The organism is Actinomadura keratinilytica, from assembly GCF_039539665.1.
Taxonomy (GTDB): domain Bacteria; phylum Actinomycetota; class Actinomycetes; order Streptosporangiales; family Streptosporangiaceae; genus Spirillospora; species Spirillospora keratinilytica.
Genome location: NZ_BAABDO010000019.1, coordinates 1 through 56,292 on the forward strand (window position 1 = coordinate 1; position 56,292 = coordinate 56,292).

Consider the following 56,292-nt stretch of genomic DNA (forward strand, 5'->3'; position numbering starts at 1 on the left):
GTGCGGCGTGGGCGCCGGTCTCCGGACGGCGGGGCGAAGGGGCCGCGCGCCGCACACCCACCGCCCTGCGCCCGGGTGCGGCCGGTCACGGGGTGCGCGTCGCCGCCCGATCGGTCGTCACGTCCAGGCCGCAGGCCGCCGGCCAACGAGCGAAGCTCGCCCCTACGGGGTGCCTACGGCATTGGCAGGCCGCCCGCTCCCACGGTCGATCGCACAGGCTCCCCCGTGGCCGAGGACGTTGCCGCCTGGTGTGGAAGGTGCGTGGCTCCCCCCGACCCCGAGCCGTCGAGGATGGCGACGGCCAGAACCCGTCAAGGGCGCTTCGCGTCACTTCGTGATGGCCTACGGCCACCCTTGACGGAACCCGTCCGCCGCTAAGTACAGGTCTCGTCGGGGCCGGGGGGAGGAAGGTAGGGGGAAGAACAGCGGCTACGCCGCACGCCCCAAGCCATCACGGGGTACGGTCACCAGGCGACGGCCGCCCGGCATGTGCGTACAGCTGTGACAGCAACGATGACAGCAACAGGGGCGAACGACCGCGAACATGATCAGCGTTCAGCGGCAGGTCGGAGCCAGCGCACGTCATGATGACCTTGGGGTGGATCGAACTGATAAGGATGAGGTCCGTGGTTCAAGTCCACGTACGCCCACCAGCCAAAGCCCCCGCCGGGGGCTTTTTCATGCAACGGCGTCACCTTCCCGCCGTTCCGGGCATGTCCTGCCCCTTGAGCGAGGGTCTCCGCTGTGGCCGTGCGTACGGCTCTCCAGCGTCATGGCGATGCGCGCATGACCGCTAATCCCTTCGCGTCGCTCGTCGGGACGCCCGTCCGGGCAGTGGCGCGCTTCTAGCGCCCAACCAGGCCGAAGAACACTTCTCGGACGACCAGCAGCGTGGGCAGACCGCGCCTTCCGGGAGCGGCATGGCCGGTTGACCGCCTACCGGCAGGGGCAGGCAGCACTCCACCGGATTGTCCGGAGCGACCGCGCCGCGTGGGCGTCGGTGAGAGGCCGGCTCGGCCGGCTGTCCGCGGTTCGGGGGCTCGCCACCCGTCCGGCTTCCTCCAGCGGCCGCACCGGGGCGCCAACGTCACCGCGACATGTTCTGCGACGTGTGCGCCGATCTGCCCGGTGTCGTCTCCGGCGGCGCCACCCCGTTGCGCGGCCACGGCCGGCCCGCCGGATTCAGGATCGTCGCGCAGGGGCCCGCCGGTACGCGGCGGCGGCGTCGCGCGGCGCCGGTTGCACGCGGCTGATCGACAGGAAGCTGCCGGGCCGGCTGATCAGGTGGACCGGCCGACTCGGTTGGGTTACCTCGGAGTCCGCCTGGGGTCTGTCATGGTTGGTGCTGGGGGCGCTGAGGGGAGACCGTGATGGGCGGAGTTCTGCCGGAGGGGCTTCGGGCGGACGTCGAGGTCTTGTGGCGGTATCACGACATGGGGCATGCCGTGCGGCGTTGTGATGTCGCCATCGGGCTCGGCAGCCATGATCTCGGGGTGGCCACGTACGCGGCCGAGCTTTATCACCGGGGGATGGCGCCGCTGATCGTGTTCACGGGGGCGAACGCGCCGACGACGGTGGAGCGGTTCCCGCGCGGGGAGGCCGTCCATTACCGCGAGCACGCTCTCGCGCTCGGGGTGCCGGACGAGGCGGTCTTGGTCGAGCCGGAGGCGACGAACACCGGTGAGAACATCGCGTTCACGCGCGGGCTTCTCGCCGACAGGAGGATCGAGGTGCGGTCGGCCCTGTTGATATCCCGTCCGTACCAGCAGCGGCGGGCCTATGCCACCGCGAAGAAGGTGTGGCCGGAGCTCGAGGTCGTGTGCGCGTCCCGGCCGCTGCCGCTGGACGAGTACGTGCGCGGCATCGGCGACGCGGATCGTGTGATCAACATGCTGGTCGGGGACACGCAGCGGGTGTGGGTGTACGCCGAGCGCGGATTCGCCGCAGCGCAGGACGTGCCCGCCGAGGTGATGGGCGCGTACGAGCGGCTGGTCGCGGCGGGGTTCACCGGCAGGCTCGTGCACGGAGACCGCGGGTCGGGCTGATCACGCCGCACGGCCGTGCCGCCGGGGGCCGCAGGGGATTTGACCGGCCCGGCCACCGTGCGTCGTGCGGTCAGCCGTTGGCCGAGGAGCCCGGGGTCTCCTCGAAGACGATCCAGGTGCGGGTGCTGCGCACGCCGGTGACCGCGTGGATTCCGGCGAGGACGACGTCGCGGAGGGTGGCGGTGTCGGGGGTGCGGACGAGCATGACCAGGTCGACGTCGCCGCCCACGAACGCCAGGTGCTGCACGTAGGGCACCTCGCGCAGGTTCACCGAGACGTCCCGCCAGGCGTGCTGGTCGATGCTCACCAGGACGTAGGCGGTGGTGCCGAGGCCGGCGCGGACGGGGTCGACGCGGGCGCTGAAGCCGGTGATGACGCCTTCGGCGAGCAGGCGTTCCAGGCGGGCGTAGGCGTTGGAGCGGGAGATGCGGACGCGTTCGGCGAGGGCGCGGATGGACATGCGGCCGTCGGCGGTCAGCTCGCGCAGGATGGCGCGGTCGATGGCGTCGAGGGGCGCCGCAGAATGTCCCGGGGGCGGGGCTGCCGGTGGGATGTTGAGGGACAGATGGTCCATGGTGACCCCCTGGAGAAGCCGGATGTCCGGACTTTAGCGCAGTTATTGAGACGTATGGCCCAACTGATTCATATTCCTCCCAAGAAGGCACGGACGAGGAGGTTGGTGCCGTATGTCGGATCAACGGCGTGAGGGGCCGCGGGCGCTGCTCCCGTCCGAGAGGCCGGTCCGGTTCCTGACCGACGCCGGGGCGCCCGCGCGCGGCCGCCCCGCGTACCCGGAGCCGGACCCCGAACTGCTGCGCCGCGCGTACCGGCACATGGTCGTGGGACGCCGGTTCGACGCCCAGGCGACCGCGCTGACCAAGCAGGGGCGCCTGGCGGTGTACCCGTCGAGCAAGGGCCAGGAGGCGTGCCAGGTGGGGGCCGTGCTCGCCTTGCAGGAGGGCGACTGGCTGTTCCCCACGTACCGGGACTCGGTGGCCCTGGTGACCAAGGGCATCGACCCTGTGGAGGTGCTGTCGCTCCTACGGGGGGACGCGCACTGCGGCTACGACCCGTACCGTCACCAGGTCGCTCCCCAGTGCACTCCCCTGGCGACGCAGACGATTCACGCCGCGGGCCTGGCGTACGCGGAACGCCGCAAGGGGACGGGACGCATCGCGCTCGTCTGCGTAGGGGACGGCGCAACGAGTGAAGGCGACTTCCACGAGGCGCTGAACTTCGCCGCCGTGTTCAAGGCGCCGGTGGTGTTCTTCGTCCAGAACAACCAGTACGCCATCTCCGTGCCGTTGGAGCGGCAGACCGCCGCCCCGGCGCTGGCGTACAAGGGCGTCGGCTACGGGGTGCGTTCCGAGCAGGTGGACGGCAACGACGCCGTGGCCGTCCTGGCGGTGCTGTCCGCCGCCGCCGAGCACGCGCGTTCGGGCAAGGGGCCGTTCCTGGTGGAGGCCCACACGTACCGGATGGAGCCCCACACGAACGCCGACGACGCCACCCGGTACCGGGAGGAGAAGGAGACCGAGCGCTGGCGGCGGCGCGACCCCATCGCGCGGCTGGAGGCGTACCTGCGGCGGCGCGGCCGTCTCACCGACGAGGACGTCGCGGCGGTCAACGCCGAGGCCGAGGAGTTCGCCGCCCGGGTGCGGGCCGAGCTGAACGAGGACCCGCGGGTGGCGCCGCTGGAGCTGTTCGACCACGTGTACGGCACGCTCACGCCGCAGCTGGCGGAGCAACGCGAGGCCCTGGAGGCCGAACTGCAGGCCGAGGAGGCGCTGAGGTGACGACGATCAGCATGGCGCAGGCGCTGAACGCGGCGCTGCGCGACGCCCTGGAGGACGACGAGCGCGTCCTGGTGTTCGGCGAGGACGTGGGGCCGCTGGGCGGGGTCTTCCGCATCACCGACGGCCTGACCGCCAAGTTCGGCGAGGACCGCTGCTTCGACACGCCCCTGGCCGAGTCGGGCATCGTGGGCTTCGCCGTCGGCATGGCCATGGGCGGGTTCCGGCCCGTGGTGGAGATGCAGTTCGACGCGTTCGCCTACCCGGCGTTCGAGCAGATCGCCTCGCATGTGGCGAAGATGCGCAACCGGACGCGGGGACGGGTGACGCTGCCGATGGTCATCCGCATCCCCTACGGCGGCGGGATCGGCGGCGTCGAGCACCACAGCGACTCCAGCGAGGCCTACTACGCGCACACGCCCGGGTTGAAGGTCGTCACGCCCGCGACGGTGGACGACGCGTACTCGCTGCTGCGGGAGGCGATCGCGGATCCCGACCCGGTGATCTTCCTGGAGCCCAAGAAGCTGTACTGGTCGAAGGCCCCGGTGAGCCTGCCGGTGCGCACGGAGCCGTTCGGCCGTGCGGTGGTGCGCCGTCCGGGCGGGGACGCGACGGTGGTCGCCTACGGGCCCGCCGTGCCGGTCGCGCTGGAGGCCGCCGAGGCCGCCGCCGAAGAAGGCTGGGACCTGGAGGTCATCGACCTGCGCACGATCGTCCCGTTCGACGACGCGACGGTGGCGGCGTCGGTGCGCCGCACCGGCCGCTGCGTGGTGGTGGCGGAGGCCGCCGGGTTCGCCGGGGTGGGCGCCGAGATCGCCGCCCGCGTGCAGGAGCGCTGCTTCCACAGCCTGCTGGCGCCGGTGCTGCGGGTGACCGGGTTGGACGTGCCGTATCCGCCGCCGATGCTGGAACATCGCCATCTGCCGGACGTGGACCGGATCCTGGACGCCCTCGACCGGCTGCAGCGCGACGACCGGCCCGACGTCCGGTACCTGCCCGAGGCGGGTGCGGCATGACCGCGACGGCGACCGAGCAGGTGTTCCACCTCCCCGACCTGGGGGAGGGGCTGACCGAGGCGGAGATCCTCCAGTGGCGGGTGTCGGTGGGGGACGTCGTCGCCGTCGACCAGGTCGTGGTGGAGGTCGAGACGGCCAAGGCGGCCGTGGACGTGCCCGTTCCGATCGCCGGGACGGTGGTGCGCCTGTACGGCGAGCCGGGCACGTCGGTCGCGGTGGGCGCCCCGTTGATCGCGGTGGCCGTCCCGGACGAGCGGTACCGGGAGGAGGAGCGCGCCGGGTCGGGCAACGTCCTCGTCGGATACGGCACCGGGGCGGGCAAGCGGCCGCGGCGCCGCCCCCGCGTCAGGCGGCCCGAGCCGGCGGTCGTGCGGCCCGGACCCGTCGGCGCGCTCAAGGGCGGCGCCGAAGGGGCCGTGGTGCCGTCGGTGTCGACGTCCCGCCTGGCGGCCGTGCCGGACGCCGCGCCCAGACCTGCGGGGAAGGAGGTGCCGCGGGTCATCGCGCCGCTGGTGCGGCGGCTGGCGAAGGAGCACGGCATCGATCTGGCGCAGGTGACGCCCAGCGGGCCGCGCGGCGTCGTGCTGCGCCGGGACGTGGAGGCCGCCATCGCCGCGTCCGCCGGAACCGATGAGGCGCCGCAGGCGGAGCGGGTGCCGCTGCAAGGGGTGCGGCGGGCCATCGCGGACAAGCTCTCCCGCAGCAGGCGGGAGATCCCCGACGCCACCACCTGGGTCGATGTGGACGCCACGGCGCTGGTGGAACTCAAGGACGACATCCGCCGGGCCTCCCCGGACGCCGGGATCGGCATGCTGGCGCTGCTGGCCCGCATCTGCGTCGTCGGGCTGCGGCGCTTCCCCGAACTGAACGCCTATGTGGACGTCGAACGGCAGGAGATCGTGCGGTTGCCGCACGTCAACCTGGGGTTCGCCGCCCAGACCGACCGGGGGCTGGTGGTACCGGTGGTGCACGACGCGCACCGGCTGACGCTGGCCGAGCTGGCCGGGCGGCTGCGCGAGCTGACGGCGGCCGCGCGGGACGGCAGGCTGACGCCCCGGCAGCTCACCGGCGGGACGTTCACCCTGAACAACTACGGGGTCTTCGGGGTGGACGGATCGACGCCGATCATCAACCATCCCGAGGCGGCCATGCTCGGGGTCGGGCGGATCGCCGACCGGCCCTGGGGCTACCAGGGGGAGGTGCGGCTGCGGAAGGTGACGCAGCTGTCGTTCACGTTCGACCACCGCGTGTGCGACGGCGGCGTCGCCGGAGGCTTCCTGCGGTTCGTCGCCGACTGCGTGGAGCGTCCCGAGGTACTCATCACTCACCTGTAGGTGCTGGCCGCCCGGTCGGGGTGTCCAGCAGGTGGGTGGTGGGCGGCCGTGGTGCTTGGCGCCCTGCCTTCGGGTGCTGGCGGCGTGGTCGGGAGTGTGTGCGGTTCGTCGCCGGTTGTGCGGAGCGTCCGGAGGTGCTGGTCACTCACCTGTAGGCGGTGGTCGCCTGGCCGGGGCGTTCACCGGTAGGCGGCCACCCGGTCGGGGGGGCTCCGTGACGTTCGCCGGTGGGCGGTGGACGAGGGCAGAGCGCGGCGCATCGCTTTCGGATGACGGCGGCGTTGCCGGGCTTCCTGCGGTTCGTCGCCCACTGCGTGGAACGGCCGGAGGTGCTGATGACGCACCTGTCGGTCGAGACCTCCACCGGTGGGTGGTGCGCCTGGGGCGGCAGATCGGTCGGCGTGTCAGGGTGGGGGGAAGAATTTCGGGTGGGGGATGTCGAGGTTCGCGGACCGGCTCCGACTTGTTCGCGAGGGCGCCCGCCCGGGCGTCCCGCGTGAAGGAGGCCGACCGTGAAGTACATGATCATCATTTACGGCAACCAGGAGCTGTGGGAGTCGTTCTCCGCCGAGGAGTTCCAGAAGGAGATCGCCGCGCAGGACGCGTTCAACCGCAAGTACGCCGAGACGGGTGAGCTGCTCGGCGCGTACGGCAACGCCGACGCGTCGCAGACCAAGATCGTGCGGGTGCGGGACGGGGTGCCGGCCGTGACCGACGGCCCGTACCTGGAGACCAAGGAGTACATGGCCAGCTGGTACCTCATCGACGTGGAGGGCGAGGAACGCGCCCTGGAGATCGCCGCCGAGATCCCGTTCGCCTCGTACCGGCAGGTCGAGGTGTGGCCGATCCTGCACGAGGCCGCCGACGGCGAGTGACCGGGCAACGGCTGGAGGAGCTGCTGCGCCCTTTGGCGCCGCAGGTCCTCGCCGCGTTGCTGCGCCGGTACGGCCAGTTCGACGGCTGCGAGGACGCGGTGCAGGAGGCGCTGCTGGCGGCGTCCGTGCAGTGGCCCGAGGAGGGGGTGCCCGACAACCCCTACGGGTGGCTGGTCACCGTCGCCACGCGGCGGTTCACCGACTGGGTGCGCAGTGACGCGGCCCGGCGGCGCCGGGAGGACGCCGAGCTGCCGGCGACCCCGCCGTCCATGTTCGTCGCCGCCCCCGCCGACCATCCGCCCGCCGGCGAGCACGACGACACGCTCACGCTGCTGTTCCTGTGCTGCCACCCGTCGCTGTCTCCGGCGTCGCAGGTGGCGCTGACGCTGCGGGCGGTCGGCGGGCTCGGCACGGCGGAGATCGCGCACGCCTTCCTGGTCCCGGAGGCGACGATGGCGCAGCGGATCAGCAGGGCCAAGCAGGCCATCCGCAAGGCGGGCGGCCGGTTCGCCCCGCCGCCGCCCGGCGAGCGGGCCGACCGGCTGAGGGCGGTGCTGCACGTCCTCTACCTGATGTTCAACGAGGGCTACACGACCAGCTCCGGCGACGCGCTGCAGCGCCCCGACCTCACCGCCGAGGCGCTGCGGCTGACCCGGCTGCTGCACCGCCTGCTGCCCGACGAGCCCGAGGCGGCGGGGCTGCTGGCGTTGATGCTGCTCACCGAGGCGCGGCGGGACGCCCGCACGGGGGACGACGGTTCGCTCATCCCGCTGGCCGAGCAGGACCGCGGCCGGTGGGACCGCGGGCTCATCGCCGAGGGCGTCGAGCTCGTCACCGCGACGCTGGCGCGCACCCGGGAGCTCGGCCCGTTCCAGCTCCAGGCGGCGATCGCCGCGGTGCACGACGAGGCGCCGTCGGCCGACGAGACCGACTGGCCCCAGATCCTCGCCCTGTACGAGCTGCTCGAACGCGTCGCCCCCAACCCGATGGTGACGCTCAACAAGGCCGTCGCCGTCGCGATGGTCCGCGGCGCGCGGGCCGGCCTGGAGATCGTCGACGGGCTTAAGGCCGATGGGCGCATGGCGCGCCATCACCGGCTGCACGCCGTCCGGGCGCATCTGCTGGAGAGGGCGGGGCGGCCGCAGGAGGCCCGGGACGCCTTCCGGATCGCGGCCCGGCTGGCGACGAACCTTCCCGAGCAGCGCTACCTGCGTCTTCGTGCGGCGGCGCCGGCGTCCGGCGAGGACTAGGGCTGCGGGTCCGGGGGGCGGGGGCGGCGGACGCCGGTGAAGGCGATCTTGCAGACGGTGTCGGCCAGTTCGGCGCCGCTGCGGCGGCCCTGCGGGCGGTACCACTCGACCAGCGAGTTGACCATGCCGAACAGCAGCCGGCTGGTGATCGCCGGATCGACGTCCGGGCGGATGTCGCCCTCGGCGGCGGCCTGCGCGACCAGGTCGGCCACCATCCGGTCGAACTCGCGGCGGCGGGCCATGGCGCGGCGCTCGACGGTGGTGTTGCCGCGCACCCGCAGCAGCAGGGTGACGAACGGCAGCCGGTCGACCAGGACGCCCACGCTGGCCCGCACGAGGTGCTCCAGGCGGTCCACGGCGCGCCCCTCGACCGCCATGGCCTGCTCGGCGGCGGCGAACAGCCCGTCGAGGGCGCGGTCGACGGCCAGGCGCAGCAGCTCGTCCTTGCCCGACACGTGGTGGTAGATGGCGGATTTGCTGATGCCGAGCCGTTTGGACAGCTCGTCCATGCTGGTTCCGTCGTAGCCGCGTTCGTTGAACACCTTGACGGCGACCTGGAGCAGGGACTCCTTGTCGTAGCCGGGGCGTCCCCGCCGCGTCTGCCGTCCGTCCGCGGTGGTCACGCCGCTCAGTATCGCAGCGTTCCGGCGGTGCCGGGGCCTGGCGGCCCGGCTGTGTCCGGAGTTACTATCCCAACTGAACGTCCGGTCGGTTATTCGGGTCGGAAGACGAGGTGAGGAGGCCCGTGATGGGCACCACGGCTCCGCTGCGCAGCTATGTTTCGGGGGCCTGGCAGGCACCCCCGGACGAGGGCGTGCCGCTGCTGGACGCGGTGACCGGCGAGCAGGTCGCCCGGCTGTCGGCGACCGGTGTCGACCGCGCCGCCGCGCTGGAGTACGGGCGCCGGGTCGGCGGGCCCGCGCTGCGCGAGCTGACCTTCCACCAGCGGGCCCTGCTGCTCAAGCAGCTCGCCGCGCACCTGCGCGGGCACCGCGAGGAGCTGTACGCGCTGTCGGCCCGCACCGGCGCCACGCTCGCCGACTCCAAGATCGACGTGGACGGCGGGCTGGGCGTGCTGTTCAGCTACGCCAGCAAGGGCCGCCGCGAGCTGCCCAACGACACCGTGCTGGTGGACGGCGACGTGGAGCCGCTGGGCAAGGGCGGCACATTCGTCGGCCGGCACCTGTGCACGCCGCTGCGCGGTGTCGCCGTGCAGATCAACGCGTTCAACTTCCCCGTGTGGGGGCCGCTGGAGAAGTTCGCCCCCGCGTTCCTGGCGGGCATGCCGAGCCTGGTCAAGCCCGCGCCGCAGACCGCCTACCTCACCGCGCGGCTGATCGAGCTGATCATCGAGTCGCGGATCCTGCCCGAGGGCACCCTGCAGCTGCTGTGCGGCGAGCCCGGCGACCTGCTCGACCACCTCACCGAACAGGACCTGGTGGCGTTCACCGGATCGGCCGCCACCGCCCGGCTGCTGCGCACCCACCCGGTGATCACCGGCCGGGCGGTGCGGTTCAACGCCGAGGCCGACTCGCTGAACTGCTCGATCCTCGGGCCCGACGCCACCCCCGGCACCGCCGAGTTCGACCTGTTCGTCAAGCAGCTGGTCAGCGAGATGACGGTGAAGGCGGGCCAGAAGTGCACCGCGATCCGCCGCGCGCTGGTGCCCGCCGACCGGATCGACGAGGTCGCCGAGGCGGTGCGGGAGCGGCTCGGCCGGGTGACGGTCGGCAACCCGGCCAACCCCGACGTGCGGATGGGCGCGCTGGCCACGTTGGAGCAGCGCGAGGAGGTGCGGCGGGGCGTCAAGGCGCTGGCGGACGCCGGCCGGATCATCTTCGGCGACCCCGAGCACGTCGAGGTGGTCGACGCCGACGCCGAGCGCGGCGCGTTCCTCTCGCCGCTGCTGCTGCGCGCCGACGACCCCGAGCGCGCCGAGCCGCACGAGGTGGAGGCGTTCGGGCCGGTCAGCACGTTGCTGCCGTACCGGGACGCCGACCACGCCGTGGAGCTGGCGGCGCGCGGCCGGGGCAGCCTGGCCGGGTCGGTGGTGAGCGCCGACCCCGGGTTCGTCCGGCACGTGGTGCTGGGCGCGGCGTCGTCGCACGGCCGGCTGCTGGTGCTGAACGCCGAGGACGCCGGCGAGTCCACCGGGCACGGTTCGCCGCTGCCGATGCTGGTGCACGGCGGGCCGGGACGCGCCGGGGGCGGCGAGGAGCTGGGCGGCATCCGCGGCGTGCTGCACCACATGCAGCGCACGGCGGTGCAGGCCGGGCCGTCCATGCTCAGCGCGCTGACCGGCCGGTGGGTGCCGGGGGCGCCGCGCACCGAGACGGACGTCCACCCGTTCCGCAAGTACCTGGAGGACCTGCGGGTCGGCGACACGGTCGTGGCGGGGCCGCGGGTGGTGTCGCTGGAGGACATCGAGCACTTCGCCGAGTTCACCGGCGACACCTTCTACGCCCACATGGACGAGGAGGCCGCCCGGCGCAACCCGTTCTTCGGCGGCCGCGTCGCGCACGGCTACCTGGTGGTGTCGTTCGCGGCGGGCCTGTTCGTCTCCCCCGAACCCGGCCCGGTGCTGGCCAACTACGGCCTGGAGAACCTGCGGTTCCTGGCGCCGACGTTCCCCGGCGACGAGCTGACCGTCACGCTGACCGCCAAGCAGATCACGCCGCGGGAGGGCGCCGACTACGGCGAGGTCCGCTGGGACACCGAGGTCGCCCGGCAGGACGGCGTCGTGGTCGCCCGCTACGACGTGCTGACCCTGGTGGCCAAGCGACCCGAGGGGAAGGAGGCGTGATGGCCGACGACACCGAACTGGCCCGCCATTTCGACCGGACGATCGAGCGCGACCAGCGGATCGAGCCGCGCGACTGGATGCCGGACGGCTACCGGGCGACGATGATCCGGCAGATCGCCCAGCACGCCCACTCGGAGATCATCGGCATGCAGCCGGAGGGCGGCTGGATCACCCGGGCGCCGTCGCTGCGGCGCAAGGCGATCCTGCTGGCCAAGGTGCAGGACGAGGCCGGGCACGGCCTGTACCTGTACGCGGCCGCCGAGACGCTGGGCGCCGACCGCGCCGACCTCACCGAACGGCTCATCTCCGGCGCGCAGAAGTACTCGTCGATCTTCAACTATCCGGCGCTGACGTACGCCGACGTGGGCGTGATCGGCTGGCTGGTGGACGGCGCGGCCATCTGCAACCAGGTGCCGCTGTGCCGCAGCTCCTACGGGCCGTACGCGCGGGCCATGATCCGCATCTGCAAGGAGGAGTCGTTCCACCAGCGGCAGGGCTACGAGCTGCTGATGACGATGATGCGCGGCACCGACGCCCAGCGCGAGATGGTGCAGGACGCGGTGAACCGCTGGTGGTGGCCCACGCTGATGATGTTCGGCCCGCCGGACGCCGAGTCCCGGCACACCGCGCGCTCCATGGCCTGGAAGATCAAGCGGCACACCAACGACGAGCTGCGGCAGCGGTTCGTCGACATGACGGTGCCGCAGGCCGAGGCGCTCGGCGTCACCCTGCCCGACCCGCGGTTGCGCTGGAACCCCGAACGCGGCCACTACGACTTCGGCGACGTGGACTGGGCCGAGTTCAAGCGGGTGATCAGCGGCGACGGGCCGTGCAACGCCGAGCGGATCGCGGTGCGCCGCGCCGCGCACGAGGACGGCGCGTGGGTGCGGGAGGCGGCCGCCGCCCACGCGGCCAAGCGGGCACGGCGGTCCCGGCAGGCGAAGGAGGCGGCATGACCGGCGACGATGCGGTGCGGGCGGAGTGGCCCCTGTACGAGGTGTTCGTCCGGGGCAAGCGCGGGCTGAACCACGTGCACGTCGGGTCGCTGCGCGCCGCCGACCCCGAGATGGCGCTGCGCAACGCCCGCGACCTGTACACCCGCCGCAACGAGGGCGTGAGCATCTGGGTGGTCGAGGCGGCGCGGATCACCGCCTCCAGCCCGGACGAGAAGGACCCGTTCTTCGCCCCCAGCGGCGACAAGGTCTACCGGCATCCGACGTTCTACGAGATTCCCGAGAACGTTCCGCACATCTGAGGGGACCCATGGCGCGCGACGACCTGACCGCCGGCCCGACCGCGGCCGCCGACCCGGGCGGCACCGCGCTCGACGCGCTCGCCGAGGACCACGGCGACGCCCGCTGGGCGTACGGCACCGGCTTCCACGACCCGCTCGCCGGACTCGACACGGCCGTGCCGGACGGCGTCGACGGCGACGCCCTGGCCGCGTACTGCCTCATGCTCGGCGACGACGCGCTGATCATGTCGCACCGGCTGCAGGAGTGGTGCGCGCACGCCCCCGAACTGGAGGAGGAGGTCGCGCTCGCCAACATCGCCCTGGACCTGCTCGGGCAGGCGCGGCTGCTGCTGACCCGCGCCGGGCAGGCCGACGGCACCGGCCGCACCGAGGACGACCTGGCGTTCCTCCGCGACGCGGGCGAGTTCCGCAACGTCCGGCTGGCCGAGGCGCCGCGCGGCGACTTCGCGTTCTGCGTCGTGCGGCTGCTGGTGTTCGCCACGTGGCGGCTGGCGCTGCTGGACCGGCTCACCGCCTCCCGCGACCCGGTGCTCGCCGCGGTCGCCGCCAAGGGCGTCAAGGAGGTCGCCTACCACCGCGACCACGCCGCCATGTGGACGATCCGGCTCGGCGACGGCACGGCCGAGTCGCGCCGCCGCATGCTCGCCGCCCTGGACGCCGTCTGGCCGCAGATCGGCGAGCTGTTCACCCCGCACGAGGTCGAGCGGCGGATGGCCGAGGCGGGGTTCGGCGTCGACCCGTCCACCGTGCGCGCCGAGTTCGACCAGGTCATCGCCGACGTCCTCGCGGAGGCCACGCTGCCCGTCCCCGAACCCGCCGAGGCGCCGCACGAGCCGGGCCGCGTCCCGGCGAGGACGGGGCGCGACGGCGTGCACACGGCCGAGTTCGACGCGCTGCTGGCCGAGCTGCAGTGCGTCGCCCGCGCGCACCCGGGGGCGACATGGTGACCGGCGACCGGGTGGCGGCCTCGGCGGTGGAAGCCCCCGCCGCCGCCGAGGCCCGCGCGGCCGAGGCCCGCGCGGTCGCCGAGACGGTGACCGACCCGGAGCTGCCCATGCTGACCCTGCGGGACCTGGGCGTGCTGCGCGACGTGCGGGTCGCCCCGGACGGAGCGGTGCAGGTGACGATCACCCCCACCTACACCGGCTGCCCGGCCGTCCAGACCATGCGCGACGACCTGCGCGCGCGGCTCGCCGAGGCGGGCTTCACACGGGTGGAGGTCCGCACGGTGCTGCACCCGCCGTGGACCACCGACATGATCAGTAAGGCCGGGCGGCGCAAACTCGCCGCCGCCGGGATCGCTCCCCCGGGCCCGGCGCCCCGCCGCACGTCCGGGCCGATACCGCTGACCCTCGGCCCGCCCCGCACCGCGGTGCGCTGCCCCCGCTGCGGCTCCCCCGACACCGACGAGCTGTCGCGGTTCGGCTCCACCGCCTGCAAGTCGCTGCGCCGCTGCCGCGCCTGCCGGGAACCCTTCGAGCACTTCAAGGAGATCTGACCCGTGACCGCGCTCGACACCGCGCCCGCCACCCGGCGGCGCCGCGCCGTCTTCCACACCCTGCGCGTCACCGCGGTCGAGCGGCTGTGCCGGGACGCGGTCGCCGTCTCCTTCGCGGTGCCGGACGAGCTCGCCGGCGAGTACGCCTTCCTGCCCGGACAGTTCCTCACCCTGCGCCGCGTCGTCGACGGACGCGAGGAGCGGCGCTCGTACTCCATCTGCGCTCCGGCGGGAGCCCCCCTGCGCATCGGCGTCCGCGAGATCCCCGGGGGGACGCTGTCGTCCTGGCTGGTCCACCGGGTGCGGCCGGGCGACCTGGTCGAGGTGCTGCCGCCGGACGGCGGGTTCACGCCCGACCTCTCGCGGCCCGCCCACCACGTGCTGATCGGCGCCGGGTCGGGGATCACGCCGCTGCTGTCGATCGCCGCGTCCGCGCTGCGCGACCCGCAGGCGCGGATCACGCTGCTGTACGGCAACCGGCGCAGCGACACCGTCATGTTCGCCGACGAGCTGGCCGACCTGAAGGACGCCCACCCGGACCGGTTCGAGCTGGTGCACGTGCTGTCGCGGGAGCCGCGCGAGGCCGAGCTGTTCAGCGGCCGGCTGGACGCGGCCCGGCTGCGCGCCCTGCTGCCGCTGCTGCTGCCCGTCCGCGACGTGGACCACTGGTGGCTGTGCGGCCCGTTCGCCATGGTCACCGACGCGCGATCCGTGCTGGCGGGCCTCGGCGTGCCAGGCGACCGCGTCCACCAGGAGCTGTTCCATGTGGACGACGTGCCGCCCGGACCCGTCCGCCGGGTGGACGAACGACCGCCGGAGGAGGCCGGGCCCGCCACCGAGGTCACGATCATCCTGGACGGCCGGGCCACCACGCTGACCCAGCCCCGGGACGCGACCGTCCTCGACGCCGCCCAGCGGGTGCGCCCCGACCTGCCGTTCGCGTGCAAGGGCGGCGTGTGCGGCACCTGCCGCGCCCGCGTCGTCGACGGACGGGCCGACATGCGCCGCAACTTCGCCCTCGACCCGTCCGAAATCGCCGCCGGGTTCGTGCTGACCTGCCAGGCCACCCCCGCCACCGACCGCCTCACGATCGACTACGACGGCTGACCGGGCGGGCCGTCCGCCCGGTCAGCCGCCGGAGGTCAGGTGCGGCCGAGGTCGTCGAGCTGCTCTTTGAGGGTGGGCCTGAGCTGCTTGATGCACAGGATCGGCAGGTACGCCTCCTCTTTGGCCTCCATGTACTTGTCGGACTCCGCGGGGCACTCGTTCTTCGTGCGGACGCGTCCGGTGATCTTGGCGACGGCCGCGCGGTCGTTGCAGTCGGCCTTCTCCAGGCCCAGGAAGCTGTACGTCGGGTCCTTGATGCAGTCGCCCGGGCCGACCACACCGCCGCCCGCGCCCAGGCACAGGACCGGCCGCGGATCGGACGAGCTGCTCATCTTGGCGGTCTCCATGGTGCGCGGCGAGGGGCACTGCGACTCCTGCGCCACCCGCGCGATGACCTTGCCGTACCAGTCCGACGACGAGCACGGCACCTCGCGGTTGAAGGCGACCTCGCCGCTGATGCAGTCGCCGGGGCCGATCTGCCCGCCGCCCATGCCGGGATCGCCGGGGTGCGGGCCCTTGAGGTTGCGCACGCAGACGTCCCAGTACCTGGTGTCGGTGTCCGACACCCTGACACGGGCGCCGCCGTCGGAGTCGTCCGGGCATCCCTCGGACGAGAAGGTGAAGCCGCCGAAGGTGCCCTCGCCGGCGCGCAGCACCTTGGTGATCCGGCCCTTCGCCTGGTCGGACTTGCAGCCGACCCGCAGGGCGGACGGCACGGACCGCAGGGTGCTGGACTTTCCGCTCAGGTCGAGCCGCTTGTCGATGCACTGCTCGGCCGCCACGGGGCCGCTCGGCTCGTCGCTTCCGTTCCGCACGACCACCACGGCGGTCGCCGCCAGCAGGACCGCGACCACGGCGCCGCCGACCGCCAGCAGCGCGATCAGGCGCCCCTTCTTGCGCGGCGTCTGCTGCGGCAGGCCGGGGATACCCGCGGAGGGCATCGTGGCCATCTGCCCCGGCCCCATGCCGCCGGGCGGCATGGTCGGCGGCCCTCCGTATCCCTGCCCGGGCGGACCCGGTTGCGCCGCCCAGTTCGGTTGCCGACCCGGCGGCTGCCGGCCGGGGGCCTGGCCGGACGGTTGACCGGCCGGGGGCCGGCCGGGGGCTTGGCCGGACGACGGCTGACCGGGAGCCTGGGCGGGTGGCCAGTTGGACGCCTGATCGGGCGTCTGCCCGGACGGCGGCCGGCCCGGCGGCTGCCGGCCGGGCGGGGGCTGACCCGCGGCGGGGTCGGCCCAGGAACCCTGCGCGGAGGGATGACGGATCTCTTCGGGGCGTCCACCCTCGGTGCTCACCTGTTTCCCTTTCCACCAACTCGTGCCGCGGGGAGCGACGGCGCGACCATAACCGGTGTCTCCGACATCGACGGCCGGACGGCCAGCCCGCCTCGGACTCGCGAACCCGGGCGCTCGGCGGGGTTGCACACAAATTGACGACCAGTTCACCCCAAGAGTTGGGGTGCCGTCCAGAAAAATATGATTCGCCGGTTAATGATCAGTGGTGCCAGGGGAGACGCACCGGCTCGTCGGGGATGCGCCCGGCGAGCAGGTCGGCCAGCAGCGGCGCCAGGCCGAGCGGGTAGACGGGCTCGTCGGGCGACCGCAGCTCGTCCAGCGTCCACCAGCGGTGGCCGTTGATCTGGTCGCGTTCCGTGGCCTGGAACCCGGAGGTGTCGATCTCGTAGGCGGCCGTGCGGTGCAGGAAGAAGTCGTCCCGGAACACGCCCCGCGTCCAGCCCAGGTCGGCGTAGCCGGACGTCATCGCCACACGGGGGCCGAGCTCGTCCGGTGGGACGGCGAGGCCGGTCTCCTCGCGCAGCTCCCGGGCGGCCGCCGCGCGCAGGTCCTCGCCGTCGTCGACGCCGCCGCCGGGGGTGATCCAGCAGTAGCCGAGGTCGGGCCTTTTCCACACGCGCACGAAACGGAACAGCAGGATGCGTTCGTCGTCGTCCACCAGCAGCACGCGCGCCGAACGGCGGCGGTAGCGCTCCCCCTCCGCCGCGCCGTCGCCCGCCGGGGTCTCCGCGGTGCCCGTCATCCGGCGAGCTCGGACGCGATCTTGGCGAGCTGCTCGTCGTAGACGCGCTGCAGGCCGCGGGGTGCGAACGTGCGTTCGAAGAACCCGCCGACGCCGCTCGCCCCGCTCCAGGTGGTGGTGACGCGCACCCGCGCGCCGTCACCGGCGGGGGAGACCGTCCAGGTGGTGACCATGGACGAGTTGGCGTCGCGTTCGACGAGCGTGGCCGCGTCGGGGACGCTGACCGACATCAGGCAGTCGCGGACGCGCTTGCCGGTGGCGGCCGGCTTCCAGTGCACCACCGTGCCGTCGCCCTTGCCGCCCTTGCGCACCTCGTACTCGCTGAAGTGCCCGGTGAGCGTCCGCGCGCGCACGCCGTCGTAGTCGCCGAGCACCTCCAGCACCCGTTGCGGGCTCGCCTCGACCGTCTTTTCGGCGGTGGCGGTGACCTGTCCCATGGTCCCATCCTCGCGCACCCGCGGCGGGCGGACCAGAAATGGGGCGTTCTGGGCGTCACCGGCCGTCGGCGGCCGTGTGCATCCGTTCGTTGAGGGCCGTGAGCTCGCGGTCCCTGACGGCGTTCCAGTCGCGGTCCGTGGTGCCGGGATCGACCAGCGCCCGGCGCACATGCGTCTGGATGAGGCTGGACACCTGGTCGTAGTAGGGCGTGACCGGACGGGGGCGGGCCGCTCTGATCGCCTCCCGCATGGTGTCCAGATGCGGATTCGCCTTCCTCAGCGTTTGGTCTTCGTAGAGCGCCTTGCGGGTCGGCGCCACCCCGGCCTGGCTGAACAGGGTCCGCTGGCTCTCCAGGCCGGTCAGGAATCTCATGAACCGCCGGGCCGTGTCGCGGTGCCGCGAGCAGCTCGACAGCGCCAGGTTCCAGCCGCCCAGCGACGAGGGGGTCGGCAGCGCCGCCACCGCGAACTTTCCGGCGACGCGCGAACCGCTGGAGTTCAGCACCCGGTAGGCGTACGTCCAGTTGCGCATGAACAGCGCCTTGCCGTCCTGGAACGCCGCCCGGCTGCCCTCCTCGTTGTACGACAGGGTCTCCCGCGGTATCCAGCCCTCGGCGAGGCCCTGGTGGAGCCGGTCGATGCCCGGCTGCAGCTTCTCGGGCTTGGCGAGGATCTCGCCCTTGGGGCCGATGATCTCCCCGCCGGTGGCCCAGAACGCCTCCATGGCGTTCACGGTGAACCCCTCGTAGGCGCCCAACTGGGTGACATAGCCCGCCAGCTTGTGCGCGGGCGCCACCTGCAGGGCGACGTCGTGCAGATACTCCCAGGTCCATTTTTTGGGGATGTGCACGCCGGCCCGGGCGAGCACGTCCGTGCGGTAATACAGCAGCCCGACGTCCGCGCGCAGCGGAATCGCCCACAGTTTCCCCTGGTAGCGGGCACCTTCGAGGGGCTTGGCCAGAAAGGCGTCGGCGTCGAATTCGTGGCGGTCGAGCGGCACGATGTACCCCCAGCGGGCGAACTCGGCCGTCCGGACGATGTCGATGGACACGACGTCGTAGCAGGCGTCGGCGCCCGCCGCCTCCTCCCCGTCCGCCTCCCGCTCGCGGGCGGCGGCCGCGTCCTGGGCGTGCGCGACGAGCTGGGCGCGCTGGTCGTCGGAGTTCTCCGTCAGCTCCACCATCTCGACGCGCTCGTCGGGATGGTTCGCGTTCCAGGCGTCGACGAGCCGGGCGATCTGCCGACCGCGGGTGGTGTCGTGGCTGTCGGCGAAGACGATGCGGCCCACCCCGTCGGCGCCGTCGTCGTCCGGCGCCCCGGACGTGCACGCCGCCGCGGCCGCCACCACCGCGGACGCGGCCGCCACCGCCGACACGGCCCGGCGGAGCACCGGTGAAGCCAGTTCCATCGCGACCCCCTCGTCGTATGGCCGCGCGCCGTGCGGGGGCGGGGCGCGCGGCCGGACCTCACGTGGACCGCCGGGGCCTGCCCCACAGCCCGGCCGCCACGCCGTCGAGCGCCTTGCGCATGGCGGTCATGTCGTCGATCGGGTAGCAGGCGCCGCCGCCCGCCTGCGCGACGCGGTCCAGGCCGTTGGCGCAGCCGCCGCTGTGGAACGCCAGGACGTAGAGGCGGACGGGGGCGCCGTCCAGCAGCTCGGCGCGCAGCCGGTCGGCCAGCACCTGGTCGTCGCCGTCGTCGGTGCCGTCGGCGATCACGATCAGCGCCTTGGTGGGCGCGTCGGCGGCGTTGCGCCCCCGCCCGCCGCCGGACCGGCGCAGCTCCCGCACGGCCTCGCGGACGGGGCCGTACAGGACGGTGCCGCGGCCGCCCGAGTCCAGCCGGACCTTGTTCAGCCGGTCGGTCTGCGCGCGGTCGGGCGGCCCGAGCGGCACCACCGAGCGGTGGTCGCGGCCGCCGTCCAGGTCGCGGGCGAACGTCCACAGCGCGATCCGGTCGCGTCCCCCCATCAGCCGCCGCGACAGCGCGATGGCGTTCTTCGCGGCCGCCCGCCGGGTGCCGTCGGCGTCGGGGAACGGGGCGTCCATCGCCGCCGACACGTCCACCGCCATCAGCACGTCGGCGGACCTGCGGACGCGGTCCCACGCCTCCAGCAGCGGCCCGTAGTGGATCTTCCCGGCGAGGTCCAGCGGCGGTGTGTCCAGCGGGGGGTTCCAGGCCGCCACGGTGCTGAACCCGGCGTACCGGAACTGATCCTGCGCATCGCCCGAGCGCAGGAACCGGTAGAGCCGGTCGATGACCCGCCGCCGCTCGGGGCTCGCCCGCGGCGTCCGGTTGATCACCACGTACGGGTGGTCGAACAGGGGGGTCCCCTCCCGAACCGCGAACGTCAGCAGCTCGGGCTGCCCGGCGCCGGACGGCAGCGGGCAGCGGCCGCCCAGCGAGTCGCCCGCGCGGTAGTCGGTCAGCGCCTTCTGCGAGACCAGCACCGCCGTCCTGTCGTGCAGGTCGCTGCCCGCGGGAGACGTGCGCACCGCGCACAGCAGCCGCTCCGGCTCGTCGTCGTCGCGGGCGATGGCCTGCTCCACGGCGTGCAGCCGCGTGGCCGCGTCCGTGCCGCTCAGCGTGTCCTCGTTCAGCACGTCGCGGCCCAGCACGGCGCGGTACAGCGCGGCCGTCGCCGCCAAGCCCGTGCTGGACGTGCGGGGACTGGCCCGGCCGAACAGGTAGCCCTGCTCCGGCCACTTCAGCGCCTCCTCCCAGGGCACGACCCCGTCCCCGGGCAGTTTCAGCCTGTCGGCCATGGACCGGGGCACGCCCAGCACCAGACGCGACCGCGCGATGCTCCCCTTGACGTCGAGCGTGACCGTGCCGATCCGCTGGGCGCGCAGCACCTCGCGCACCTGCTCGACCTCCAGGGACGAGTCGGGCAGCCACACGTCCGCCTCGTCGGACATCTCACCGCCGGTGGACTGCGCCGACGCCGCCGCCGTCCGCTCGACGGACGTCTGGGCCGGGCTGCGCATCAGCCAGCCCTGCCTGACCGACTCCTCGATGCCGCCCGCGTCGGACGCCGTCACCACGTTGATGTCGACCATCCGGCAGCCGGTCTCCTTGTGGCGGCGGATGCGCTCGAACTCCTGGGCCAGCGTCTGGACGACGCCGGCCTTCTCGGCGGACACCCGCACCCGCAGCTGCACCGGCGGATCGTCGCAGAACATCGGCCGCGACTCCCCCGGCACCAGCGTCAGCAGCGACAGCGCCGTCACGCCCACCGCCGCGGCGCCGAGGACGCGGGGCGGCGCCGACCGGCCCGTGACGCGCACGCGCAGCCGCGGCTCGGGGAACGACCGCGTCCACGCCCGCGCGGGCCGCTCCTGCCGCACCGACGCCGCCAGCGGCCGGTAGGCGCCCGGATCGTTCTGCGGGCCGCCCTGTTCGACGACGCCGGTGTAGAACGCGTCGGAGATGATCACGTGTACGGCGGCGTCGTTTTCCCGCACCGCCGCCTTGAATTCCGGTGCGTCCAGCAGCCGGAACGCGTCGTCGACCGCCTTGCCCGACACCCCGTAAGGGTCGTGCGCCACCTCCCCGGCGTGCAGGACGACCCGCAGCCTTATGTGCGCGCCGGCGTTGGTGGTGGCGTTGTGCGCCGCCAGCTCGCGGGCCAGATGCGGCAGCGCCTGCAGCGCCCGCGCCGACGGCACCGCCGCGGAGACGAGGATGAGCGCGCCGTCCCCGCGGTCCTCGAGGTGCCGCCGCCAGCGCAGATGCCAGGGCAGCCGGGCCCGTACGAACGCCCGGCGCAGCGCCCGGTACATGCCGCTCCGCGCCACGCGCCGATGCCAGTCGGTGGGCCTCTTGGTGGAGTCCACCATGTCGACGCAGAAGATCGTGTAATGCCGCGGTTCCATGCTCGGCCTTCGGGGGGTGGGCGTACCGGCGGCGGCTCCGACCGCCGGTCCTTGTCGAGCCTAGGCGAATGGCGGTGTGATCACCGTCTCATGGGGCGAGTTCCGGGGGAATGGGTCGCTGCGGCATTCCGATGAACCGGCGTGTTGTTCGGTTCGCCGGACCTTTTGAAATGGCGTGCATGACCGTTCCCGGGGGTTTTCGGCGTTCGGCGACGATCATTCCCGACGAGTCCGGCGGCCATTGCGCATTGCCGGAATCGGCCGTCCGCCGCCGCGGTTACGGGCAGGCCGCTGCACGGGTGTGGCCGGGTTCGGCCGAGCGGTCAGGAGCGGTCGCGGCCGAGGAGCCAGCGCAGCCGCCGCGCCCCGTCCTCGCCGAGGCGCGGGCCGGCCTGTGCGGCGAGTGCGTGCAGCCGTTCGCGGGTCTGCGGGGACGGCGTCGTGTACACGGTGGCGGAGTCCCGGTGCACCCACGCGAGCAGGTCCGCGCGGGCGATCTGTTCCAGGACCGGGTCGTCGCAGGTGAGCAGCAGCAGGGCCGCCTCGACCCGCGTCCAGGCGCCGCGGGTCTTCAACAGGTGGAACGCGCCTTGGCGGACGTGGCGCGGCCGTGCGGCGTCGGCCAGCAGTTCTCGCAGCCGTTCGGCGGGCAGGGCGGTCACCCGCCGCCGCGTCACCGCGCGGACCACGGCCGGGGACGGATCGGTCAGCAGCACCGCGAGCTCCTCGTCCGGCCCGCCGAGCCGGTGGAAGGCGCGGACGGCGGCGGCCCGCACCCGCGGACGTTCGTGACGCAGGTAGGGGCGCACGCGTTCGACGTCCCGCGCGTCCCCGCACTCGCCCAGGCCCGCCACCAGACCCGGCAGCTCGGCAGCAGACGCCTGGGCGGAGCGGTACAGCTCCGCCGGGTCGGCGCCCGTCTCCCGCACGGCCCACTGGGCGGTGGCCCGCACCAGCGCGGAGCGGCTGGCGAGGAAGTCCCGGCCGCGGTCGGCCCGGCCCAGCCTGACCAGGGCGGTGAGGGCCTCGGCCTGTACGCGTGCGTTGCGCGAAGCGAGCATCCGCTCCAGCGGCCGGGCGTCGCCCTCCGCCAGCGCCCGCTGCGCGGCCGCTTCGGCGCACAGCATGCGGCAGACGATGTCGGTCTCCCGCACGGCGGCCTCGACGAGGGCGTCCAGGGCGACCGCGCCGTCCAGCCACAGCCGGTAGGCCCACCGCCGGGTGGGCGGGCTGGAGAGGCGGCGTGCTTCCGCCAGGACGGCCGGGGCGTCGTTGCGCACGGCCTCGGTCACCATCGCCATGATGGCGTCGGCGCGGGTCCGCCCGCGTATCCGCAGGGCCACGCCGACCGCTTTGAGCAGCGCGGAGGTGCGCCCGCCGCCGCGGGCGGCGGCGAGCGCATACCGCAGGACAGTCCTGGCGCTGTTGCGGACGGGCGCGGCCCAGTCGGCCGTGCGGATCACCAGGATCGGCCACAGGCGGGGGTCGGTGCGCATGGCGGTGGTGGCGACGGCGGCCTGGCGGACGCGTCCGTCGTTGGAGCAGGCGGCGATGAGCACGTCCAGCGCGTTGGCGTCCACCGGAGGCTTGACCCCGGGGGCGCCGGTGTAGGCGTGCCAGGAGCGCAGCGCGGTGTCGAGGCGCAGCCAGGTGCGGGGCTCGGCGGCGGACAGTGCGCGGAGGGCCGCGTCGGGGTCGGTGCCGTGTTCGGTCAGGCGCTGCGCGAGATCCCATGCCGTGGCGTCCCGGCCGTCCTGCACGGCGGTGAGCAGGCCGACGAGTTCCGCCTCGGTGTCCGCGGATCGTCCGCCGCCCGTGTCGCGCACGTTCGCATCGTAGGAGCCGTTCGGGACGGTGTGCGACCATGGACCGCCCTCGCCGACCTGGGGATGACGCTTCCTGCAAGATCGCGATTCATTTGCGTCTTCCCTGCTCAGGCGCCACTTAGCGAGTTATCCACAACCTGTGGACGAAAAGGTGCGGACATCCTCCGCGGAGGGCCTCGGCCTTCCTGAGCGCGTCGCCGTGGACGGCGGGCGGTGCGTCTTCCGGCGGCGTCGGCGCCGTGGTGGGGAGAACCACACCTTCGCTTGGGGAGGCAGCCCCGCTGTGCCCCATCCTTCCGGTCGGCAGGCTCGGCCGCATGCGAATCGCGAAACCATTCACCCGCGGCGTGCGGATAACGCTGGGCAGCGCCGTCGGACTGGCACTCGTCGCGGGGGTCGTGCAGACCTCGCCGTCCCGCCAGGCGGTGGCGGCGGCATGGGCCCGCGCCACCGAGCCCAACACCACGACGTCCAACACCACGACCTGGGTCGGCGGTTGGGGCACGGCCGTGCAGCCGCCGGTGGCGGGCGATGAGGACTCCGGGCAGAACTGGTCGAAGGAAGGCTTCCGCGACCACACCGTCCGGCAGGTCGTGCGGGTCGGCGTGGGCGGGACGCGGCTGCGTATCCGCCTGTCCAACGTGTTCGGCACCCGACCGCTGCGAGTGGACGGCGCGACGGTGGGCAGATCCGCCGGCGGCGCCCTGGTGTGGCCGGACACCCTCCGGAAGGTGACGTTCGGCGGGTCGTCCGGCACGGTGATCCCGCCCGGACGGGAGGCGGTCAGCGACGCGGTGCCGTTGAGCACGTCCCCGCTGGAACGGCTGACGGTGAACCTGCGGTTCACCGGCGCCACCGGCCCGGCCACCTTCCACCGCTTCGCCCTCGACTCCACCTACCGGGCGGACGGCGACCACCTGTCGGACATCGGCGCGGACGCGTTCACCGAGTCCACGGGCTCCTGGTACTTCCTGAGCGGCATCGATGTGGACGGCGGCCGGGCCGGGCGGCGGACGGTGGTCGTCCTCGGCGACTCGCTCGTGGACGGGGTGGGCACGACCTCGGGCGCCGACCGCCGCGTCCCCGACGGGCTGGCCGAGCGGCTGGCCGCGGCGCGCCGCCCGTACGGCGTCGTCAACGCGGGGGTCGGCACCGGCAAGCTGCTGCGCGACTCGCCGTGCGGCGGGCAGAGCGGCGTCGGCCGGTTCCGCCGCGACGTGCTCGGCCGTCCCGGCGTCCGCGCGGTGATCGTGCATCTGGGCGCCAACGACATCGGCGCGCCGCAGATGGACGACCCGTGCGTCCGGCCGAACCCGAAGGTCAGCGCGAAGGAACTGATCGACGGCCACCGCCGGCTGATCCGGGAGGCGCACGCCCACGGGATCAAGGCCATCGGCACGACCATCCTGCCGATGAAGGGCGCGCTGTTCCCGATCTGGAGCCAGGAGGCGGAGAAGGTCCGCCGCCAGTTCAACACGTGGGTGCGCACCAGCGGCGAGTACGACGCGGTGCTGGACGTCGACCGCGTCATGGCCGACCCGGCGGACCCGTCGCGGCCGCGTCCCGGCTACGTGTTCATGGACGGCCTGCACCCGAACGACGCCGGGGCCCTGGCCATCGCCGCCGCCGTGAACCTGAACGATCTCTGAGAAGCACGACGGTGTGTCGCGTGGAGGCGGGGTGCGTCCTGCCGGGATGGTGTCTTCCACACCCGCCCGCCCCTGGGGACCGTCCTGGGGACAGCCGGTGGGTAACGCCGTCCACCTGTTCGGCGGAACTGTGGAGAGACTTTGTCCACATACTGTGAATGAACGGGTGCGGTGAGTGATCATCTTGCTTGTATCGCCTGGTCGGCGCGTTGCCTGGCCGGTGGGTGAAAGGTTCGCGGGTTGGGGGTGAAGGTGGGGATGAGCGGTGGACCGTCGGCGCACCGCTCATCCCCAGGTTGTGCACGGCGGTTATCCACAGGCTGTGGATGCCTGGGGAATGTCCACAGGTGATCGTTTACCTGGGACGATTGTGCAAAACCCGGCCCGCGGGATGCGCAAACCCCTGTCCGCTGGGGATTTCCGTGTGGAGAGGGTGTGGTCAGGCGCGCGTTCGCGCCGGTCAGCGCGTGTGCACAAAGTTATCCACAGGCTGTTGACAACCACGGGGTCAGGCGGTGGAGAACGGCCGGGTCGCGGCGGCCGCGAACATCGGCACGGCCAGGAGGAAGCGGTCGGCGCGGACGCGGTCGCGCTGCTCGGCCAGCCAGCCGTCGGCCTCCGCGCGCGTCACCGCACCGGACGCGCACGCCGCCTCGGCCGCGGCCGTCAGCACCCCGAACATCGGCTCGGCCCCCTGGCCTGCGAAGACGCCCGTGTGCACCTCGACCACCACGTCCTCGAACCCGGCGTCCAGCAGGAGCGAGCGGTGCGCGCGGGCCACGCGCGGGGAGGGGATCCGCTCGGCGCGGGCGTGCACGATGCGCCTGGTGAGCTCGGGGGCGGACGAGTCGATCACGAACGCGTCCCAGTCCTGGCCGACCAGGACGATGCGTCCGCCGGGCGCCAGCACCCGCCGCGCCTCGGCCAGGGCGCGCGCCGGGTCGGCCAGCTCGTGGAGCACCTTGTCCGCGCGGTACCCGGCGAGCGCGCCGTCCTCGAACGGCAGGTCGCAGGCGCCGCCGATGCGGAAGTCGGCGCCGGGCCGGCGGCGGGCCAACTCGATCATCTGCTCGCTGACGTCGACGTCGACCGCCCGCACGCCTCGCTCGGCCAGTTCGGCCACGGCAAGGCCCGCGCCGCAGCCCACGTCGGCCACCAGGCCGGCGGGGTCGCCGAGCAGTTCGTAGGAACGGGTGCGCAACCGGACCGCGGCCGGGTCGGCGTCGTACGCGTCGAGCCGTGCGATGAGAGCGTCGATGGACATGCCAGGGATGCTGCGACTTGAAGTGCACATGAAGTCAACCCCGGGCATCCGGCGGTGTGGCGCTCCGCGGCCGGGCCGCATCCGGACACGTAAAATCTCCGCGGGCGCCGGACCGCCCGCGAGCCTTGCGGGGACGCCGATCCGGGCCTTCCGGAGCCGCCCCCACGCCCCCGCCAACCTGCGAACATACGTTCGAACGATGCTAGGCTCGCGGAACCATGGGGCAGCTTCTCAACGAGCCGATCCGCGCCGAGCACGACGCCTCAGGACGGCTCACCGCGTACGAATGGCGGGGGGCACGCTACGCCGTGTCCGCGGTCCTGAAGACCTACGCGGCGCCCCCGCACGGCACGGTCTACCGGGTGCGGATCAACAGCGCCGAGGGCGTGGCGGTGGCGGAGCTGGGCCGCGACGCCGACAGCTGGCGACTCCGGCACGTCTTCCCCGCCTGACACTGCACGCAGTCCGGTCCCGGGCCGCCCGGGACCGGACGCGACATCGCCCGCCTGGCCGCCCGGCGCCTGGCGGACGAGCCGACCGCCCCTCCCGTGCTCGCCGCGACGGCCATCTCGTGTGACCGCTTCCCACGCGTTCCACGACGGCCGCCGTATGCGTGGCCGCCGCTGCCCAGTTCGCGCGTCCGACGAGCCGCCGCACCCGGGCACCGTTCGCGCGGGCTTCGCCACGTACCGGACGCGTTGCACAACAACGTTCAAGACGGAATCGTCCGTCTCGTCCAAGCTGACCTCTGTCATGCCGGAACGTCCGGCGGCCGGGACAAGCGGAGGGAACAGTGAGTCGCCGCGGCTGGGTGCTGTTCGCGCTGCTGAGCGTGCTGTGGGGCATCCCCTACCTGCTGATCAAGGTGGCCGTGGCCGGGGTGTCGGTGCCCGTACTGGTGTTCGCGCGCACCGCGCTCGGCGCTCTGGTGATGCTGCCGCTCGCCGCCCGGGCGGGCGGCTTCGACCGGGTGCGCCGCCACTGGCGGCCGGTCGCCGCGTTCGCCGCGCTGGAGATCATCGGCCCGTGGGCGCTGCTGTCGGACGCCGAACGCCACCTGTCCAGCTCCATGACCGGCCTGCTGATCGCCGCCGTGCCCATCGTCGGGGCCGTCCTGGACCGCGCGACCGGCGACACCGAACGCCTCGGCCCGCTGCGCTGGACCGGACTGCTGCTCGGGCTCGGCGGCGTCGCCGTCCTCGCCTGGCCGCAACTGGACGGCGGCGCCGCCGTCCGGCCGGTGGCCGAGGTGCTGCTGGTCGTCATCGGCTACGCCACCGCGCCGATGATCGTGGCGCGGCGGCTGGGGGACGTGGCGAGCCTGCCGCTCAACGCGTCCTGCCTCACCCTGGCCGCGCTGGTCTACGCGCCCGCGGCGGTGGCGACCCGGCCCGCCGCACTGCCCGACGGCCGCGTCCTGGCGGCCCTCGCCGGGCTCGGCGCGGTCTGCACGGCCCTGGCCTTCCTGGTGTTCTTCGAGCTGATCCGGGAGGTCGGCGCGTCCCGCGCCATGGTGGTCACCTACGTCAACCCGGCCGTGGCGGTCATCGCGGGCGTGCTCGTCCTCGGCGAGCCGCTGACCCTGACGATCGCCGCCGCGTTCGCCCTGATCCTGTGCGGCTCGCTCATGGCCACCGCCCGCCGCGCCCACGACGCGCCGCCCGCGAAGACCGCCGGACCGTCCGCCCGGCCCGCCGCCGAAGAGCCCGCCCCGCGCGCCTAGGCCAGCTCGGCGAGCTCGGCGACCTCCTCGTCGGTCAGCGAGATCGTCGCCGCCGCCACGTTGTCCTCCAGGTGGGCCACCTTGGACGTGCCCGGGATCGGCAGCATCACCGGGGACCGGTGCAGCAGCCACGCCAGCGCCAGCTGCGCCGGGCTGGCGTCGTGCCGGGCCGCCGCTTCGGCCAGCACCCCGCCCGGCTTGGCCAGCGCACCGGTCGCCAGCGGGAACCACGGGATGAACCCGATCTTCTCGCTCTCGCAGTACTCCAGGACGTCCTGGGACTTGCGCTCGGTCAGGTTGTAGAGGTTCTGGACCGACGCCACCTCGACGTGCTCGCGCGCGGCCCGGATCTCCGCCACCGTCACCTCCGACAGCCCGATGTGCCGGATCTTGCCCTCGTCCCGCAGCTCGCGCAGCACGCCCAGCTGCTCCTCCAGCGGCACCTTCGAGTCGATGCGGTGCAGCTGGTACAGGTCGATGCGCTCCAGCCGCAGCCGGCGCAGGCTCATCTCCACGCACTGCCGCAGGTACTCGGGACGCCCCACCGGCAGCCAGCGGTTCGGCCCCGGCCGGGTCAGCCCGCCCTTGGTCGCGATCACCAGGCCCTCCGGGTACGGGTGCAGCGCCTCGGCGATCAGCTCCTCGCTGACGAACGGGCCGTAGGAGTCGGCGGTGTCGATCAGGTCGACGCCCAGCTCGACGGCGCGGCGCAGCACCCGGACGGCCTCGTCGCGGTCGGCGGGCTCCCCCCACACGCCCGGCCCGGTGATCTGCATGGCGCCGTAGCCCAGCCGGTGCACGGTCAGGTCGCCGCCGATCGTGAACGTGCCGCTGGCGGTCGCGGGACGTGCGGTGTCACTCATGCATCCCCCTCTGTCCGTTCGGTGGTGGTGTCTTCATTTGACCACCGGCGAGATCATTTCGCGGCTTCGCGGCGGCATCACCAGCCCGTCCGCCACAGCAGCAGGATCAACCCGGCCACCACCAGCCCCGCCGCGCCCAGCGGCGTCTGACCGAGCCCGATCATCGCCGTGCAGCCCAGCGTCGTCATGATCGCCACCAGGAGCATGCCGCGCCGGCCGCCGCGGTCCTCGGCCGCGTCCGCCCGGTCATGTCGCAGTTCCTGCTCCCAGAGACCGAAATCATCCTCAGCGTGCATTTCGCCCCCTCTCCCCCGGGGGCGTGCGGTCCGTCCTGGATGGACCGGACACCCCGTCCAATACCGGTGTTGGGGTGCGGACCGACCGGCATCGGTTGCTAGGCTGCGGAGAGCCTGGGGGAGACTCTTTTCGCATCCGTACCTTCCCCGGGGTCTGGCTTCATAGTCGAGGTAAGGGGTCCCACCGTGAAGAAGCTGCTTGTTCTCGCTGTCGTCGCTCTCGGTGGCTTCGTCGTGTGGCGTCGGCTGCAGCAGGACCGTGCCGAGCTGGACCTGTGGACCGAGGCGACGTCCACCGACAACTGATCCGCCGGCGCCGCTGTCGCGGCGGACGAGAGACCGACTTCGAGGAGGGCCCGGCGTGACCGAAGCGGGGCGGATCACCGTCGCCTGCCTCGATCTCGCCGGGACCACGGTCGCCGACGGCGACGCCGTGGAAACCGCCTTCGCCGAGGCGATCGCCGCACTCGGCATCGCGCCCGGCACGGCGGCGCACGAACGCGCCATGGCACAGGTGCGCGACTGGCGCGGACGACCCAAGATCGAGATCTTCCGGGCGCTGTTCCCGGAGGACGAGGCCCGCGCCCAAGCCGCGCACCTGTCCTTCGAACGCGCCTACGACCTGGTCGTCGACCGGCGAGGCGTGGTCCCCGTACCCGGCGCCGAGACCGCCATCGAACGGCTGGTCGGCGCCGGGATCCGCGTATGCCTGATCACCGGGTTCAGCCAGCGCACCCTCGGCCGGATCCTGGACGCCCTGGGCTGGTGGGACCGCGTCGACCTGGCGCTGTGCCCCGACGAGGACCGCCGCGGCCGCCCCTGGCCCGACCTGGTCCTGTCCGCCGCGCTCCGCCTGCACGTCGACGACGTCCGGCACATCGCCGTCTGCGGCGACACCGTGAACGACATCCTGACCGGCCGCCGCGCGGGCGCCTCGATCGCCGCCGGCGTCCTCACCGGCGCCCACGACCGCGACCGCCTCCTGCGCGCCGGCGCCACCCATGTGCTGCCCAGCATCGCCGACTTCCCCGACCTGGTCCTCGCCGCGTCCGACGGCGCCCACGGCGATGACACGCTGAGCGCCGCACCCGGGTAAGCTGTCGCCTGCCGCGCTCGCGGCACCCGCCAAGGGGGCATAGCTCAGTTGGCAGAGCACTGGCTTTGCAAGCCAGGTGTCCGGGGTTCGAATCCCCGTGCCTCCACCCACCCAAAAGCCCAGGTCAACCGGCCTGGGCTGTGATCGTTCAGGCCCCCTTCCTGCGCTTGCGTGCCCGTTGCGTGCCCGACCGCTTCGAACTGGTCATCACCCAACCCACCAGCTCACCTGATGGCCGCTGGCCGAAAGCGCGTCTCGCCATGGCGCCGCTCGTGTCATCGCGCCTGCCGCGCGGCCAGGAGCGGGATTGACGCGATCTTCTCCGGGCTCAGGTGCTCCCAGATCACCCCTCGGGGCCTGCGCGGCGGACCGCAGGTGATCACCTCGTCGGGCGTGACGATCAGATCCACGCAAAACTCTCCTCGTCGAGCACCTGCAGCGCGTGATCACTCGCCGAGGCGTACGGCTTTGAGGCGCTCCCACCGGTACAGGTGTCCCGAGGCCCCGCGGCGCCGGGAGATGGCGGTGCACCACGCCCGGGGCCGCGGCACCGGGCGGCGGCGCGGCCAGCCAATGTGTCACCCATGCCGCGCCGCCACCCCCTGAACCGCTGCGCCCCGGCACGCTCCGGGGCGCAGCGCCACGGGCGGGGCGGGTCTTCATGACGCGGTGCCCGTTCCGCCCCACCGCGGTCCCGAGGTCAAGCGCGCCCTTGGGGCCTGCGGATCCCATCCGTGGAGCGCGCTGGAAAGGCAGCAGGAGATGACCGTCACCGAAGCACACCCCGCCGGGGTGGCCGAACCACGGGACTCGCGCACGCTGGTCCCCGCGCCGGTGTTCGACGCCCTCGTCGAGGATCTGCGCCGCCACCACCACGTCACCAAGGAGTACGCCGAGCGCACGGTGGGCCAGGCGCTGGTGTTCCTCAAGGCGCAGGCCGGGATCGTGCGGGCGCGCCGGGAGGGCCGGCCGTGGACGCGGATCGTCCCGACGGTGCCCGTCGACACGGCGTGGCACTGCTTCATCCTCCGCACCCGCGACTACGCTGCGTTCTGCGACGAGCACGCGGGCGAGTACATCCACCACGTGCCGTTCCAGGGGCGGTCGCATGCGGTGCAGCTGGTGCCGGGCGAGCAGAGCAGCAGTCTCATCGCGGTGCAGTGCCGAGGCGGCGCTGGTTTGCGGTGGATGATTGAGCTCCGAGAAGGTCGTGATTGCCGGGTGTGTGTAGGCGACCTTGGGGTCCTCGCCGTTGAACTCGAAGACCCGCCCGGTGGGGGCGGTGAACGGCAGCACCAGCAGGGGCACCGAGGGTGGGCGGCGGGCACGCCTCGTGGCGGACGGCGGACTTCCGGAAGGTGCGGGTCAGGGTGAAGGAACTCACGACGGAGGCGTTCCTGCTCGTCCCGGGGCACGACGTGCACTCCCTCGACCTGGCTGCGGATAGGCCGTCGTCCCCGGCCTCCGAGCGACGGCCGGGGACGACGGACACGCCCATGGTCCAGAACAACTTCTCTGACCGCGTCGACGCCTCCGGTGCGACGTTCGGGATCGGCTCGTTCCGCTGGTGGCCAGTCGGATTCACCGCCTGCCGCCCCGTCTCGCGGGCGGCTGTGGTGAGAGGGATCCGAGAGGATCGGGCATAAACGCGTGCCCTCCCGGCGTTAGACTGACCGGACCGAACTTCTCTTCGACGCCCCCGCGTCCCGGCTCGTCTGCGCAGCCCACCGTTCCGAAAACCAAAGGTGGCCTCCCGAGACGTAGCCCCCTCTCGGAAGGTAATGCGTGACCGTACCGCCCGCTGATAACGACATCGCCCTGCCCTCCTTCGCCGAACTCGGGCTGCCCGAAAAGCTCGTGGCGGCGCTGGCCCGGCAGGGCATCCACCGACCCTTCCCCATCCAGGCCGCCGCGATCCCCGACGTACTCGCCGGCCGCGACGTGCTCGGCCGCGGCAAGACCGGCTCCGGCAAGACCCTGGCGTTCGGCCTGCCGCTGCTGGCCCGCCTGGCCGGGCAGAAGGCCCGGCCCAAGCGTCCCCTCGCCCTGATCCTGGTGCCCACGCGCGAGCTGGCCCAGCAGGTCCAGACGAACCTGGAGCCGCTCGGCCGGCCCGTCGGCCTGAGGTTCAAGACCGTCATCGGGCAGACCTCGATGTTCAAGCAGATCGACGCGCTGCGCCGCGGCGTCGAGGTGCTGGTGGCCACCCCCGGGCGGCTCAAGGACCTCATGCGCCAGGACGCCTGCGACCTCGGCGACACGCGCATCGTGGTGCTGGACGAGGCCGACCACATGGCCGACATGGGCTTCCTGCCCGACGTCACCGACATCCTCGACCAGGCCCGGCCCGGCGGGCAGCGGCTGCTGTTCTCCGCCACCCTGGACGACGACGTCGACGTGCTCGTCAAGCGCTACCTCGACGACCCAGTGACGCACGCCATCGGCCCGGTGGACGAGCCCGTCGCCACCATGGACCACCACCTGCTGCTGGTGGCGCCCAAGGAGAAGGCCGTCATCACCGCCGAGATCGCCAGCCGGGAGGGCCGGACGATCCTGTTCGCCCGCACCAAGCACGGCGTGGACCGGCTCACCAAGCAGCTCACCAGCGTCGGGGTGCGCGCCGCGGGCCTGCACGGCGGCAAGAGCCAGGGCCTGCGCACCCGCACCCTGGCCGAGTTCCGCGAAGGCTCGATCAACGTGCTGGTCGCCACCGACGTCGCCGCCCGCGGCATCCACGTCGACGACGTCAGCCTGGTCATGCACGTCGATCCGCCCGCCGACCACAAGGACTACATGCACCGCGCGGGCCGGACGGCGCGCGCGGGCGAGCGCGGCACCGTGGTGACGCTCGTGCTGCCGCACCAGGTGCGCGCGACCACCGCGATGACCCGCCGGGCGGGCATCGACGCCCGCCGCATCCGGGTGTCGTCGGGCGACGAGGAGCTGGTCCGCCTGACGGGGGCGCGGCAGCCGTCCGGCATCCCGATCGAGGAGCCGCTGATCCCCGAGCGTCCGCAGCGGAGCGGGGGACGCCGTCCCGGCGGTCCGCGCGGCCGCTTCCACCGCGGAGCGCCGGGCGACCGCGACCGCCGCGGCCGCCGTTCGGGGGGACGCCCCGAGCGCGGCGACCGTCGCGGCGCCTCGCACGGAGGCCGCGGCCCCGCCGCCCACAGCACCCGCCGTACCGGAGACCCCCAGCCCTCCTGAGAAACGACCCGAAAGACAGCAACGGGCGCGGCCTGCCTTGGCGCGGGCCGCGCCCGTGCGCATGCCCGCCATGCCGCAGCCGCTCAAAGGGCCGGTAGGCCTTCTCGTGACGGGGCCCGACCGTCCGTTGCGGAGTGGGAGGCACTGTCCCGGTGGCTCGCGCGGCCGGTTTTGCCACGGTGCGCCGGGGCGCGGCGTCTCGCATGGGGACTGAGGCCACGCCGCCCACAGCGCCCGCTGCGCACCGAGAACGCGCAGCCTGCCCGCGGTCGATCAGGGGGGACGGCTGAGGGTCAGCCGGCTTCTTCGTGCAGGTCGGTGACGGGGGCCAAATCGTCCACCTTCTCCACAGCGGCCAGGGTGCGCTTGCGCAGGGGCGGCTGCCAGCCAAGCTCGGAGTCGTAGCGGCGCAGCAGTTTGGCGGGGACGCCGCCGATCACCGAGTGGTCGGGGAACTCGCCGCGCACCACGGCGCCGCCCGCCACCGCGACGTTCCGGCCCAGGCGGGTGCCGGGCAGGATGATGGCGCCGGTGCCGATCCAGCATCCGTCGCCGATCACGACCGGGTTGTTCTCCGGCCACTGCCGTCCGATCGGGGTGTCCAGGTCGTCGTAGCTGTGGTTCTGGTCGGTGATGTAGACGTTCGGGCCGGTGAACACGTCGTCGCCGATCTCGATGGACTGGTGGCCGACGATGTGCGTGCCGCGGCCCAGCGAGCAGCCCTTGCCGATCCGCACGATCAGGTCCGGGCCGAGGTCCAGACCGGGGACGAACCCCGCGGAGATCGTGCAGTGCGTGCCGACCAGCGTGTGGTCGCCGATGGAGATCCACGGTTCGCCGTAGATGGCGCCGATCGGGAATCCGATGCAGACGCCTTCGCCCAGGTAGGCGAAGCGGCGGCGGCCGGGGGTGTGCGGGGTGATCTCGCCCTGCCGCTGGATCCACTCCCAGCCGCGGTGCACGGCCGCGTGTGCGGCGCGGCGGGCCTGGACGGCGACGAACTGCCGGAGCGAACGGGCCTTCGGCGACATGGCGTTCACGGTACCGGTTGGTAGCAATCGCCGGAATTGCCCCCTTACTGGTCCGGACTTTCCCGGCTCACGGTGAGGGCCCGGCCGCCCGGCCGGGCCCTCACCGACGACTCCCCCTAGGAACGGCGCATCCGGCCGTCGGACGGCTGGTGCTGCGAGTGGGACCCGCCGAGCTCGTCCATCGCGTCGCGCATGGCGTTGCGCCGCGTCAGCAGGGCGCCCGCCACGCCCACGGCGGCCATGCCGGCCACCGTCACCAGGGCGGCGTTGCGTCCGCGCCGTTGCCGGCGGGGCGGCTCCACCCGGTGGGCCATCTCGGTCAGAAACGCGCTCACCCGCGGGGCCAGGCCCGTCTCCACGTACCCGGCGGCCTGGGCCAGCCGGGGCGCGCTCCACTCGCGCGCGGCGAGCACCCGCTCGCTGGCGATGTCACGCGTCTGGCGCGCCGCCGGGACGATCCGCTCGGTGGCGCCGGAGGCACCCTGCCGGCACAACAGCGCGCCCTGCCGGCACGCCTCCTGCATACGCTCCAACCGCGGGAACGCCACTTCTCGCGGCCTACGGCGAATGCTCATCTTTAGGGACACGCTAACCTCCCTGTTTGCGAGGTCCTGTCGGCACCCTTCCCAGGAGGCGGTGGGTAAACCCCGTTTGCGCATCCGAAACATCACCCAGGGTGACCAGGCCGCGTGTGTGACCGCAGTCGGCGTGTGCGAACGCGTCGAACGCACCGATCCGAGACACTTCCCGACTCGACGACGAGGAGGCCCCCGCCATGGCGGAGGAGATCTTCGCGACGCTGCAGACGTCGCTCGGCCCGATCGTGCTCCAGCTGTACCCCGACAAGGCGCCCAAGACCGTGGAGAACTTCGTCGGGCTGGCCGAGGGCACCAAGACGTGGCGGCACCCGCAGACCGGGCAGACCCAGACCAACACCCCGCTGTACAACGGCACGATCTTCCACCGGGTCATCGACAACTTCATGATCCAGGGTGGTGACCCGCTGGGCCGCGGGACCGGCGGGCCCGGCTACGAGTTCGAGGACGAGTTCCACCCGTCGCTGAAGTTCGACCGGCCGTACCTGCTGGCGATGGCCAACGCCGGGCCGAACACCAACGGCTCGCAGTTCTTCATCACCACCAACGTCGCCAACACCCGCCACCTGACCGGCCGGCACACCATCTTCGGCAAGGTCATCCAGGGCACGGACGTGGTGGACCGCATCTCCAAGGTCCCCACCGGCCCGATGGACAAGCCGATCGAGGATGTCGTCATCCAGTCGGTGACGATCGAGCGCCGCCAGTCGTAGAACATGTGAGAGCCCACGCACAGGCCCGCGGAGCCGCCGAATGAGCACAGACCCCAACCTCGCGTCCGGTCCCGGGACGCCGATACCGACCTGCTACCGGCACCCGGGGCGGGAGACGTACGTCCGCTGCACCCGGTGCGATCGCCCCATGTGCCCCGATTGCATGCGGGACGCGGCCGTGGGGCACCAGTGCGTCGAGTGCGTCGCGGAGGGCAACCGGAACGTCCGCCAGCCCCGTACCGCGCTGGGCGCCCGCGCGGCCGGGCCCGCGACGCCCGTGGTGACGTACACGCTCATCGGCATCTGCGCGCTGGTCTACCTGGCCGAACTGTCGTCCGTGCGGGTCGTGTGGGACTACATGATGGTCGGCCAGGGCATCGGACGCACGGGACAGGTGATCGGGGTGGCCGAGGGCGAGTGGTACCGCCTGGTCACCTCGATGTTCCTGCACCAGCGGCCCGGCGGCGGCTCGTTCAGCATCACCCACATCCTGTTCAACATGTGGGCGCTGTGGGCGATCGGCCCGGCGCTGGAGCAGGTGCTGGGCCGCTGGCGGTTCCTGGCGCTGTACCTGCTGTCGGGTCTGGGCGGGTCGGTGCTGCTCTACCTGCAGGCGCCGACCGAGGGCGCGGTGGGCGCGTCCGGCGCCATCTTCGGCCTGTTCGCCGCGTACTTCGTGATCGGACGGCGGCTCGGCGGCCAGGTCGGGCCGATCGTGTTCCTGCTGGTGATCAACCTGGTGATCACCTTCGCGGTGCCGGGGATCTCCTGGCAGGGCCACGTCGGCGGCCTGGTCACCGGCGGGGTGCTGGCGGCGGCCTACGCCTACGCGCCCGCACGCGCCCGCCAGGCGGTGCACATCGCGGCCCCGGTGGCCGTCCTGGTGGTGCTCGCCGTCCTGGTGGCGGTGAAGACCGCGGAGCTGAGCTCCAGCGGCGTGCTGCTGTGACCCCGGCCGTGCGCGCACCGCGGCCGCCTGCGGCGACCGGAAGTGGCCGCGTCCGGCCATGACGGAACGCACGAAGGTTGTGGAAAACCTGGGGACAACTCCGTGCCGCGGGCCCGTACGCCTGTGGACAACGTGACCGGACGCGGCCGCGCGCCGACCGGCGGACCGTCAGCGCCAGCGCGTGGACAGGATCACGCCCAGGATGATCGAGGCGAATCCGATGCCCAGGTTCCAGTTGCCCAGGTCGGTCATCAGCGGCAGCTCGGTGCCCGTGCTCGCCGTCACGTAGAACGTCGCGATCCAGGCCAGCCCCAGCAGCCACAGGGCGATCATGGTGGGGGCCAGCCAGCGCGGGCTGACCTCGGGCGCCTTGGACTTCTGCGGCGGCGTGTAGACGGCCTTCTTGCGGACTTTGGACTTGGCCACGGTCGGATCGATCTCCTCGGGCGGTCGGCGGCCGGAGCGCCGGTCCGCACATGGGTCTTTGTCGGTTAGCGTAGTCGCTGGTGAGCAGCGTACGGCGTAGAGCGTGGCGAAGCATCCTTCCGCTCCTGATGGTCCTGTCCGGAACCCTGTTCGCGGCCGGGGCGAGCACGTCCCGCGGCACCGACCTGCGCGGCACCGGCCGCACCCGGCTGACCGAATTGATCATCGCGGAGCAGCAGCGCGGCGACCGGGCGCGCGCCGAGTACCGGCGGCTGCGCGACGAGGTCGACCGGGCGTCCCGGCAGGCCGGGCGGCACGACTCGCGGGTCAAGGAGGCCCAGGCGCAGGCCGACCGGCTGGCTGCCGTGTCCGGCTTCACCCCGCTGCGCGGCCGGGGCGTGCGGGTGACGCTGGACGACGCGCCGCAGCCGGAGTCCGGCGAGCTGCCGCGCGGGACGAGCCCCGACGATCTGGTCGTCCACCAGGTCGACGTGCAGGCCGTGGTGAACGCGCTGTGGGCGGGCGGCGCCGCCGGCATGCAGATCATGGACCAGCGGGTGATCTCCACCAGCGCCGTGCGGTGCGTGGGCAATACCCTGATCCTCCAGGGGGTCGTGTACTCGCCGCCGTTCCACGTGACCGCGGTCGGCGACCCCGCCCGGCTGCGGGCCGCGCTCGACGACTCGCCCGAGATCGCGGTCTACCGCCGGTACGTGCGCGAGTACGGGCTGGGGTACACGGTGCGGACGCTGCGCGATGTGGAACTGCCTGCCTTCACCGGCAACGTGACCATGAAGCACGCCACGGTGCCGCCGTACGCGGCCCCCTAGCCGGACGGCGACCCGACGACCAGCGAAGGGGGGACGACGCGCCGTGCGGACGCTGATCCGCGGCCTGGGCGAGCTGTTCATCACCGGGGGCCTGGTCCTGCTGCTGTTCGTCGTCTACAGCCTGTGGGGGACCGGCCGCTACACCCGCGAGCAGCAGGACCGGCTGGGCGAGGAGCTGGCCAAGGCGTGGCAGGCGCCGCCGGTCACCACCGAGAAGGTCAAGCTCGGCAGCGGCCTGGCCATGATCCGCATCCCCAAGCTCGGCAGCAAGTACCGGTACGTCGTCGTCGAGGGCGTGCAGCCGTCCGACCTGCGCAAGGGGCCCGGCCACTACCCGGGCACGGCCATGCCCGGCGAGGTCGGCAACTTCGTCGTGTCCGGGCACCGCACCACCTACTCGGCGCCGTTCAACCGCATCGGCGAGCTGCGCCGCGGCGACCGCATCCTCATCGACACCCGCCAACGCCAGTTCGTCTACCAGGTCACCGGACGCCAGATCGTCGAACCCGACGAGGTGGAGGTGATCGCGCCGGTGCCGAACCATCCGCGGCGCCGTCCCACCGAACGGCTGATCACCCTGACCACCTGCCATCCCAAGTACTCCGCCGCGCAGCGGCTGATCGTCTTCGGGCGGCTGGTGGAGACCCGGGCGCGCGTCACCGCCCCCACCAGCCCGCAGGCCGGCGACTGACCCTGGAGGACTCCGCGATGTACGCCTGGATCTGGCGGCACCTGCCCGGCGATCGGCTGCGGACCAAGCTGCTCGCCGCCCTCGCGCTCGCCGCCGCGGCCGTGCTGCTGCTGTGGTACGTCGTGTTCCCCTGGCTGGACGCCGAGCTGGCGTTCGACCACGGCGTCGTCGACGGCCCCACCCCCTCCGCCCCCGCCTCCACCGGCCGCTGACCTGCGCCCCCCGCCCGTCACGCCCGAGTCGGCACTCCGGGTGCCGTGGGCGGCGTGCGACCGGTGTCGGTCGGACGAAGGGGCGCCTGCCCGGTGCGTCGGCCACTGGGGCGGTCGGCCTGCCTTGGCAGGGCGCTGAGCTGTGACAATGGGGGTGTGCGCGTTCTCGTCGTGGACAACTACGACAGCTTTGTGTTCAACATCGTCCAGTACCTGCGGCAGCTGGGCGCCGACTGCGTGGTCAAGGACCGCTCGGACGTGGTCCCGGCCGACGCCCGCGACGTGGACGGCGTGCTGATCAGCCCCGGCCCGGGGCACCCCGCCGACGCCGGTGTCTGCCTCGACCTCGTCCGCGACGCCGACCGGCGCGGCCTGCCGCTGCTGGGGGTCTGCCTCGGCCACCAGGTGATCGCCCACGTCTACGGCGCGGTGGTGGGCCGGGCGCCGCGCATCGTCCACGGCCACACCAGCCCGATCCACCACGACGGACGCGGCGTGCTGGCCGGGCTGCCCGACCCGTTCGCCGCCACCCGCTACCACTCGCTGGCCGTCGACCCGGCGACCGTGCCCGGCGACGTGCTGGACATCAGCGCCCGCACGCCCGAAGGGGTGGTGATGGGCCTGCGGCACCGGCACCGCCCGCTGGAGGGCGTGCAGTTCCATCCCGAATCGGTGCTGTCCGAATCCGGCCACGCGCTGCTCCGCAACTGGCTGGCCACCTGCGCTTCTACCGTGTGACGGGGGTGGCGGCGAGCCCTTCGCCGGTGCGGGGCAAAAAATTCTTCGGAAACCCGTAACGCGTCTGTGCCGGGGTCCGAAGACCATCACGAGAGGGCTTCCGCCATTGCCCCCGAGTGGCGGAAGCCCTTTCTTACGTTCTCGTCACCCCCGCCCCCGGGGTGCTTACTTTCTGCTTCCATTCTGTTGCGAGCAGTGAGTGGACGGGCCATGCTTGTCCCGTGGTCACCGGGGGCGTTCACGACCACGATTTCCCTCCGCATGAGCGAGGGTCCCGGATCCCTGGACAGGCATCCGGGGCCCGGCCAGACACGCAAGAGCCCCGCCACTCCAGGGAAGCGGGGCTCTCGCGTTCGGTTCTCGCAGGTCAGCCGGAGTCGGGCCGGTGGCCGTTCGGCGGCGTCTCGTCGCCCGGGGTCGGGCTGGTCGGCGCCGGCTCGTTCACCGTGACGGTCACCGTGTCGCCCGGGGCGACCGTCGCACCGGCCTCGGGGCTCTGCGCGAACACCTGGCCCGGGGCGACCGGCTTGTCCGGCGGGGCGGGCTGCTTCTCCACGTTGCACTTGAGCCCCAGCGCCTTGAGGCGGTTGCAGGCGGCGCGCTGGCTCTGGTTGTACAGGTCCGGCAGCTGGATCTGGCTCGGGCCGGTGGAGACCACGAGGGTCACGCGGGACTTCTCGTCGATCTTGGTGCCGGCCGGCGGGGTCGTCCGGATCACCATGCCGCGCTGCACGTCCGACGACGAGGCGAAGTCGCGGGCGACGCGGAAGCCGCGCGCGGTCAGGATCTGCGCCGCCTCGTCGTACGGGCGGCCCGCCACGTCCGGCACCTCGACCTGCTCCGGCGGCTTCTTGCCGCGCGAGATCACCAGGTTGACGAGCGAACCCTCGTTGACCTGCGTGCCCGGCCGCGGATCGGTGCTGATGACATAGCCGCGGCGGACGCTGTCGTTGTACTCCTCCTTGGTCTGGCCGACCTTCAGCCCGACCCGGGCGAGCGCGGCCGCGGCCTCGTCCTGGGACTGGTTGACGATGCTGCTCGGCACGGCGACCTGCTTGATCTCCTCGCCGCCGCGGCCCGACAGCGCCCAGCCGACCAGCGCGGCGCCGCCGATGAACACCACCGCCAGCGCCACCCACAGCGCGGCCTTCTTGCCCGCGCCGCCCTGCCGCTGCGGCTCCTCGTAGTGCACCGGCGGCAGGTCGTAGCCGTTGCCGACCGGCGGCTGCATCTGGGTGCGCGGCGGCACGCCGCCCATCACCTGGGTGCCCTGCGGCTGCGCGCCCATCAGCATGGTGGACGCGGCGGTGGAGGCGACCGGCTGCCCGTGCAGCGCCCGCTGGATCTCCTGCCGGAACTCGTTGGCGGTCTGGTAGCGGTGGTCGGGGTGCTTGGCCATCGCCTTGAGCACGATGGCGTCGGCCCACTGCGGGATGTCGGCGTCCACCTGCGACGGCGGCACCGGCTCCTCCCGTACGTGCTGGTAGGCGATGGCCACCGGGGAGTCGCCGGTGAACGGCGGCCGGCCGGTCAGCAGCTCGTACAGCACGCAGCCGGTGGAGTAGATGTCGCTGCGGGCGTCCACCCGCTCGCCCCGGGCCTGCTCGGGGGACAGGTACTGGGCCGTCCCGATCACCTGGGCGGTCTGCGTCATCGTGGCGGCCGAGTCGGCCATGGCCCGCGCGATGCCGAAGTCCATGACCTTGACCTCGTGGCTGCGGGTCAGCATCACGTTGGCCGGCTTGATGTCGCGGTGCACGATCCCGCCGCGATGGCTGTAGTCCAGCGCCCGCAGAATGCCGTCGGTGATCTCCAGCGCCTTCTCCGGCAGCAGCGCCCGGTTCTCCCGCAGCAGGTCGCGCAGCGTGCTGCCGTCGACGTACTCCATGACGATGTACGGGATGGAGGTGTCGCCGACGGAGTCCTCGCCGGTGTCGTACACGGCGATGATCGACGGGTGGTTCAGGGACGCGGCCGACTGCGCCTCCCGCCGGAAGCGGGCCTGGAAGGTGGGGTCACGAGCCAGGTCGGAGCGCAGTGTCTTGACCGCCACGACGCGGTCGAGGCGCAGGTCTCTGGCACGGTAGACCTCGGCCATGCCGCCGCGCCCGATGACGCCCTCGAGCTGGTAGCGGCCGCCGAGCAGCCGAGGTTGACTCATATGTGCACTTTCCCTCGTACGTCTACACCTTGTCTCAGAACCTAGCCCCCCGCGGTGGACGTGCGAGGGATCCGGGCTCGGAGTTGACGGAGTCGTGGTCCTCCCCGTCGGTGCGGGTGCTGGCTTCGGGCCGGGGGCCGCCCCGGTCGGATCTGTGGTCGGCTTCTGTAGAAGGGGACGCGCTGCGGTACGGGGTCGTTGCCCTCGGTCCTGGCCGCGGCTCACGATCGTCCCGGACGGGCCGCGCGGAGGCAAGACCCACGGCCCGCAAGCCGCGGGCTCCGGGCCCCGCCGGAGCCGATCCGCGCGGGTCGAGCCCCCCGGGTCGGCCTGGCTCGCTGGTGGATGCGCCTGCCCGGGTGCGATGCGCCGGTGCCGTGCGTTCTTGCCCCGGCATATCCCCGACGCGCAGGTTACCGGGCGTAATGCTGTCGTCAAGTTCCGGCGATTCGGTCGGCGTGCCGGGCGCCCGCTGCGGATCTTCGGGCCGCCCCGGCGATCCGCGGGGAAGATCCGGTGAACCGCGGACGAATTCCGGCGACCCGCGCGGCCGACGCGGCGAATCGTACCGATTGTCGGAAATATCAGGTCGGGTCTCCGGGGCGGCCGCCGACGCGGCACCCGGCGGCGGCAGCGCGTCGCGGAGCGCGGCGGCGCGCTCGGCCACCCGGCCCGCGTCACCGCCGAACCGCTCGGCCGGCTCTTTGGCCAGCAGCGCGAACACCAGCGCCCGCACGTCCGCCGGGACGTCGTCCGGCAGCCGCGGCGGCGCCTCCCGGACGTGCTTGAGCGCGATGTCCACCGTCGTGTCCCCGTCGAACGGCACCCGGCCCGCCAGGCACTCGAAGGCCACCACGCCCAGCGCGTACAGATCGACCGCCGGGGTCGGCTCCTGCCCGGTGGCCTGCTCGGGCGACAGGTAGCGGGCCGAGCCCACCACCCGTCCCGCCGCCGTCACCCCGGCCGGCTCGGGGCCGCGCGCGATGCCGAAATCGGTGATCTTCACGGTGCCGTCCGCGGTCACCAGCAGATTGCCGGGCTTGACGTCGCGGTGCACGATCCCCGCGCGGTGCGCCGCGGCCAGCGCCCGCGCGGTCTGCGCCACCAGATCGAGCGTGCGCCACGCGGTGATCCTGCCCACCCGCGCCAGCACCGCCGACAGCGGCTCCCCCGGCACCAGCTCCATCACCAGATACGCCCGGCCGCGGTGGGTGCCGTGGTCGTACACCCGCGCGATGCCCTCGTGCCGCAGCACCCCCGCGTACCGGGCCTCGGCAGCGAACCGCTCCGGCGCCGCCACGTCCGCCGGAACGTCCTCGCGCAGCAGCTTCACCGCGACGTCGCGGCCCGTCCGCTCGTCGCGGGCCGTCCAGACCTCGCCCATCCCCCCGGTGGCGACCGGCTGCACCAGCCGGTACCGGTCGTTCAGGACGAGATCGCAGCTCACTTCTTCAGCACCTGGGCCATGATGGCGCCGGCCACCGGGCCGGCGACGCCGCCACCGCTGCCCGGACCCTCGGTGATGACCGCGAAGGCGTACCGGGGCTTGTTGACCGGGGCGAACCCGACGAACCACCGCGCGTTGGGGTTGCCGTCGCCCTGCTCGGCGGTACCGGTCTTACCGGCGATGTTCATGCCCTGCAGGTTCTTGGCCGTGCCCTCGGTGACCACCGCGCGCATCATGTCCGCCAGCTGCTCGGCCGTGTCGGACTCCATGGCCTGCGAGTACTCCTTGGGGTCGGCGCTGTAGAGCTCGCTCTGGTCCTTGGCCCGCACGGTCTGCACCAGGTACGGCTTCATGATCTTGCCGCCGTTGGCGACCGCGGCCGCCACCATCGCCATCTGCAGCGGGGTGGCCCGCACGTTCTCCTGGCCGATGCCCGAACGGGCGGTGCCGTCCTTGCCGGTCGGGGTCATCTGCCCGGTCTCCAGGTTGCGCACCGACACCGGGACGTCGCTCTCGGCCGGGTACACGTCCGGCTCGATCTCGAACCGCCGGTTGAAGCCGAACTTGGTGGCGCCCTGGTTGAGCCGCTCGATGCCCATCTTCAGCGCCAGCTCGCCGAACGTGGTGTTGCAGGACTCGGCGTACGCGCCGCGCAGCGAGGCCCGCCCGGCGCAGTTGCCGGTGTCGTGCGAGTTCGGCAGCGGCCGGCCCGACTCCGGCAGGATCAGCTGGCCGGTGTTGACGATCGAGCCGCTGTTCAGCCCCATCTGCTCCATGGCGATCGCCGCGGTGACCGTCTTGAACGACGAACCCGGCGGGAACGTCTGGCTCATCGCGTTGTCGATCAGCGGCTTGATGACGCCCTTGGCCTGGTCCAGCTGGGTCAGCCGCTCGCCGCCCTTGGAGCCCTTCTGCGGCGCCACCTCGTTCGGGTCGAACGACGGGTAGGACGCCAGCACCTGCACCGCGCCGGTCTTGATGTCGATCACCGCGGCCCCGGCCCGCCGCGTGGTGCTGGCCTTCAGCCGCTGGTAGGCGACCTCCTGGGCATTGGTGTTCAGCGTCAGCTCCACGTTGGCGCCCTCGGCCTTCTTGCCGATGAACGCGTCGAACCAGCGCTGGTGGGTGATCCGCTTGTCGGTGCCGCCCAGCAGCGAGTTGTAGGCCAGCTCCACCTTGGAGGCGCCGCCGTTGAAGTAACCGGTGACCGGCGCGTACACCGGGCCGTTCTTGTAGCTGCGGCCGTACTTGGGGTTCTCCTTGCCGGTCGGGTCGGACTGCGCGAGCACCTGCCCGTCCGCGATGATCTGCCCGCGGGGAGAGTTGAACACCTCGGCGAACTTGCGGGTGTTCTTGTCGTCGTTGCGCAGCGCCTCGGCCTGGCTGCCCTGCACATAGTTGACCTGCGCCATCAGGCCGAAGAACAGCAGCAACCCGAAGATCGCGACCCGGCGCAGCGGCTTGTCCATGTTCATCGGGTGACGCTCCGCTCGACGTCGGGGACGGGTCCGGCTTCGCTGGTCATCGGTGCGGGATCACCTCGTGCTCACGATCTGGGTCATGCCCTCGTCCTGGATCGCCTGCGGCGCCGGCTTGCGCGCGTCGTGGCTCATCCGGACCAGGATGGCGATCAGGATCCAGTTGGCCATCAGCGACGAACCGCCCTGGGACAGGAACGGCGTGGTCAGACCGGTGAGCGGGATCAGCCGGGTGACGCCGCCGACGATCACGAACACCTGCAGCGCCAGCACGAACGACACACCGCCGGCGAACAGCTTCAGGAACGGGTCGCGGGCGGCGATGGCCGTCTTCATACCGCGCTGCACGATCAGCGCGTAGATCAGCAGCACCACCATCAGCCCGGTCAGCCCGAGCTCCTCACCCAGCGAGTCGAAGATGAAGTCGCTGAACGACAGCGGGGTGCGCCACGGCTCGCCCTGCCCCAGGCCGGTGCCGAGGATCCCGCCCTCGCCCAGCGCGAACAGCCCCTTCATCAGCTGGGCGCTGTCGGAGTACTCGCCGCCCAGCTTGCTGCAGGCGTACCAGCCGGGCCCGATGAGGCGGGTCTGCTCGGCCTTCGCGGTGTCCCCGGCCCGCTCGTACTCGGCGGCCTTGCGCTCCAGCTCCTCGTCGTACTGCTTGTAGATGTCGGTGTCGGGGTTGACCGGCTCGACCTTGCCGTTCTCCAGCAGGCAGCCGCCGTCGAAGTACGGCTTGGGGTTCTGCCAGATGTCGATGCGCTGGTTGACGTGCCCCATGAACGGCAGCAGCGTCGCGATGAACACGCCCACCGCCAGCAGCCCGACGCCGATCAGCACCCACGACACCCGCTGCGTGGCGATGTACAGCATCGACACGAACAGGCCGAAGTACAGCAGCGCCGTGCCCAGGTCCTTCTGCATGAACAGCACGCCCAGGCAGAACAGCCAGATGACCATGATCGGGCCCAGGTCGCGGGCCCGGGGCAGGCTGAGCGGCCCGATCTTCTTGCCGATCAGCGACATGGCCTGCCGCTTGTTCACCAGATAGCCGGCGAAGAAGACCACCAGCATCAGCTTGGCGAACTCGCCCGGCTGCACCGAGAACCCGGCGACGTTGATCCACACCCGGGCGCCGTTGATCTCCGCGCCCACGCCCGGAACGATCGGCAGCAGCAGCAGGATGATGGCGCCCAGGCCGATCATGTAGGTGTAGCGCTGCGCGGTCTTCGGGGTGAACGACAGCGGCGCGTCGGTCCGCTGGGTGTCCCGCATGATCAGCACCGCGGCGACGAACAGCGCGATGCCGACGAAGGTCCACATCAGCTGGGACGGGGCGTCGGCGGCGTCCTTGAGCACCTGCTGGCCCGCGGCCGCCGCGGCCCGCCGGGTCGGCTGGGTGTCCAGGTCCAACCGGTAGATCATGGCCAGGCCGAGCCCGTTCAACGCCACCGCCAGCGGCAGCAGCAGCGGGTCGGCGTACGGCGCGAACTTCGCCTGGACGAAGTAGGCGGCCAGCGCCAGCACCACCAGGCCGCCGCCGTATCCGAACAGCCCGGCGGGGATCTGCCCGTCACGGGCCAGGCCCACCTCCGCGAACGCCGACAGCGTCAGCACCATCGCGAAGATGAGCAGCGCCAGCGACGCCGCGTTGCGCCGCTGGTACGGCAGCTGGCGGCGGATCTGCTCCCCGAGCTGGTTCATCTACGACTTTCCCCCGTCGGCCGGACAGCCCTGGATCCGCTGGCTGCCGGTACGGCACGCGTCGCGGCGCCGCTCCAGGTCGGCGAGCTTCTGCTCGGCCTGCGACCGGCCGACGAACGCGAAGGACCCCTGGCGGACGCCGGCCGCGTCGCTCTCCGGAAGTTCACTGGTGTTGACGGTGCTCTGGGCGACCGTACGCGCGCGGCAGTTCTTCTGGTCGGCCCCCTGGACGATGACGACCTTGCCGTCCTGCTCGCGCAGCGAGTACTTGCACACCGCGTTCTGCAGGTCCTGCACGGCCTTCGGGCCGCTGACGGTGTAGGTCTCCTTGACCGCCTTCTGCTTGTCCTGCGGCAGGTCCGACACCATGATCGGCGGGTTGGGCTGGTCCTTGGCGGCGGCCTTGCGGGACAGGTCCAGCCCCGGCACCTGCTGGGTGGTGCCGCGGAACAGCACGACCTGCCCGTTCTCCTCGCCGATGTAGTAGCCGTTGCGCACCGACTGCAGGCCCACGAACCCCACGGCGGCCAGCCCCACCACGGCGACCCCGGCGGTCACGATCAGCCACGTCCAGCGGCGCGGGCCGCGGCGGCGCCGCCCGGCCGGGGCCTCCGGCGGGCCGAGCACGTCCGGCGGCCCGCCCGGCATCGGCTGCCCCATCGGCATCGGCGCGGGCTGCGGCGGCGGCATCTCCTCGACCGCCACCGGCGGCTGCGGCATCGTGTCGCGCAGCTGCGCCGCCCGGCTCGCCGGGGTGTCGGGGGCGCCCCCCGGGCCGCCCGCCGGCGGGGCGGGCTGCGTCGCGCCGGGATCACCCGGCAGTTCCGGCGGACGGGCCGTGGCCGCGGCGCCCACGGCGTGGCCGGGGCCGGGCGGGGGCGGCTGCTGCCCCAGGTCGACGACGTCCGCCACCACGCACGTGATGTTGTCCGGCCCGCCGCCCCGGTTGGCCAGGTCGATCAGCTGCCGGACGGCCTGCTCGGGGTCGTCGACGTCGGTCAGCACCTGGAAGATCGTGTCGGCGGTGACCACGCTGGACAGCCCGTCCGAGCACAGCAGGTAGCGGTCGCCGATCTTGGCCTCGCGCAGCGACAGGTCCGGATCGACCTCGCCCCGGCCGTCCAGCGCGCGCAGCAGCAGCGACCGCTGGGGGTGCGAGGCCGCCTCGTCGGGGCTGATCCGGCCCTCGTCCACCAGCGACTGCACCAGCGTGTGGTCGTGGGTGATCTGGAACAGGCTGCCCTCGCGCAGCAGGTACGCCCGCGAATCCCCGATGTGGACGAGCGCCACCTGGTTGCCCGCCCACAGCATCGCCGTCAGCGTCGTGCCCATGCCCTGCAGCGACGGGTCCGACTCGACGATGTGGTGCAGGTTCTCGTTGGCCGCCTTGACCGTGTGCTCGAGCGCCGCCAGCAGCTCGTTGGCGGGCAGCTCCTTGTCGAGCTTGCGCAGTTCGGCGATGGCGGCGGCGCTGGCGATCTCGCCGCCGACGTGTCCGCCCATCCCGTCGGCCACGGCGAGCAGATGGGCGCCCGCGTACGCCGAGTCCTCGTTGCCCTCGCGTAGCATGCCGACGTCGGACCGCGCGGCGTAGCGAATTCCCAGAGTCATTTGCGCAGCTCGATCACCGTCTTGCCGATACGGATCGGTACGCCCGGCGGAACCGGCATCGGCCGGCTCACCCTCGTGCGCCCGAGGTAGGTCCCGTTGGTCGAGCCGAGATCTTCCACGATCCACTGACCGTCCTGCGCGTAAAGTCGGGCATGCCGCCCCGAAGCGTAGTCGTCGGTCACCACGAGCGTGGAGTCATTCGCCCGGCCGATGCTGATCGGAGCCCCCGTCAGGTCGATGACCGTGCCGGCCCGCTCGCCCTGCACGACCACCAGCTTGGTCGGCACGTTGCTGCGCTGCGCCCGCGGCGGTCTGGACGGCCGGGCGGCCCGCTGCGGCGGCTGGGCCGCGCGGGCGGCGGCCTTGGAACCGAACAGGTCGGCCCGGATCACGCCGACGGCCGCGATGACGAACAGCCAGAGCACCGCGAGGAACGCCAGCTTGATCAGCGTGAGGGTGAATTCGGACATCGGAGTCGGGGCTACTCCCTATCGCGGCGGAAGACCAGGGTTGTCCGCCCCATCGTGACCCGCGAGCCGTCGACGAGGGTGACCCGCCGGATCGGCTGACCGTTCACGAAGGAGCCGTTCGTCGACCCTAGATCCACCAGCACGACTTCGGGGCCTTCTACGCGGATCTCGGCATGGTGGCGGGATACGCCGGGGTCGACCAGCCGCAGATCGCAGTCGGTGCCGCGGCCCAGCAGCGTGACCGGCGTGTTGATCTCGTAGGTGCGCTGGGTGGCGTCCCCGCCCTCCACCGCCGTGGTCACCAGCAGCCGCGGCCGGCCGGCGAACACCCCGCCCCGTCCCTGCGGAATGTCGCTCACCGGACGGCGGATCTCCCCGCCCTCCACGGTGGAGCCGCGGATGACGCCGGACCGGATCCGGAACATGCCCGTGGCCAGGTCCCCGGCGTTCTCGAACCGGACGCGCACCGGCCCGACGAAGGAGTAGCCCTGCTCCTTGGCGTACTCGCGGGCCAGGTTCGCCAGCTCCTGGCTCAGGCTGTCGGCGTACACCTGGAGCCGCTGCCCGTCCTGTTCGGAGATCTCGACGACGAAGTCGTTCGGCACCAGGGTGCGTCCAGCCGCCACGATGGCGGCGCGGTCGTCCATCTCGCGCTGTACAGCACTGGCCACCTCGACCGGCTGCAGCTCCGACTTGAAGGCCCGGGCGAAGGCACCTTCGACCATGCCCTCCAGCCGTCGCTCGAAGCGCTGAATGACGCCCACGGGCACCTCCCTTCCCCACTGGTAGACGATCGTATCGGTGTGAAGGTTCGCTCGAAGTATCTGGATACCTAACCACCCCCGAGACCGTGCTAGCCTTTTCGAGGCACCCCCGAGAGGGGGCGGCACCCGGGCGGGTGGCGGAACGGCAGACGCGCACGGTTCAGGTCCGTGTGTCCGCGAGGACGTGAGGGTTCAAATCCCTCCTCGCCCACTCAGGGGTGGTGACGACGGTCTCCACCTCACAGTGACGGAACGGCCCCCCTGCGGCAAGCAGTGGGGGTTCTTCTGTATCCCTCAACGGTACAGCGCACCCACCGACGCGGTTCGGCCCCGACCGCCGGATGGGAAGCCTGAGCACCGTTGAGCCCCTGAGGCGACTTCGCCCGGTCGGGAGCACGGCGGCCCCCTCGTCGGCCTCGCGGGCGTTCCGCCTCGGCCGGTCCAGATCGTGGAGGTGGCTTTTGCGCGTCCAGGTATCCAGCGGCTAGGTCCACCGCCGAGCCCGATGCCGGGGCCGCGTGTCTTCACCTGGCACCGCGTCCGGCCAAGCCTTGATCTCGCGCCGGCCCGGCTGACCCCTGCGCGTCGATGCCGCTCGTCCGACCGCTTAGGGGCGTCGTCCAAGGCGCAGTCGATCGATCCCCTTGGGCGAGTCCGGCACCCGGGGTACGACGTGCGCTGGGGGAACGACAGTTGCGCGCCGTCGCCGTACCAGCTCGGCGCCTCAGGAGGGCGGCGTGCCCGCACCAGGGCCGGCAAACCCGTGGGGAAACGCTATGGCGCTGGCCCGGCGTCTATTCGGTTGTTAAGCGGTGACCGTGCGGTGGCTGACCTACTGCTAGGCGTGTGTCGGCTTGCTCGGCGGGGCTGTGTCGGGGTGTGCGGCGAGCGTCTGGAGCCGGTCCGCCCCGTGGGGCGCGGTGTGGCCGTACCACGGCCGGCGGACGCGTGGGAAACGGGCGCTGGTCTGGCGTCTTCCCGCTTGTTGAGTGGTCACTGTGCGGTGGCTGACCTACAGGCGTGTGGCTCGACTCCTTCGGCGGGGCTGCGCCGAGGTGTGCGGTGCACGCCCGGCGCCGGTCCGTCCCTTGAGGCGCGGTGTGGCCGTACCGGGGTGGTCGAAAGTGTGGGGGACGGTGTGGAGTTGGCCCGGCGTCTATTCGGTTGTTAAGCGGTGACCGTGCGGTGGCTGACCTACTGCTAGGCGTGTGTCGGCTTGCTCGGCGGCACTGTGTCGGGGTGTGCGGCGAGCGTCTGGAGCCGGTCCGCCCCGTGGGGCGCGGTGTGGCCGTGCCGGGGCTGGCTTCGGGAGCCTGGGGAGGCGTGGTTCGTGCCCGGTGTCCCCGCCTTGGGTGAGGAGTGCCTCTTGTTGCTCTGATCGGTTCGGCCTCGCCGGCCGGGGCACGGCGGAGACGGACGGTCGTGTCGCGGCGCTCTGTGCTCGTGCGGCGGCGGTCGAAAGATCTTGGGGGTGATGTCGAGAACCCGTGAGCGGCTCCGTCCCCGGGGTACACGCGACCAGAATGGTCGCGCCGGGACGAGGAGGACCACGATGGCCAAGTACCTGCTGCTCAAGCACTACCGGGGCGCCCCGGCCGCGGTGAACGACGTGCCGATGGACCAGTGGACGCCGGAGGAGATCTCGGCCCACATGCAGTACATGCGCGACTTCGCCGCCCGGCTGGAGGAGACCGGCGAGTTCGTCGACGCCCAGGCGCTCGCCCCCGAGGGCACGTTCGTCCGGTACGACGGCGAGGGGCGCCCGCCGGTCACCGACGGCCCGTTCGCCGAGACCAAGGACCTCATCGCCGGCTGGATGGTGATCGACGTCGACGGCTACGAGCGCGCCGTCGAGCTGGCCGGGGAGCTGTCGGCCGCCCCGGGGGCGGGCGGCAGGCCGATCCACGAGTGGCTGGAGGTCCGCCCGTTCCTGACCGAGCCGCCCACCATCACCGAGTGAGTTCGCAGCTGGACGAGGCCCTGCTCCGGAGCCTCACGCCGACCGTCATCGCGATCCTCGTCCGTCGCGGAGCCGACTTCGCGGCGGCCGAGGACGCCGTGCAGGACGCGTTGGTCGAGGCGGTGCGCGTCTGGCCGGTCGATCCGCCGCGGGACCCCAAGGGCTGGCTGGTCGCCGTGGCGTGGAACCGGTTCCGCGACGCGACCCGGGCGGACGCCTCCCGGCGCCGGCGCGAGGACCTCGTCAACGCGGAGCCGACCCCCGGGCCCGCGCGTGCGGTGGACGACACGCTCCAGCTCTACTTCCTATGCGCGCATCCGTCGCTGACGCCGTCGTCCGCGGTGGCGCTCACGCTGCGTGCCGTCGGCGGGCTCACCACCCGCCAGATCGCCCGGGCCTACCTGGTGCCCGAGGCGACCATGGCGCAGCGCATCAGCCGGGCCAAGCGCACCGTGTCCGGCGTGCGGTTCGACCGGCCCGGCGACGTCGGCACCGTGCTGCGCGTCCTCTATCTGGTCTTCAACGAGGGCTACTCCGGCGACGTCGATCTCGCCGCCGAGGCGATCCGGCTCACCCGGCGGCTCGCGGCCGCGATCGACCATCCGGAGGTGGCGGGGCTGCTCGCCCTCATGCTGCTCCACCACGCCCGGCGCTCCGCCCGGACCGCGCCGGACGGCGGCCTGGTGCCGCTCGCCGAGCAGGACCGCAGCCGGTGGGACACCCGGTTGATCGCCGAGGGCGTGGAGATCCTGCAGGCGGCCCTCGCCCGCGACCGGCTGGGCGAGTACCAGGCCCAGGCCGCCATCGCCGCGCTGCACGCCGACGCGCCCACCGCCGAGGAGACCGACTGGGTGCAGATCGTCGAGTGGTATGACGAGCTCGTGCGCCTGACCGACAGCCCGATCGTCCGGCTCAACCGCGCGGTGGCCGTCGGCGAGGCGGACGGACCGCGCGCCGGGCTGGCGGAACTCGCGCGGCTGGACGGCTCCCTGCCCCGCCACACCGCGGCGGCGGCCTACCTCCACGAGCGCGACGGCGACCTGGCGACGGCGGCACGGCTGTACGCCGAGGCGGCCCGGAAGGCCCCCGACCTCGCCGAACGCGACCACCTGACGCGCCAGGCCGCCCGGCTCAACGCCCGCTTGCGACGCTGACCTGAAGGTCTTTGACGCGCCGCATCGGTGTGCGCTTCTCAGAGAAAGGCAGGCGACCTCATGCAGAAGATCTCCCTCGACGCCCGGGTCCGCAAGCTCATGGAACGTGCGACGGCGGCCCGGGCCGGACGCAGCGCCGAGACCGTCTACGGCGGCCACGAGCACACCTTGCGCCAGACCCTCATCGCGCTGCGCGCCGGTGCTTCGCTGGCCGAGCACGAGAACCCGGGCGAGGCGACGCTCGTCGTGCTGCGAGGGCGGGTGCGGCTGCACAGCGGCGACACCACGTGGGAGGGCATGAGCGGCGATCTGCTGATCGTGCCGTCCGCCCGGCACAGCCTGGAGGCCGTCGAAGACGCCGCCGTGCTGCTGTCGGTCACCATGGCGTCCTGACGACCGCGGTTCCGGCGCCGTCACCTGCACCGGCCGGACGCTCTGAGGACGACCACGGCGGCGGGGCTGGGGTGCCTCCATCGGCCTTGGTGGGTTGACGTCTGCGTCTGAGGACGCGTTTGGCGACACCATTCGCGTCGCCCGAGTTTTGGGTGCCCGCTGAATGTGCCTTTGGGTCGTCTTCAGTAGGTAGGGCTTGCTGGCCATGCGCGTCTGGGGATGTGTCGGTCGCCGACCGCTTGCGCACTAAGCACGTGACCGCCTTCATGCCGCGCCCTGCGTGTGGCTGGGCGAAGCGCTCGAGGCCGTCAGCTCAGCTCCAGTAGTGCCATCTCATGCAGGGGCCCTTCCATCTTCTGGGGCGCTCGTTATGGACGGCGGCGGGGCTGGGGCGCCTCCATCGGCCTTGGTGGGTTGACGTCTGCGTCTGAGGACGCGTTTGGCGGCACCGTTCGCGTCGCCTGGGTTTTGGTGTCGTTGAATGTGCCTCCTGGCCGTCTTTGATGGGCAGAGCTTGCCTGGTTGTGTGTGTCCGGGGGCGCGTTGGTCGCCGATCGCTTGCGCTTGGCGCATGTGACCGCTTTCGTTCCGCACTCTGCGTGCGGCTGGTCGAAGCGGTCGGGGGTCGTTCAGCTGGAGCTCTGGCAGTGCCGTCTTATGGAGGGCTTCTCGCACCTGTTGGGATTCTTGCCACGGCAGTGGGTTTGACGCCTGGCGGCACCGTTCGCGTCGCCTGGGTTTTGGTGTCCGCCTTTCTGTTGTTGCAGGTGTCTCCCGGCCGCCTGCGAGTGTGGTGGGGCGCAGGCCGCCGCGCCGTTCTGCCGCCCGGGCCTTGTGGGATGGGTAGGGCCTCCTCGGGGCGGCGCCGCCAGGACGCACGGCGCTCGGTTGCGGCCAAGGTGCTGCGCCCGACGTTGCCGCCTGTGCCGCCTCGCGGCGGCGCGCGGCCCCGCTGCCTATTCGAGTCGCCAGCACGAGTGGCCATGTCCGTCGACTGGAATCGCCTCTGACCCGGGACTCGTGCAAACGGACGGCAGGGCAACGAGCGGCCGCGCCGTCCGCCTTTGCGGGGTGGGGCCGCGTGGGCGGTGGGGGCCGGCGCCGTTCGTGTCGGGCATGGTGGGGAAGGCAGTTCCTATGAGACCTGCTGGACAGCGAGTTCACCCGACGGCCGCCACGCGATGGGCGACGTACGGAGCAACGACGGCGGCGGTGACGGCGACCGCCGTGATGGGGGCGGCCGCGGTCGACGCCGACAGCCGGTGGTACCGGTCGTTGGCCAAACCCCGGTGGCAGCCGCCGTCCTGGGCTTTCGGTGCGGTGTGGACGCCGCTCTACGCCTCACTCGCCTGGGCCACCGGCCGCGCCCTGCTGAAGGCCACGGGCCGACGGCGCCGGGTCCTTGCCTGCAGTTTGGGCGTCAACCTGGCCCTCAACCTTGCTTGGAATCACCTGTTCTTCACGCGACGCAGCCCGAAAGCCGGCGCCGTGGGCACGGTACTGCTGGACGCCAGCAACGCCGACCTGCTCAAACGCATCGTGAGCATTGACACCGCGGCGGCCGCCACCTTGATTCCCTACGCGGCCTGGTGCCTGTTCGCCACGGCACTGAACACCGACATCGCCGTTCGCAACCATTGAGCAGGGGCGCCGGCCGCTCCGCCGGGCAGGCGTCCAGCAGCCGGGTGCTCCCGGTCTCCTGGCCGCCGTTGGGGATGTCGCCCCCCCGCTCGACTTAGGATCGTCGGCCGTGACCGAAGCCGATTCCCATCTCCGGGCGACGGCGGACGCCTACGACGCCGTCGCCGCCCTCTACTCCGAGCTCTTCCGGGACGCGCTCGACGACCAGCCGCTGGACCGGGCCTCGCTCGCCGTGTTCGCCGAGCTGGTACGGAACGCCGGCGGCGGGCGCGTCGCCGAGCTCGGGTGCGGTCCCGGACACGTGACGGCGCATCTGCAGAACCTGGGGTTGGACGTCTTCGGTACCGACCTGTCGCCGGTGATGATCGACCTCGCCCGCAAGGCGTATCCCGGTCTGCGCTTCGACGTCGGTTCGATGGACGCCCTGGACCTGGCCGACGGGGAGTTGGCCGGCATCGTGTCCTGGTACTCGGTGATCCACACGCCGCCGCAGGAGCTGCCGCGGTACTTCAGCGAGTTCCGGCGGGTCCTGGCGCCGGGCGGTCACCTCCTGCTCGCCTTCTTCGAATCAGAGGGCGACCCGGTGACGGTCTTCGACCACAAGGTGACGCCGGCCTACCGGTGGCCGGTGGGCGACCTGGCCGCGCTGGCACGCCGGGCGGGCTTCACCGAAGTCGGCCGTGTGCTGCGCGAGCCCCACGAGACGGAGCGGTTCCGCCATGGCCGCCTGCTGATGCGGACCCAGTAGACCGTGCCGTGTGCTGAACGAGGACGGTGCAGGGGGCGACGCGGTCAGCTGCGAACATTCCGCTACCCGTCATCGCCGACGGCGATCTGTGGCGTGTGTGGTGGGTTCGCAGCACACGGCCCGGTTGTGCTACCGCTTGTGCCGGTTGGCGTCGGCGGGGTGGTCGTATCGGAGACGGGCGGCCGCCGTCCCGGTCCGCTCGGATCGGCGGTGCCACGGAGCCGGGGAGGCGGCGGACGCTTGGCCGCGGCGGCGGGGTGTTTGGCCGTGGTCTTCACCGATGCCTCGGGCAGGGCGGTGGCGTTCTGCATCCAGGGTGTTCGCGGGCGTGGTCATGCCCGGTGAGCGCTCTGTGCGGGCAGGTGCTCACCTTCCGTTCTGGCCGATGGCGGTAGCCGGGGTGCGGGGCGTTCGCCGGCGGCTAATCCCTGGGGATGCGGGCGTGGACGACGAAGCCGCCGTCGGGTCGCGGGGCCGCGGTGAAGTCGCCGCCCAGCGCGTCGATGCGCTCCCGGAGCCCGGCCAGGCCCCGCCCGCTCCCGCCGGGGGACGCGGCGCGCGAGCCGGTGCCGTCGGTGCTGACCTCCACGGTGATCTCCTTCTCGCCATGGCGCACGCCGACCGCCGTGCGGCTGCCGTGGGCGTACTTGAGGGCGTTCGTCAAAGCCTCCTGCACCACCCGAAAAGCCACAAGCTCGGCATTGCCGCCCGGCTGAGCAGGGGTGCCCTCCAAGGCGAACTCCACCGGCTGCCCCGCCCGGCGCGTCTGCTCCACCAGCTCATGCAGATCCTCGACAGACGGCGCCTTGGCGCCGGTGCCCTGGTGGTCGGGGTTGAGCACGTCCAGCAGGTGCCGCAGGTCGGTGATGGCGCGCCGCCCGGCATCGGTCACAGAGCGCAGGGTCTCGTCGAAACGGTCGGGCGCGGCGGTCAGGTACCGGGCCGCCTCGGCCTGCACCACCATCGCCGTCACATGGTGGCTCACCACGTCGTGCAGTTCACGGGCGATGCGGGCGCGTTCGGCCGCGCGGGTGGCCTCGGCGACGCGGCGGCGGCGTTCGGCCTCGGCCAGCCGCGCGGAACGCCACCAGGCCCCGGCGCCCCACATACCCGCCAGCGCCAGGTAGAACATCACGAACCCTGCCGGCCCCTCGGTCGAGCCGAGCCGGTCGAGCGCGACGGCCATCAGCGCATACGCCGCCGACAGCCCGATCACGGTGAGGCGGCGGCGGCGTTCCAGATGGGCGCCCGCGCTCATCAACGCGAACGGCAGCGCGGTGCCCGCGACCAGGTGGTAACGGCGCAGCTCGGCGACGATGAAGGCGA

The 56,292-nt window shown here is 72.5% G+C and carries 54 protein-coding genes and 2 tRNA genes (1 of these 56 only partly in view); 33 read left to right on the plus strand and 23 right to left on the minus strand.

What is annotated here, in order from left to right:
- The first annotated feature begins 1,433 nt into the window (after positions 1-1,433).
- Positions 1,434-2,045, plus strand: coding sequence for a YdcF family protein (locus ABD879_RS09235; protein ID WP_345019570.1), 612 nt, complete (start codon positions 1,434-1,436; stop codon positions 2,043-2,045).
- A 70-nt stretch (positions 2,046-2,115) separates the two neighbouring features.
- On the opposite strand, the gene ABD879_RS09240 is transcribed toward ABD879_RS09235, so the two are convergent.
- Positions 2,116-2,619 carry an Lrp/AsnC family transcriptional regulator gene (locus tag ABD879_RS09240; RefSeq protein ID WP_345019451.1) on the minus strand — a complete coding sequence of 168 codons (504 nt, stop codon included), beginning with the start codon at positions 2,617-2,619 and terminating at the stop codon, positions 2,116-2,118.
- A gap of 112 nt (positions 2,620-2,731) precedes the next feature.
- Between ABD879_RS09240 and pdhA the strand changes: the two genes are divergently transcribed.
- The 5 genes from pdhA to ABD879_RS09265 all read left to right on the plus strand — a co-directional run bounded on the left by pdhA (position 2,732) and on the right by ABD879_RS09265 (position 8,313).
- Entirely contained in the window at positions 2,732-3,841 is a 1,110-nt protein-coding gene (pdhA, locus tag ABD879_RS09245) for a pyruvate dehydrogenase (acetyl-transferring) E1 component subunit alpha (RefSeq protein ID WP_345019454.1), read from the plus strand.
- Between the two features lie 11 nt (positions 3,842-3,852).
- Positions 3,853-4,854, plus strand: a complete 1,002-nt coding sequence (locus ABD879_RS09250; RefSeq protein ID WP_345019572.1) for an alpha-ketoacid dehydrogenase subunit beta — start codon at positions 3,853-3,855, stop codon at positions 4,852-4,854.
- On the plus strand, positions 4,851-6,188 hold the full coding sequence (locus ABD879_RS09255) for a dihydrolipoamide acetyltransferase family protein (RefSeq protein WP_345019456.1): 1,338 nt from the start codon (positions 4,851-4,853) through the stop codon (positions 6,186-6,188). Before ABD879_RS09250 ends, ABD879_RS09255 begins: the two co-directional genes overlap by 4 nt.
- A 521-nt stretch (positions 6,189-6,709) precedes the next feature.
- Positions 6,710-7,063 (plus strand): YciI family protein, encoded by a 354-nt coding sequence (locus ABD879_RS09260; RefSeq protein ID WP_345019574.1) that lies wholly within the window; start codon positions 6,710-6,712, stop codon positions 7,061-7,063.
- On the plus strand, positions 7,060-8,313 hold the full coding sequence (locus ABD879_RS09265) for an RNA polymerase sigma factor (RefSeq protein ID WP_345019458.1): 1,254 nt from the start codon (positions 7,060-7,062) through the stop codon (positions 8,311-8,313). The genes ABD879_RS09260 and ABD879_RS09265 overlap by 4 nt, the downstream gene beginning before the upstream one ends.
- Here the strand turns inward: ABD879_RS09265 and ABD879_RS09270 are convergent.
- The gene (locus ABD879_RS09270) at positions 8,310-8,936 is read right to left on the minus strand and encodes a TetR/AcrR family transcriptional regulator (RefSeq protein WP_345019460.1); all 627 of its coding nucleotides are present in this window, start codon (positions 8,934-8,936) and stop codon (positions 8,310-8,312) included. The two genes, ABD879_RS09265 and ABD879_RS09270, sit on opposite strands and share 4 nt — an antisense overlap.
- 125 nt (positions 8,937-9,061) lie before the next feature.
- Between ABD879_RS09270 and paaZ the strand changes: the two genes are divergently transcribed.
- Genes paaZ through paaE form a run of 6 tightly spaced genes read left to right on the plus strand, consistent with a single transcriptional unit; the run spans position 9,062 to position 14,976 of the window.
- Positions 9,062-11,116: a phenylacetic acid degradation bifunctional protein PaaZ gene (paaZ, locus tag ABD879_RS09275; RefSeq protein ID WP_345019462.1), complete on the plus strand. Its 2,055-nt coding sequence runs from the start codon at positions 9,062-9,064 to the stop codon at positions 11,114-11,116.
- Complete coding sequence (paaA, locus tag ABD879_RS09280) at positions 11,116-12,072, plus strand: 1,2-phenylacetyl-CoA epoxidase subunit PaaA (protein ID WP_345019464.1); 957 nt, start codon at positions 11,116-11,118, stop codon at positions 12,070-12,072. The genes paaZ and paaA overlap by 1 nt, the downstream gene beginning before the upstream one ends.
- Positions 12,069-12,371: a 1,2-phenylacetyl-CoA epoxidase subunit PaaB gene (gene paaB / locus ABD879_RS09285; protein WP_345019466.1), complete on the plus strand. Its 303-nt coding sequence runs from the start codon at positions 12,069-12,071 to the stop codon at positions 12,369-12,371. The genes paaA and paaB overlap by 4 nt, the downstream gene beginning before the upstream one ends.
- A gap of 8 nt (positions 12,372-12,379) precedes the next feature.
- Positions 12,380-13,318, plus strand: a complete 939-nt coding sequence (gene paaC, locus ABD879_RS09290) for a 1,2-phenylacetyl-CoA epoxidase subunit PaaC (protein WP_345019468.1) — start codon at positions 12,380-12,382, stop codon at positions 13,316-13,318.
- Entirely contained in the window at positions 13,312-13,869 is a 558-nt protein-coding gene (gene paaD, locus ABD879_RS09295; RefSeq protein WP_345019470.1) for a 1,2-phenylacetyl-CoA epoxidase subunit PaaD, read from the plus strand. The genes paaC and paaD overlap by 7 nt, the downstream gene beginning before the upstream one ends.
- Before the next feature lie 3 nt (positions 13,870-13,872).
- Positions 13,873-14,976 carry a 1,2-phenylacetyl-CoA epoxidase subunit PaaE gene (paaE, locus tag ABD879_RS09300; protein ID WP_345019472.1) on the plus strand — a complete coding sequence of 368 codons (1,104 nt, stop codon included), beginning with the start codon at positions 13,873-13,875 and terminating at the stop codon, positions 14,974-14,976.
- Positions 14,977-15,011: 35 nt separating this feature from the next.
- Here paaE and ABD879_RS09305 read toward each other — a convergent pair whose 3' ends face one another.
- From ABD879_RS09305 to ABD879_RS09330, 6 genes are all read right to left on the minus strand, one after another.
- Positions 15,012-15,917, minus strand: a complete 906-nt coding sequence (locus tag ABD879_RS09305; protein WP_345019474.1) for an LppU/SCO3897 family protein — start codon at positions 15,915-15,917, stop codon at positions 15,012-15,014.
- 553 nt (positions 15,918-16,470) lie between these two features.
- A complete protein-coding gene (locus tag ABD879_RS09310; protein ID WP_345019476.1) occupies positions 16,471-17,013 on the minus strand; it encodes an NUDIX hydrolase in 543 nt (180 codons plus the stop codon).
- A complete protein-coding gene (locus ABD879_RS09315) occupies positions 17,010-17,450 on the minus strand; it encodes an SRPBCC family protein (RefSeq protein ID WP_345019478.1) in 441 nt (146 codons plus the stop codon). The genes ABD879_RS09310 and ABD879_RS09315 overlap by 4 nt, the downstream gene beginning before the upstream one ends.
- A 55-nt stretch (positions 17,451-17,505) precedes the next feature.
- Complete coding sequence (locus ABD879_RS09320) at positions 17,506-18,858, minus strand: ABC transporter substrate-binding protein (protein WP_345019480.1); 1,353 nt, start codon at positions 18,856-18,858, stop codon at positions 17,506-17,508.
- A 58-nt stretch (positions 18,859-18,916) separates the two neighbouring features.
- The gene (locus ABD879_RS09325) at positions 18,917-21,325 is read right to left on the minus strand and encodes a vWA domain-containing protein (RefSeq protein ID WP_345019482.1); all 2,409 of its coding nucleotides are present in this window, start codon (positions 21,323-21,325) and stop codon (positions 18,917-18,919) included.
- 323 nt (positions 21,326-21,648) lie between these two features.
- On the minus strand, positions 21,649-23,151 hold the full coding sequence (locus ABD879_RS09330; RefSeq protein WP_345019484.1) for a hypothetical protein: 1,503 nt from the start codon (positions 23,149-23,151) through the stop codon (positions 21,649-21,651).
- A 347-nt stretch (positions 23,152-23,498) separates the two neighbouring features.
- Between ABD879_RS09330 and ABD879_RS09335 the strand changes: the two genes are divergently transcribed.
- Positions 23,499-24,800 (plus strand): SGNH/GDSL hydrolase family protein, encoded by a 1,302-nt coding sequence (locus tag ABD879_RS09335; protein ID WP_345019486.1) that lies wholly within the window; start codon positions 23,499-23,501, stop codon positions 24,798-24,800.
- A 508-nt stretch (positions 24,801-25,308) separates the two neighbouring features.
- On the opposite strand, the gene ABD879_RS09340 is transcribed toward ABD879_RS09335, so the two are convergent.
- Positions 25,309-26,064 (minus strand): methyltransferase domain-containing protein, encoded by a 756-nt coding sequence (locus tag ABD879_RS09340; RefSeq protein WP_345019488.1) that lies wholly within the window; start codon positions 26,062-26,064, stop codon positions 25,309-25,311.
- A gap of 218 nt (positions 26,065-26,282) precedes the next feature.
- Here ABD879_RS09340 and ABD879_RS09345 point away from each other — a divergent pair, with 218 nt between their 5' ends.
- Positions 26,283-26,516 (plus strand): hypothetical protein, encoded by a 234-nt coding sequence (locus tag ABD879_RS09345; RefSeq protein ID WP_285494532.1) that lies wholly within the window; start codon positions 26,283-26,285, stop codon positions 26,514-26,516.
- A gap of 341 nt (positions 26,517-26,857) precedes the next feature.
- Positions 26,858-27,787 (plus strand): DMT family transporter, encoded by a 930-nt coding sequence (locus ABD879_RS09350; protein WP_345019490.1) that lies wholly within the window; start codon positions 26,858-26,860, stop codon positions 27,785-27,787.
- Here the strand turns inward: ABD879_RS09350 and ABD879_RS09355 are convergent.
- Positions 27,784-28,650 carry an aldo/keto reductase gene (locus tag ABD879_RS09355; RefSeq protein WP_345019492.1) on the minus strand — a complete coding sequence of 289 codons (867 nt, stop codon included), beginning with the start codon at positions 28,648-28,650 and terminating at the stop codon, positions 27,784-27,786. The genes ABD879_RS09350 and ABD879_RS09355 overlap by 4 nt on opposite strands.
- Positions 28,651-28,727: 77 nt before the next feature.
- Entirely contained in the window at positions 28,728-28,946 is a 219-nt protein-coding gene (locus ABD879_RS09360; protein ID WP_345019494.1) for a hypothetical protein, read from the minus strand.
- Positions 28,947-29,132: 186 nt separating this feature from the next.
- On the opposite strand from ABD879_RS09360, the gene ABD879_RS09365 reads away from it, so the two are divergent.
- The 3 genes from ABD879_RS09365 to ABD879_RS09375 all read left to right on the plus strand — a co-directional run bounded on the left by ABD879_RS09365 (position 29,133) and on the right by ABD879_RS09375 (position 30,148).
- Positions 29,133-29,252: a DLW-39 family protein gene (locus ABD879_RS09365; protein ID WP_285494535.1), complete on the plus strand. Its 120-nt coding sequence runs from the start codon at positions 29,133-29,135 to the stop codon at positions 29,250-29,252.
- A 55-nt stretch (positions 29,253-29,307) separates the two neighbouring features.
- Positions 29,308-30,042 (plus strand): HAD family hydrolase, encoded by a 735-nt coding sequence (locus tag ABD879_RS09370; RefSeq protein WP_345019496.1) that lies wholly within the window; start codon positions 29,308-29,310, stop codon positions 30,040-30,042.
- Between the two features lie 33 nt (positions 30,043-30,075).
- A tRNA-Ala gene (locus tag ABD879_RS09375) sits at positions 30,076-30,148 on the plus strand.
- A gap of 169 nt (positions 30,149-30,317) precedes the next feature.
- Here ABD879_RS09375 and ABD879_RS09380 read toward each other — a convergent pair.
- Positions 30,318-30,452 carry a hypothetical protein gene (locus tag ABD879_RS09380; protein WP_345019498.1) on the minus strand — a complete coding sequence of 45 codons (135 nt, stop codon included), beginning with the start codon at positions 30,450-30,452 and terminating at the stop codon, positions 30,318-30,320.
- 352 nt (positions 30,453-30,804) lie between these two features.
- On the opposite strand from ABD879_RS09380, the gene ABD879_RS09385 reads away from it, so the two are divergent.
- From ABD879_RS09385 to ABD879_RS09395, 3 genes are all read left to right on the plus strand, one after another.
- Positions 30,805-31,416 (plus strand): glycine-rich domain-containing protein, encoded by a 612-nt coding sequence (locus ABD879_RS09385; protein WP_345019500.1) that lies wholly within the window; start codon positions 30,805-30,807, stop codon positions 31,414-31,416.
- Complete coding sequence (locus ABD879_RS09390; protein ID WP_345019502.1) at positions 31,413-31,688, plus strand: hypothetical protein; 276 nt, start codon at positions 31,413-31,415, stop codon at positions 31,686-31,688. Before ABD879_RS09385 ends, ABD879_RS09390 begins: the two co-directional genes overlap by 4 nt.
- 139 nt (positions 31,689-31,827) lie before the next feature.
- A complete protein-coding gene (locus ABD879_RS09395; protein WP_345019504.1) occupies positions 31,828-33,249 on the plus strand; it encodes a DEAD/DEAH box helicase in 1,422 nt (473 codons plus the stop codon).
- A 293-nt stretch (positions 33,250-33,542) separates the two neighbouring features.
- Here ABD879_RS09395 and ABD879_RS09400 read toward each other — a convergent pair whose 3' ends face one another.
- Positions 33,543-34,280, minus strand: coding sequence for an acyltransferase (locus ABD879_RS09400; protein ID WP_345019506.1), 738 nt, complete (start codon positions 34,278-34,280; stop codon positions 33,543-33,545).
- 116 nt (positions 34,281-34,396) lie between these two features.
- The gene (locus ABD879_RS09405; protein ID WP_345019508.1) at positions 34,397-34,855 is read right to left on the minus strand and encodes a hypothetical protein; all 459 of its coding nucleotides are present in this window, start codon (positions 34,853-34,855) and stop codon (positions 34,397-34,399) included.
- Positions 34,856-35,055: 200 nt separating this feature from the next.
- On the opposite strand from ABD879_RS09405, the gene ABD879_RS09410 reads away from it, so the two are divergent.
- Positions 35,056-35,589, plus strand: coding sequence for a peptidylprolyl isomerase (locus ABD879_RS09410; protein WP_345019511.1), 534 nt, complete (start codon positions 35,056-35,058; stop codon positions 35,587-35,589).
- A gap of 163 nt (positions 35,590-35,752) precedes the next feature.
- Complete coding sequence (locus ABD879_RS09415) at positions 35,753-36,538, plus strand: rhomboid family intramembrane serine protease (protein WP_345019513.1); 786 nt, start codon at positions 35,753-35,755, stop codon at positions 36,536-36,538.
- Between the two features lie 168 nt (positions 36,539-36,706).
- On the opposite strand, the gene ABD879_RS09420 is transcribed toward ABD879_RS09415, so the two are convergent.
- Positions 36,707-36,964, minus strand: coding sequence for a cell division protein CrgA (locus tag ABD879_RS09420; protein WP_285494553.1), 258 nt, complete (start codon positions 36,962-36,964; stop codon positions 36,707-36,709).
- A gap of 128 nt (positions 36,965-37,092) precedes the next feature.
- Between ABD879_RS09420 and ABD879_RS09425 the strand changes: the two genes are divergently transcribed.
- The 4 genes from ABD879_RS09425 to ABD879_RS09440 all read left to right on the plus strand — a co-directional run bounded on the left by ABD879_RS09425 (position 37,093) and on the right by ABD879_RS09440 (position 39,435).
- Positions 37,093-37,794 (plus strand): DUF881 domain-containing protein, encoded by a 702-nt coding sequence (locus ABD879_RS09425; RefSeq protein WP_345019515.1) that lies wholly within the window; start codon positions 37,093-37,095, stop codon positions 37,792-37,794.
- Between the two features lie 43 nt (positions 37,795-37,837).
- Positions 37,838-38,485, plus strand: coding sequence for a class E sortase (locus ABD879_RS09430; protein WP_345019517.1), 648 nt, complete (start codon positions 37,838-37,840; stop codon positions 38,483-38,485).
- Between the two features lie 17 nt (positions 38,486-38,502).
- Complete coding sequence (locus tag ABD879_RS09435) at positions 38,503-38,697, plus strand: hypothetical protein (RefSeq protein WP_345019519.1); 195 nt, start codon at positions 38,503-38,505, stop codon at positions 38,695-38,697.
- Between the two features lie 156 nt (positions 38,698-38,853).
- Positions 38,854-39,435, plus strand: a complete 582-nt coding sequence (locus ABD879_RS09440) for an anthranilate synthase component II (RefSeq protein ID WP_345019521.1) — start codon at positions 38,854-38,856, stop codon at positions 39,433-39,435.
- Between the two features lie 367 nt (positions 39,436-39,802).
- Here the strand turns inward: ABD879_RS09440 and pknB are convergent, their stop codons facing one another.
- The 7 genes from pknB to ABD879_RS09475 are packed head-to-tail and all read right to left on the minus strand — an operon-like array spanning position 39,803 to position 49,070.
- Positions 39,803-41,596, minus strand: coding sequence for a Stk1 family PASTA domain-containing Ser/Thr kinase (gene pknB, locus ABD879_RS09445; RefSeq protein WP_345019523.1), 1,794 nt, complete (start codon positions 41,594-41,596; stop codon positions 39,803-39,805).
- Positions 41,597-41,630: 34 nt separating this feature from the next.
- The gene (locus ABD879_RS09450; RefSeq protein ID WP_345019525.1) at positions 41,631-43,043 is read right to left on the minus strand and encodes a serine/threonine-protein kinase; all 1,413 of its coding nucleotides are present in this window, start codon (positions 43,041-43,043) and stop codon (positions 41,631-41,633) included.
- On the minus strand, positions 43,040-44,518 hold the full coding sequence (locus ABD879_RS09455; RefSeq protein ID WP_345019527.1) for a penicillin-binding transpeptidase domain-containing protein: 1,479 nt from the start codon (positions 44,516-44,518) through the stop codon (positions 43,040-43,042). Before ABD879_RS09455 ends, ABD879_RS09450 begins: the two co-directional genes overlap by 4 nt.
- A gap of 60 nt (positions 44,519-44,578) precedes the next feature.
- Positions 44,579-46,225, minus strand: a complete 1,647-nt coding sequence (locus ABD879_RS09460; protein ID WP_345019529.1) for an FtsW/RodA/SpoVE family cell cycle protein — start codon at positions 46,223-46,225, stop codon at positions 44,579-44,581.
- Entirely contained in the window at positions 46,226-47,836 is a 1,611-nt protein-coding gene (locus tag ABD879_RS09465; RefSeq protein WP_345019531.1) for a Stp1/IreP family PP2C-type Ser/Thr phosphatase, read from the minus strand.
- Positions 47,833-48,306, minus strand: coding sequence for an FHA domain-containing protein FhaB/FipA (locus ABD879_RS09470; protein WP_285494563.1), 474 nt, complete (start codon positions 48,304-48,306; stop codon positions 47,833-47,835). The genes ABD879_RS09465 and ABD879_RS09470 overlap by 4 nt, the downstream gene beginning before the upstream one ends.
- A gap of 11 nt (positions 48,307-48,317) precedes the next feature.
- Positions 48,318-49,070 carry an FHA domain-containing protein gene (locus ABD879_RS09475; protein WP_285494564.1) on the minus strand — a complete coding sequence of 251 codons (753 nt, stop codon included), beginning with the start codon at positions 49,068-49,070 and terminating at the stop codon, positions 48,318-48,320.
- A gap of 128 nt (positions 49,071-49,198) precedes the next feature.
- On the opposite strand from ABD879_RS09475, the gene ABD879_RS09480 reads away from it, so the two are divergent.
- The 6 genes from ABD879_RS09480 to ABD879_RS09505 all read left to right on the plus strand — a co-directional run bounded on the left by ABD879_RS09480 (position 49,199) and on the right by ABD879_RS09505 (position 54,966).
- Positions 49,199-49,281 (plus strand) — tRNA-Leu (locus ABD879_RS09480).
- Positions 49,282-50,622: 1,341 nt separating this feature from the next.
- Entirely contained in the window at positions 50,623-51,030 is a 408-nt protein-coding gene (locus tag ABD879_RS09485; protein ID WP_345019533.1) for a YciI family protein, read from the plus strand.
- An 8-nt stretch (positions 51,031-51,038) separates the two neighbouring features.
- The gene (locus ABD879_RS09490; protein WP_345019576.1) at positions 51,039-52,184 is read left to right on the plus strand and encodes an RNA polymerase sigma factor; all 1,146 of its coding nucleotides are present in this window, start codon (positions 51,039-51,041) and stop codon (positions 52,182-52,184) included.
- 60 nt (positions 52,185-52,244) lie between these two features.
- The gene (locus ABD879_RS09495) at positions 52,245-52,577 is read left to right on the plus strand and encodes a cupin domain-containing protein (protein ID WP_345019535.1); all 333 of its coding nucleotides are present in this window, start codon (positions 52,245-52,247) and stop codon (positions 52,575-52,577) included.
- Positions 52,578-53,789: 1,212 nt separating this feature from the next.
- Positions 53,790-54,218 (plus strand): TspO/MBR family protein, encoded by a 429-nt coding sequence (locus ABD879_RS09500; RefSeq protein WP_345019537.1) that lies wholly within the window; start codon positions 53,790-53,792, stop codon positions 54,216-54,218.
- Positions 54,219-54,327: 109 nt separating this feature from the next.
- On the plus strand, positions 54,328-54,966 hold the full coding sequence (locus tag ABD879_RS09505; protein WP_345019539.1) for a class I SAM-dependent methyltransferase: 639 nt from the start codon (positions 54,328-54,330) through the stop codon (positions 54,964-54,966).
- A 421-nt stretch (positions 54,967-55,387) separates the two neighbouring features.
- On the opposite strand, the gene ABD879_RS09510 is transcribed toward ABD879_RS09505, so the two are convergent.
- On the minus strand, positions 55,388-56,292 hold the 3' portion of the coding sequence (locus ABD879_RS09510; protein WP_345019541.1) for a sensor histidine kinase. Its footprint extends 244 nt past the window's final position; the window shows 905 of its 1,149 coding nt (coding positions 245-1,149); its start codon lies beyond the right edge, outside the window; its stop codon occupies positions 55,388-55,390.

Bases quoted from the DNA above. Each gene is read 5' to 3' on its own strand.
- ABD879_RS09385 (WP_345019500.1), top strand. From the start codon at position 30,805: ATGACCGTCACCGAAGCACACCCCGCCGGGGTGGCCGAACCACGGGAC.
- paaC (WP_345019468.1), top strand. From the start codon at position 12,380: ATGGCGCGCGACGACCTGACCGCCGGCCCGACCGCGGCCGCCGACCCG.
- ABD879_RS09455 (WP_345019527.1), bottom strand. From the start codon at position 44,518: ATGAACATGGACAAGCCGCTGCGCCGGGTCGCGATCTTCGGGTTGCTG.
- ABD879_RS09360 (WP_345019494.1), bottom strand. From the start codon at position 28,946: ATGCACGCTGAGGATGATTTCGGTCTCTGGGAGCAGGAACTGCGACAT.
- ABD879_RS09400 (WP_345019506.1), bottom strand. From the start codon at position 34,280: ATGTCGCCGAAGGCCCGTTCGCTCCGGCAGTTCGTCGCCGTCCAGGCC.
- ABD879_RS09425 (WP_345019515.1), top strand. From the start codon at position 37,093: ATGGTCCTGTCCGGAACCCTGTTCGCGGCCGGGGCGAGCACGTCCCGC.
- ABD879_RS09315 (WP_345019478.1), bottom strand. From the start codon at position 17,450: ATGGGACAGGTCACCGCCACCGCCGAAAAGACGGTCGAGGCGAGCCCG.
- ABD879_RS09235 (WP_345019570.1), top strand. From the start codon at position 1,434: ATGGGGCATGCCGTGCGGCGTTGTGATGTCGCCATCGGGCTCGGCAGC.
- ABD879_RS09465 (WP_345019531.1), bottom strand. From the start codon at position 47,836: ATGACTCTGGGAATTCGCTACGCCGCGCGGTCCGACGTCGGCATGCTA.
- ABD879_RS09305 (WP_345019474.1), bottom strand. From the start codon at position 15,917: ATGCCCTCCGCGGGTATCCCCGGCCTGCCGCAGCAGACGCCGCGCAAG.
- ABD879_RS09345 (WP_285494532.1), top strand. From the start codon at position 26,283: ATGGGGCAGCTTCTCAACGAGCCGATCCGCGCCGAGCACGACGCCTCA.
- ABD879_RS09240 (WP_345019451.1), bottom strand. From the start codon at position 2,619: ATGGACCATCTGTCCCTCAACATCCCACCGGCAGCCCCGCCCCCGGGA.
- paaD (WP_345019470.1), top strand. From the start codon at position 13,312: ATGGTGACCGGCGACCGGGTGGCGGCCTCGGCGGTGGAAGCCCCCGCC.
- ABD879_RS09460 (WP_345019529.1), bottom strand. From the start codon at position 46,225: ATGAACCAGCTCGGGGAGCAGATCCGCCGCCAGCTGCCGTACCAGCGG.
- ABD879_RS09340 (WP_345019488.1), bottom strand. From the start codon at position 26,064: ATGTCCATCGACGCTCTCATCGCACGGCTCGACGCGTACGACGCCGAC.
- paaA (WP_345019464.1), top strand. From the start codon at position 11,116: ATGGCCGACGACACCGAACTGGCCCGCCATTTCGACCGGACGATCGAG.
- ABD879_RS09355 (WP_345019492.1), bottom strand. From the start codon at position 28,650: ATGAGTGACACCGCACGTCCCGCGACCGCCAGCGGCACGTTCACGATC.
- ABD879_RS09310 (WP_345019476.1), bottom strand. From the start codon at position 17,013: ATGACGGGCACCGCGGAGACCCCGGCGGGCGACGGCGCGGCGGAGGGG.
- ABD879_RS09325 (WP_345019482.1), bottom strand. From the start codon at position 21,325: ATGGAACCGCGGCATTACACGATCTTCTGCGTCGACATGGTGGACTCC.
- paaZ (WP_345019462.1), top strand. From the start codon at position 9,062: ATGGGCACCACGGCTCCGCTGCGCAGCTATGTTTCGGGGGCCTGGCAG.
- paaB (WP_345019466.1), top strand. From the start codon at position 12,069: ATGACCGGCGACGATGCGGTGCGGGCGGAGTGGCCCCTGTACGAGGTG.
- ABD879_RS09415 (WP_345019513.1), top strand. From the start codon at position 35,753: ATGCGGGACGCGGCCGTGGGGCACCAGTGCGTCGAGTGCGTCGCGGAG.
- pknB (WP_345019523.1), bottom strand. From the start codon at position 41,596: ATGAGTCAACCTCGGCTGCTCGGCGGCCGCTACCAGCTCGAGGGCGTC.
- ABD879_RS09495 (WP_345019535.1), top strand. From the start codon at position 52,245: ATGCAGAAGATCTCCCTCGACGCCCGGGTCCGCAAGCTCATGGAACGT.
- ABD879_RS09320 (WP_345019480.1), bottom strand. From the start codon at position 18,858: ATGGAACTGGCTTCACCGGTGCTCCGCCGGGCCGTGTCGGCGGTGGCG.
- ABD879_RS09485 (WP_345019533.1), top strand. From the start codon at position 50,623: ATGGCCAAGTACCTGCTGCTCAAGCACTACCGGGGCGCCCCGGCCGCG.
- ABD879_RS09410 (WP_345019511.1), top strand. From the start codon at position 35,056: ATGGCGGAGGAGATCTTCGCGACGCTGCAGACGTCGCTCGGCCCGATC.
- ABD879_RS09255 (WP_345019456.1), top strand. From the start codon at position 4,851: ATGACCGCGACGGCGACCGAGCAGGTGTTCCACCTCCCCGACCTGGGG.
- pdhA (WP_345019454.1), top strand. From the start codon at position 2,732: ATGTCGGATCAACGGCGTGAGGGGCCGCGGGCGCTGCTCCCGTCCGAG.
- ABD879_RS09260 (WP_345019574.1), top strand. From the start codon at position 6,710: ATGATCATCATTTACGGCAACCAGGAGCTGTGGGAGTCGTTCTCCGCC.
- ABD879_RS09435 (WP_345019519.1), top strand. From the start codon at position 38,503: ATGTACGCCTGGATCTGGCGGCACCTGCCCGGCGATCGGCTGCGGACC.
- ABD879_RS09405 (WP_345019508.1), bottom strand. From the start codon at position 34,855: ATGAGCATTCGCCGTAGGCCGCGAGAAGTGGCGTTCCCGCGGTTGGAG.
- ABD879_RS09250 (WP_345019572.1), top strand. From the start codon at position 3,853: ATGGCGCAGGCGCTGAACGCGGCGCTGCGCGACGCCCTGGAGGACGAC.
- ABD879_RS09470 (WP_285494563.1), bottom strand. From the start codon at position 48,306: ATGTCCGAATTCACCCTCACGCTGATCAAGCTGGCGTTCCTCGCGGTG.